Source organism: Enterobacter cloacae complex sp. I2 (assembly GCF_014896205.1).
GTDB classification, from domain to species: Bacteria; Pseudomonadota; Gammaproteobacteria; order Enterobacterales; family Enterobacteriaceae; genus Enterobacter; species Enterobacter quasihormaechei.
This window is the reverse complement of sequence record NZ_JADBRA010000005.1, coordinates 56,413-112,594: the sequence shown is the minus strand read 5'-3', so window position 1 is coordinate 112,594 and position 56,182 is coordinate 56,413. Positions and strand designations below refer to the sequence as shown.

Sequence of the window (56,182 nt, the reverse complement as noted above, 5' to 3'; positions counted from 1 at the left end):
CCGCGGCGGTGCGCCCCCGGAGCGAGATTTCCATATCCTTCCCAACTTAAAGACTAAGACTGTCATGAAAAAGACGAAAATTGTTTGTACTATCGGCCCGAAAACCGAATCCGAAGAGATGCTGAGCAAAATGCTGGATGCTGGCATGAACGTGATGCGTCTGAACTTCTCCCACGGTGACTATGCTGAACACGGTCAGCGTATCCAGAACTTGCGCAACGTGATGAGCAAAACCGGTAAAAAAGCCGCGATCCTGCTCGACACCAAAGGTCCTGAAATCCGTACCATCAAGCTGGAAGGCGGTAACGACGTTTCTCTGAAAGCGGGCCAGACCTTCACCTTCACCACCGACAAATCCGTTGTGGGTAACAACGAAATCGTTGCCGTGACCTACGAAGGTTTCACCAGCGATCTGTCCGTTGGCAACACCGTGCTGGTGGATGACGGCCTGATCGGCATGGAAGTAACCGCGATCGAAGGTAACAAAGTTATCTGTAAGGTGCTGAACAACGGCGACCTGGGCGAAAACAAAGGCGTTAACCTGCCGGGTGTGTCCATTGCTCTGCCAGCGCTGGCTGAAAAAGACAAACAAGACCTGATCTTCGGTTGCGAACAAGGCGTTGACTTCGTTGCTGCGTCCTTTATCCGTAAACGTTCTGACGTGGTTGAGATCCGTGAGCACCTGAAAGCGCACGGCGGCGAGAACATTCAGATCATCTCCAAAATCGAAAACCAGGAAGGCCTGAACAACTTCGACGAAATCCTCGAAGCGTCTGACGGCATCATGGTTGCGCGTGGCGACCTGGGCGTTGAAATCCCGGTTGAAGAAGTGATCTTCGCGCAGAAGATGATGATCGAGAAATGCGTTCGCGCGCGTAAAGTGGTTATCACCGCAACGCAGATGCTGGACTCCATGATCAAAAACCCACGCCCTACCCGCGCGGAAGCGGGCGACGTGGCGAACGCCATCCTCGACGGTACCGATGCCGTTATGCTGTCTGGCGAATCTGCGAAAGGGAAATACCCTCTGGAAGCGGTCAGCATCATGGCGACCATCTGCGAACGTACCGACCGCGTGATGAAAAGCCGTCTGGATTACAACAACGACAGCCGTAAACTGCGCATCACCGAAGCCGTGTGCCGTGGCGCGGTAGAAACCGCTGAAAAACTGGAAGCCCCGCTGATTGTTGTGGCAACCCAGGGCGGTAAATCTGCGCGTGCCGTGCGTAAATACTTCCCGGATGCAACCATCCTGGCGCTGACCACGAACGAAACCACCGCGCGTCAGCTGGTGCTGAGCAAAGGCGTGATCCCACACCTGGTGAAAGAGATTGCGTCTACCGATGATTTCTATCGTCTCGGTAAAGAAGTGGCGCTGGAACTGGTTGATTGTGGTCTGGCACAGAAAGGCGACGTTGTGGTTATGGTTTCTGGCGCGCTGGTACCAAGCGGCACAACCAACACCGCATCTGTTCACGTGCTGTAATAATTCCCGAACAAATTATATTTTTGTTAAAAAGCGTCCTTCGGGGCGCTTTTTTTATTCCCGCCTTTAACCAGAACTATTCAAAAAGCAAATCGGGTTTTTCTATTTAATCGCGATTTATCTAAGATGAATCCGATGAAAAATGCCTTTTTTAACATAGCTTTTTCGTCAAAATTGCCGATTTCGTTGCTTCTTTGAGCGAACGATCAAAAATAGGCGTAATCCCATCAAAAAAATATTCTCAACCCAAAAAACTTTGTGTAATACTTGTAACGCTACATGGAGATTAACTCAATCTAGAGGGTATTAATAATGAATCGTACTAAACTGGTACTGGGCGCGGTAATCCTGGGTTCTACTCTGCTGGCAGGTTGCTCCAGCAACGCTAAAATCGATCAGCTGTCTTCTGACGTTCAGACTCTGAACGCTAAAGTTGACCAGCTGAGCAACGACGTGAACGCAATGCGTTCCGACGTTCAGGCTGCTAAAGACGACGCAGCTCGCGCTAACCAGCGTCTGGACAACCAGGCTACTAAATACCGTAAGTAATAGTACCTGTTAATAAAATGGCGCACATTGTGCGCCATTTTTTTTGCCTGCGTCAAACCCCTACTGAATCACCTTCTCTCCCTCGCCTTCCGCCACCGCCGCTGAGACACGACTGTTTTGAACAGACAGGACAGAACTGCTGGCTGCCGAACCGTTACCCGCTGAAACGGCAACCGGGATCCCCGCCCTGCGCGCCAGCGCTTTATCGATGAGGGTTTTATCGCTCCCTGATTCCGCTGCAAAAGCGGTAAACGCCGCAGAGTGCGCAAATGGCACCGTCTGTGGGTTTTCGCCCTCAGCCTGCGCCAGCGGCCTGTGTACCTCGATATAGCGTTTGCCGTCCGGCTCCACAGAGAACTTCACCGGCTCATTGATAATCTGAACCCGCGTGCCGACGCGCGCTTGTTCAAACAATGCTTTGATATCCGGCGCGTTCATCCGCATACAGCCCGAGCTAACCCGTAGCCCCACGCTGTCCGGTGCGCTGGTGCCGTGGATAAGATATTCCCCATTGCCGATGCCCAGACGCAGCGCATAGCGCCCCAGCGGGTTATTAGGCCCGGCGGGTACCACAGCCGGCAGTTTTATGCCCTGGGCCAGTGAGCGCGCTCTGATGCCCGCTGGCGGGGTCCAGGTGGGATTGGGGATCTTCTGGCTCACACGGGTGGTGCTGACCGGCGTTTCCAGCCCAAGCTGACCGATACCCAGCGGATAGACCTGAACGATATTTTCACCTGGCGGATAGAAGTAAAGACGCAGCTCCGCCAGATTCACCACAATGCCTTCACGATCGGTGTCCGGCAGCAGCATCTGGGAAGGAATGGTAATGACCGTTCCTGGCGCAGGGTTCACCGGTGCAATGGTATTATTGGTTTCAAGAATAAGCTGTGCTGCGGTATTAAACCGACGAGCGATAGCCTGGAGCTTATTGTCGCCTTCCTGAATGGTGTATGTCTGGTTTTGCCCAATCAGGCGGCTGCCTGCGGGCGGTAAAGGGTAATCAACCGCCCTGGCTGAATTAACAGCACTGAGCGAACCAAGGAGTAATAGAGTTATTAGAGACGCGCGCTTCATGCTGAGATTCCTTATTCACTGACTGAACGTCAGAAAGCTGAAAAACCAGCGAGGTGGAAACCACCCCGCGAAACAGAATGAATGCTGTTCAGTTAGTTTAGCTAAGGATTGCGGCTTTGGCGCGAATGGCGCGGATCATCGCTTCCAGCCCCTGGGATCGGGACGGGGTGAGGTGTTGGGTTAAGGCCATTTTTTCAAACCACGGACGGACGTCAAAGGCGACAATATCCTGCGCCGACATCCGGTGATAGAGAATAAATACGACGGCAATAAGCCCCTTCACAATGGCGGCATCGCTGTCGCCCTGCAATTCGATTACGCCATCATCCGTCTGCTGCATCAGGATCCAGACCTGGCTCTGGCAGCCCTGAATGATGTTGTTCGGGTTATGCGCCTCTTCGCTGAGCGGCGGCAGGCGCTGCCCCAGCTCGATAATATAAAGGTATTTCTCTTCCCAGTTTGCGCAACGTCCAAAGTTGCGCAGCAGTTTATCTCTGTCCGGCAAATCTGCCATCTCTCGCCTCTCCGTTAGCCAAGCAGCTGGTGAATACGTTTTAGTCCCGCCACCAGTCTGTCGACCTCTTCCGTTGTGTTGTACATCACCAGCGATGCGCGGCACATGGCCGGTACCTGATAATACGCCATCAGCGGCATCGCGCAGTGATGCCCGGTACGTACGGCGACGCCGTAATTATCCAGGAAACTGCCCACATCATAGGCGTGATGCTTGCCGAGGTTAAAGGCTATCACACCCAGACGGTCAGCAGGGCCGTATAAGGACAGTTCCGGGACGCTGGCAAGCTCCTGCAAGGCGTACTGCATCAGCAGCTGTTCGTACTGCTGAATTGCCGCCAGCCCCGTTTCAGAGACGTAGCTAATGGCGGCGCCCAGCCCGATGATCCCGCCGGTGTTTGGCGTACCCGCCTCGAAGCGCCACGGGGCGCGGGCGTACGTGGTTCCTTCCGTCAGGCTGACGGTGGCGATCATCGAGCCGCCCCCTTCCCACGGCGGCATGGCCTGAAGAATATCCTCCTTCACATACAGCACGCCGATGCCCGTCGGGCCATAAAGCTTGTGCCCGGAGAAAACGTAGAAATCGCAGTCCAGGGCCTGAACGTCAACCGCATGGTGCATGACCGCCTGGGCGCCATCAATCAGCACTTTTGCACCGGCCTGATGGGCTTTGTCGATAATCAGCGCCACCGGATTTTCCGTCCCCAGCACGTTTGAAACGTGGGTAACGGCCACCAGCCGCGTCCTGTCGTCCAGCAGGGCGTCCAGCTGTTCAAGCTGGAGCGTGCCGTCTTCATTCAGGGGAACCACCCGCAGCTGGGCCCCTGCGCGCTCACAGAGCATCTGCCAGGGCACGATGTTGGCATGGTGCTCCATCTGGGTGATGATGATGTTATCCCCCGCGTGCACCTGTGCATTGCCCCAGCTGTTGGCCACCAGGTTGATCCCTTCGGTGGTTCCACGCACGAACACCAGCTCTTCCGGCAAACGCGCGTTGAGGAAGCCCGCGACCTGGGTACGCACGTTTTCCATGCGCTGGGTCGCCTCGGCGCTCAGGGTGTGGATCCCGCGATGTACCGCCGCATAGCCGTGGCGGTAAAACTCAGCTTCCGCGTCCACTACCTGATTCGGTTTTTGCGCGCTGGCCGCGCTGTCGAGATAGGCCAGCGGCAGACCGTTCACTTCACGGGTCAGTACCGGAAAATCGGCCCGGACTTTCTCTACGGGAAATGTCATGCTTCGCCTCCAGGCAGCCGCTGACCGATACGGGCCAGCACCTGCTGTTTAAGTCCGCCGTCGGGCAGCGCTTCCGTCAGCTCAGCCGCAAAGGCGTAAATAATCATCTTTTGCGCGGCCTGCTGGTCTATCCCGCGCGAGCGCAGGTAGAACATCTGCTCGTCGTCAATACGCCCGACCGTCGCGCCGTGGCTGCACTTTACGTCGTCCGCGTAAATTTCCAGCTGCGGCTTGGTGTCCACCTCAGCCAGACGTCCCAGCAGAAGGTTGTTGTTGGTCATCTGCCCGTCAGTTTTGATGGCGTGCTGCGCCACGTTGATCAGGCCGTTAAACACCGCACGACCTTTGTCGCTGACGATAGTTTTATGCAGCTGACGGCTGTTGCAGTAGCCTTTGTTGTGCTCAAGCCAGGTGCGCGTGTCGCACACTTCTGCCTTCACCGGCATCGCCAGGCTGTTCATGCGCAGCGTGGTGTTCTCACCGTTCAGCTGGGTACTGGTGTTGTGGCGTAACACCGCGCCGCCAAGCAGGAAGCTGTGGCTGTACGCCGCGGCATCCTGGCCCAGCAGAATATCGTTGTGGGCGAAGTGGTGACTGAGCGGATTCTCAAACGCCAGCTTGATATGGTGCAGCTGGGCGTTGGCCGCCACGTTCATCGTCAGACGCGAGCCGGTAAAATGACGGGTGTCGTTCAGACTAACGTAATGCTCAATCACCGTCGCTTCCGCCCCTTCTGCCAGCTCGAGATGGTGGCGATAGTGGGCGGTGTTGATCTCGTCGCCCTCAACGCCCTGCGTGATATGCATCAGCAGCAGCGGTTTCGCCGGGCGCTGGTTACGCTTAACGCGAATATGGGTGACAGACTGCGACAGGCTCTCCGTGAGGTGCAGAAAGACTTCAGGCTGGACCGGAGCGCTCAACGACTGGCGCTCGTCGTTAATGGCGATATCGAACCCGCTCTCCTCCACGCTGTCGCTGAGTTCCTCCCGGAACTGCCCGTCAACAAACACCAGACGCACGGTATCCGCGCTCAGCGCCAGCGCATCGCGCTGGCCGGGGCTAACCTGGGCCAGGCGCGTGACAAACTCGCCGTTCAGCAGACCGTCCAGCGGGGTATATTTCCAGTTCTCATGCTTACGCGTCGGTAAACCGAGACGCAGCAGCTGCTGGAGATGGTGCTGAGCCTGTTCTGAACGCGAATCACCCTGCGCTTCAAACAGCCGGTGCCACTGCTGGAGTGCATTACTGCTGTTCGGTAAGCCAGCCATAACCCTGCTCCTCCAGTTGTTTAACCAGGGTAAAATCACCGGATTTCACAATGCGTCCCTGGTAAAGCACGTGGACATAGTCCGGTTTGATGTAGTCCAGAATTCGCTGGTAGTGCGTCACGATAATAAATGAGCGGTTCCCGTCACGCAGAGAGTTCACCCCGTCAGCGACGATCTTCAGGGCATCAATATCCAGCCCTGAATCGGTTTCATCGAGAATGCACAGCTCAGGCTCAAGCACCGCCATTTGCAGAATATCGTTACGTTTTTTCTCACCGCCGGAGAAACCCACGTTTACCGAACGGGTGAGCAGATCTTCCGGCATTTTCAGCAGTTTGATTTTCTCTTCCATCAGATCCTGGAAGTCAAAGCGATCCAGCGCCTCAAGTCCGCGATACTTGCGCACCGCGTTCAGCGCGGTTTGCAGGAAGAACTGGTTGCTGACGCCCGGAATTTCCACTGGATACTGGAAGGCCATAAAGATGCCCTCACCGGCACGCTCTTCCGGCGACATTTCCAGCAGATCTTTACCGTTAAACTCAACGGAGCCGCTTATGACTTCATAGTCCTCGCGTCCTGCCAGCGTCGCTGAAAGCGTACTTTTCCCGGAGCCGTTTGGCCCCATGATGGCGTGAACTTCACCCGGCTTGACGTCAAAATTGAGGCCACGCAGGATCGCTTTCTCTTCCACGCTGACCTGTAAATCTTTAATGCTTAACATGTGCTTTCCTTAACCGACGCTGTGTTCGAGACTAATGGCGAGGAGTTTCTGTGCTTCAACGGCAAATTCCAGCGGCAGTTCGGAGAACACGTCCTTACAGAAGCCGTTAACAATCATTGAAATCGCATCTTCTTCACTGATCCCGCGTTGCAGGCAGTAGAAAAGCTGATCTTCACCGATGCGTGACGTGGTCGCCTCGTGCTCCAGCTGGGCGCTGTTATTGCGGCACTCGACATACGGGAAGGTATGTGCCCCGCAGTCGGCGCCAATCAGCATGGAATCGCACTGGGTGAAGTTACGCGCGTTGGTGGCCGTCGGCATGATTTTCACCAGCCCGCGATAGCTGTTCTGGCTGTGTCCGGCGGAGATCCCTTTCGAGATGATGGTCGATTTGGTGTTTTTACCAATGTGGATCATCTTGGTGCCGGTATCGGCCTGCTGATGACCGCTGGTCAGCGCCACGGAGTAAAATTCCCCGATGGAGTTATCCCCGCGCAGGATGCAGCTCGGGTATTTCCAGGTAATGGCGGAGCCGGTTTCTGACTGCGTCCAGGACATTTTGCTGTTTTCGCCTTCGCACAGCGCGCGCTTGGTGACGAAGTTCAGAATACCACCGGTATTGCCGTCGCCCGGGAACCAGTTCTGCACCGTGGAGTATTTCACTTCCGCGTCTTTGTGGATGATCACCTCAACCACCGCCGCGTGCAGCTGGTAGCTGTCGCGCACCGGCGCGGAACAGCCTTCGATATAGCTGACGTAGCTGCCCTCATCCGCCACCAGAATGGTGCGTTCAAACTGCCCGGTTTTTTCTGCGTTGATGCGGAAATAGGTCGAGAGCTCCATCGGACAGCGTACGCCTTTCGGCACGTAGATAAAGGTGCCGTCTGACGCCACCGCCGCATTCAGTGCTGCAAAGAAGTTATCGTTACTGGGCACCACGGTGCCGATGTATTTTTTCACCAGCTCAGGGTGATCGTGAATGGCTTCACCAAAGGAGCAGAAAATAATCCCCTGCTCCGCCAGCTTTTCACGGTAGGTGGTCGCCACCGAGACGGAGTCAAAAATGGCGTCTACCGCCACCTCTTTACCCTCGCGCACGGGCACGCCGAGCTGATTGAACGCCTCTTCCACCTCTTTGCTCAGGAAGCTGTTCTCTGCACCGGTTTGCTGTACCGCGCCGGGCTGCGAGGCACAGGTGTCATCACAGCTGCCGCAGGACGGCGCGGAGTAGTAGCTGTAATCCTGATAGTTCAGCTTATCGTAGTGCGCTTTCAGCCAGTGGGGCTCTTCCATCTCCTGCCACGCACGAAACGCGCTCAGGCGAAACGCCAGCATCCATTCAGGCTCGTTACGTTTGGCCGAAATGGCGCGCACGACATCTTCACTGATGCCTTTCGCCAGCTCATCGGTTTGCAGCTGCGTGAAGAACCCCTCTTTGTAGTTGAGGTTTCCGCCGCTCCAGGTGTTTACATCACTCGTTGCTTCAGTATTACGAGACATAGTACCGCCTATACCCCAAAGCTTTCGCCGCAGCCACATTCGTTCTGGGCTTTCGGGTTATGAAATTTGAATAACTGGTTTAAACCTTCACGAACGTAGTCGACTTCAGTTCCATCGATAAACGGCATAGCCTGTAGCGCGACGTAGAGCTTAGCGCCGTCAGTTTCAAAGACCAGGTCATCCTTTTCAGGTTCGGTGACGGTGTCCAGCACGTAGCCAAAGCCCGCGCAGCCCGTCTGCTTAACGCCTAAACGTACGCCGAGGATGTCGGGGTTTTTAGCCACCAGCTCATGAATGTGCGCCGCCGCCGCGGGCGTAAGCGTTAAGCCACGCCAGGCAAAATCGGCCGGATTGAAGGTTTCTGAATGCAATTCCATAGGTCCACCTCATCTGATAAGCCACCAGGGCATAACACCATGTTAGTGATAACGATTATCACTTCAACCCCCTGACAGCAGGGGCTTTGGGCTAAACCGCCCTTTTTGACTACTTTCTTTAAGCATAGACCCTGTGACGGGATGCGGATGGGATGGTGATATTTGTTTAATGCATTGATAAATAATGCATTTCAGAGAAAAGGCGGTAAAGCATGGGGCAATGATAAAAATTGCATTGAAAATACCTATTTTTGAGATAGATTTTTTATTTTCATGAATGCAATCGATTATTAAAAAATCAGCCGCTTAATTCATCATAGCGAAAGACAATAGCGGGAATAAAAAATGTTCGTACGTACCGGGCATAAAGATGTTTAATGGATAAATTAATCATTATTTATCAAACTGATAGTGGTTAAACTCCGATCACGATTAATTACATAAACTCGTCACTTTTCGGCGTAATGTTTCCCTTGTTAACCAGTCAATCAGTAAGGGATTACATTATGTGGAGCGCCCATAAAGCCGCAGTATATGCTCGTCAGCATGCTGGCGAGCATAGCCAGAAAAGATGCGCAGAATTCGTTTCAAAAGCCATTCGCGCTGGCGGTGCTAATCTACAGAACACGCATTATGCTAAGGATATGAAAAGCAATTTAATTCTGGCTGGCTTCCACCAGGTTTACGGTGAGCCTGTTGAGGGTGATGTGGCGGTGATCCAGCCCACAGCCCACCATCCCTATGGCCACGCATGTATCTATGGCGGGAACGGCGTCTGGTACTCTGATTTTGTTCAGAGAACAATGTATCCGGGAAAAGAATACCGGGAAGTAAAGCCAGCGTATGCAATTTACAGACATGACTGATATGAAAAAAATAATTCTGGCGGGCCTGCTTCTGCCCACTCTCGTATCAGGTGCACAGACGTTACCTCCTGAAGCATCCGCTGCCCTTCAGTTTAATAAGTGGTACATCTCGCAAATTATTAGCGGGAAAGAGCCCCAGAAAAACTATGACGCGCTGAGACCCTACGTCACCCGTGAAACCATCACCAAACTCAAAGCGATGGATAAGCTGGATCCAGATGAATATGACGTGCCTGACGTCGATATGTTCATTAAGGCTCAGGGATATGAAGATGACTGGGGCGTAGTCAGTGCGCGGGCGCTGGATTACGATGCCGCCTGCATGCAGGTCTACATTTCATTCGGCAAAAAGCGGGATCACACCGTGATTGACTGCATGGTCAAGGAAGATGGCGAGTGGAAAGTTGAATCCGTGGCCAGCATGGATATTCCAGACAACCTGACGATGGAGTAAACCGACGATATGACAGAGGTACTGATGCCATGCATCTTCGCGGATACCCCTGTCGTATCGCCAGAAAGCAAAAAATCCGCGCTGGTGGTTTACCGTCGGACCCCTTAACTTCAGTGATGGAACGCGACGGCAAAGCCCTGTTCACGCCAGTGGTCGAGTTGTTGCTGCTGGCGAGGCGTTGGCTCTTTACCGGTCCAGACGAAAATTTTTTGCCCCGGGAAGAGTTCCGGACGCGGAGAATCAATCGGCTCGGCCAGCACGTCAATATGCCAGCCCTTGCAGGCCAGACGGGCCGCTTCCAGCCACAAATGCGTACGGTCGTCGCACTCCCAGCCTATCAGCAGCGCGTCTTTCCCGGCTTTTTTGCGCGATTCCACCAGGCTTGTTACGGCAAACTCAATCAGGACGCCATCAAGCAGGCTCGCCATATGGCGCACCGTATTCTGGTCCTGGTTCATTCGCTGTCGTACAGGGGTGATGATGTTATCAATCAGAACATCCATCGCATGATCGCGACGGAACTCACCGATTTTGGCGCGCAGCTTTGCCGGATTGGCGTAACGCAGAACGGTTAACATCTCTTCCTGAAACGATGCCCAGTTCCCCTGAGTCATCACTTCTGTATTTTCAAGAAGCGCTTTTACTTTGCCGACCGAAACACCTGTTTTCATCAGGCGTTTGATCTCTTCGATACGCAGGATATCTTCATCGTCAAACTGACGATGACCCCCTTCGCTGCGCTGCGGCTTCAACAATCCATAACGGCGCTGCCAGGCACGCAGCGTAACGGGGTTGATACCGCATCGTTCGGCCACTTCGCCGATACTGTAATAGGCCATTAACTCCCTCACGCACAATACTTCCATACCTAACCAAACCAACCTTATCAGATTGTACAATATATTTGTATAACTAACTCCGGCTTTGGAGGCAAGTGAATGGCCCAGAGAACCACTCACTCGTTAATGTATTGTTGTATAAATTTAGCCAAACGTACAGGTAACTCTTAAGAGTGACGTACAGGATTTCTATAAATCGTACTTTTTCTCTGGCCAGGCAATCGCCGGAATGCCCCCCAGTTGCGGGCTGGCGAACAGATGTCCCTGGAACTGAGAAATGCCGGCAGATTCCAGCCACATCCACTCTTCGGCCAGCTCTACGCCGACTGCGCAGAACATAATTTCCAGGGACGCGCAGCATTTGATGATCGCCTGAACGATAGCCTGACGCGGGCCGCTCTTGTGCACGTTGGCAATCAAATCACGATTAATCTTAATTCTGTCCGGCTGGAACTGGGCCAGCAGTTGCAGGCCGGCGAATCCCGCACCAAAGTGATCGATAGCCACGCTAATGCCGGCGCTTTTGAGCTGTCTGACCGCGCTGGTGAACTCCTCAAAGCGCGAGATCGCCTCGCTCTCGGTAAACTCGACCACAATTTGCTCCGGCACAAAACCGTTCGCCTCTATTGCCGTAAGTAAAAAATCGACGGCACCGGGAACATTGACCAGCGTCATCGGCAGCAGATTAATGGACAACGTTTGATTCCCCAGGCCCAGCGCGCTGGCCATCGACAGAGCCACCTGCTTGCTCTTTAAATCCGATTCGTACAGCGCCTCACGCGGCTGGTTAGCAAAATACTCTTCCGGCGACTCCCCGGACGGCGTGCGGAGCAGGGCTTCCCAGGAAACAACCTGCTGCATAAACGGATCGACGATAGGTTGAAATGCGAAACTACAGTCAGCCCCCTTTGCCACAACCGTCGGCTGCGAAGATAACGGCGTGTTTTCGGTGACAAATTCCCAGGAATCCGCCGAAGGCAGCTCAAAATAGTTCGCTTTTTCAGTGGCTTCAACGAATGTGCGGAAAAATTGCAGGGCGCGATCGTTATACGTCAGCTGATAGCGGGTGGTGCCTTTATCGAGAACCTGTTGCAGCACTTCGTCCGTGTCGTACTGACGAAGGTCAAAAAGCTCCATCCCGGCGTTGCCAAAGCGCCGGGAAGGACCGTGATCGCTCAATAATTCAACCACGTTGTGATGCCGTGGGTCGCGGCAGATGAGCTGATAGATCTCATTTACGTTCTCAGCGGGCCCTTCAAGTAATTGAAAAAAGTGTGTGCCGTTAAACAGCAAAATCCCCGTTACATCTAACTGGCGATTTCTACAATTTGCAGCATCGACCATGTCTTCCAGCGCTTTAACTGGAACGTCCTCGCAGATATGACTGCGGTAAATAATGGTTGTGAGCATGCTAATCCTGGAGATTGAAGGGGTGACCACGAAAACGCGTGGGGAGAACTCTGTTATAGCACATTTATTGCCCAACAAATAATTTACATCTCAACGATTTACGCGGCTTCTTTACGCTATTTGCTAGCTTGTACAACTCTGCGACGCCGCTTCGGATTGTACAATATATCCTGTAAATTCCGCATAAAATTTAACATGCGTAACAATATGATAAATAAGATTTTTATAAAATATATTATAAAATTCTTAAAAAATTGTACATTTTAAATGTACAGATTTGAAAATTATGTATACCTTAAATGTAACGTTACTGATTACAGAATTTTACAGGAGCGAAACATGCAGCAGAAAGGTTACGTCGCAGACTCAGCAACCGCCATTGCGCAGTACTTCGAAAAAGCCGCGCTTCCAACCCAGCAGGAAACCCTGGGCCAGGTTGTTGTTGAAATTCTTAGCGATGGGCGAAATCTGAATCGCAAATCGCTCTGCACAAAACTGTTAAGTCGCCTCGAAAAGGCTAAAGGCCCTGAAGAGGAACGCCATTATCACCTGCTTCTTGGTCTGCTCTTCGAACGTTAATGTTATGAACGGCAGTGATGCAGACAGCCTGATCGACCAGCTTATTGGAGAAGCCGCGCTTTCACTCTTGAAGGCGCGCGGTCCCGTGACGACCGAGGGGTTGGTTCAGCATCTGCGTAACATGCAAGCACGTGAAACGGATCCCCAGCGGCGGGAGACACTGGCGACGGTGATAGCTGAAATCAGCTCTGGCACGGTCGCTTTTACAGGTCGCAGAACCGCACAAGGACGAACACAGAGAGAGGGATCTCTTAAGAATAATCGAGACAATGTAGTGCCGTTATTTGGTCATGGAAAACCTTCCAGTCCCAAGAAGATACATTGACTACAACTTCACAGCTACGGTGAGAACAAATGAGACAAAATATTCAGCTTCAACCCGAATACCACTCTGCCTTTTTAGATAGCGCGCTGTCGGAGTATTTCCGTCATGCGGGCGATCGTTTTGCTGAAGAGTCTGCCATTTTTTCGACTGCGGTTCGTTGTGTTCTCGCTTCCGAAGGTCATCTGACCAACAAAGCGATCATTCTCTGGCTGATCCAGACGCTGGAAACCACCGACGACGTCGTCAAGGCGGATGTGATCCGCAAGACGCTGGAGATTGTCGTCGGTTATACCATGGACGATCTTTAAGGCCTCCCCCTTCCCCCATAAACGGATAGCGTGCCAGGCCCGCTATCCGCTGCCCTTTCAGGTTACTGGTTGTGCATAACTGTTTTCCAGGTAGTCCCGAAGCAGGTTGGGTCGGCTCTTTTTCTCCATTAATTTTCTCAGCAATACGATCAGCTCGTAATCGCTACGCAGATTAAATTTTTGCATCATCATATATTTATGGGTAAAAACCGTTTTTTCGCTCATCTCCAGCGCATGAGCGGTCTGCCCAACCGACATCCCCCGGTAAAAATTGACCATAATACGCACCTGCTGTCGGGATAACCCTTTATGCTGGCAGTCGAAACAGCTCTTTTTATTCCACGTGTAACCCGGTAATTGCGTCCTGAACCACGCGATAAACAGTACGCCGCTAATATGATCGAGCGATGCACGGCGAGGCACAAAAATGATGTCCTGAAAGCAGGAGGGTAACGCCGAAAAACGCAGATCATCGTCGACGAGGCCTATCACAATCCCTTTTTGCCGGGCCAGTAACTCGGGAAAACAGGTCAGCGTTTCACCCTGACATAATGAAAGCACAATGATATCGGCCTGACTGACGTTTTCATGGGTGAGGTCAAGATTAAACGTGATGGAGCGATGAAAGTTATACTTAAAAAAATTCTCGAAAAAGTACTGAAGCCCAGCCTGAAAAAACAGATCCGTTTCCTGAATCAGAATATTCAACATCGTTCATTCCCACCTCGTTAATAGATGCTTATCACCGGCATTCAGTTGTACTGCATCGTCATCACCACAACTGCACTGATGCTGCCCGGCGTGGCGCCACCCGTTACGGATTTGACCGAAGCCTGCATAGCCATCGTCGCGGTTCTGTCGGCGGCAATGGTTTGGGTCATGCTGGAACCTGTTCCTTTGAGCCTACCGGTTTGGGCATCACGCATGGCTATCGCCACGTGGGAGGCCGACCCGCTGTTTAGAAAATAGTCCGCCCCCGCCACGGGATCGGGACTGCCGGTAAAAGAGACGGTCACACGCTGCGTTCCCGTTGGGCACTGGGTAAACAGCAGGCTGAAGGATACCGGATCTGAAGTCGAGCCCGGCGTCGCCATGTTGGTTGCCTGAATATTGCCCAGGTTGACATCAAGGCTGTTATTCCCGCCATTGAATACGCACGGCGACGCAACGATATTCCCCGTCACGCCGACGTTGACGCTATCAGCAGAGAAAACTTTCCCGCTGAGTAAAACCAGCAACAGCAAAGTGCTGTACCTTATTTTCATCTTGTTACCTGCTACTGATAGGTCAAATTAAGGGTGGCGGAGGCATTCGCTGAGCCTGACTCCACGCGGGTCAGCGTTTGGTAATATCGCGCTGTTAACGGTAATGTCTCCTGTCCGCCGGCAGACTGGCGCAGGAAAAGTCGGCTATTCATCACCAGCGGTGTCCCGTTATAGATAAGCTGCACCCCAACCCCTTTTGCGGTGCCGGCATTTCCCTGCCCGGTTAAGGCCATCACGCTGGTGTTCGCGCTGTCCGGATTCTGTATGCCACTGAGCGAGACATTAATGTTGGTTCCGGCGGCGCAGGTCAGTCCCAGGTTTTGCGTGTTCTGTGCCCCCGTCGGCGTGGTGCCAACCACGGAGCCGAACGCCGAAGCGGGAATATCCCCTATCGGGAACGTCAGCTGTGACGTATTGACCGTGCACGCCAGGGCATTAATGGTTCCGGAGGTGAGTTGCACGGTCAGACCGTCACGGTAGATACCGTCGCTCCCCTGAAGCGTTACAACGCCGACAACCCCTGGCGTTAACGCCCCCGACGACACCGGGCCCGTCACCACCAGCTCGATCTTCCCGCCGTACCAGTCCACGTAGGAGGTCTGCGCGTTGTAGGAAAACGTATTGCTCGGGTTTTCAAAATAGGCGTTTGAAGAAAAGCGTATCCCTATCCCGCTGACGTTAGTGTTGTAAACATGGTTGCCGTAGCTGCTCGGCGTGGCGCTGTTGTAGCGCATGCTGAATCCCAGCATCAATGGATTGGTACAGCCGGTAAGATAGGATCCGGTGTTCGAGGCCGCGCCGGAAAAGACCACCGTGCCGACGGGCGCATCGCGCTGCACGTTGATGGTTCCCACGGACAGGGTTGAAAGCTGCGGCGTGATGGTGGTGCAGGTACCGGCACGGGCGAGGTTTCCCGCCGCGAGCAAACCAAGAAGCCAAATCGCGTTAAAACATTTCATGTTAGCGTTCCTGACGGCAGGTGGCGCGCATATCAGCCATCCCGCCGTACGTTGAGTGTTTCGGCAGGCTGAAATCAGCGCGGCATTGCTGGCTGGACTGACTGCCCCACGTCGCGACTAGCGTTCCCTGGTCGCGCATACCGGTTAAATAAACCTGGCCGCGATCGCCCACAATAAAGCTGCCGCTGTCATCACCGACGAGCGTAACCACCGCGCCAAACGGCACGGCGCGATCGTTGTCGGTTAAGGTCATCAGCACCCGACGACCCGATTTTGCAAGGTAATCGGCTTTCACCACCGCTCCCCGCGTCGGCGTTACCGTGCGGGTGTTAATCTCCAGTTCGACATCGTCCGGCATATTTTCCGGATCGAGGGTGAGATCGTTTTTCCGGTAGACCGAAAGGTTGCTCACAACCGTATAACCGCGGAAATCTGTCCGTACACCGGGCTGATTGCGGATGTCCACGCCGTGCGCGCCAGGGGCTTTGATTAAGGCGTTAGTCTCCCCCAGCGGCTGAGAAAGCGTGATGCCATCGGCGTGGGCGAGAATGCCGCCTTGCAGCCCGTAATTCAGGCGTTCACTGTTTTTGTCATAGCCATAACCCGCCGTCACTTCGCCATAAGTGCCCCGGTAGTCCGCGTTCACGCTGCCGGTATAGCCCACGCCCTCTGTGCCATATCCCTGCTGAACGTTCCAGTTCAGGGCTCGGTTTTCGAGCGCAACCCCGTTCAGGCCGATGCTGTGCGTCGTCCCGTTATTCCTGCTGGCGTTCGTGCCGTAGTTAGCCCATGTCTGTGGTAGAAATTTATCCAGCGGAATGCTAACGTTGAACGCCAGCAGCTGGTCGTGGTCAGCCTGTTTTTGACCGTCGCGGCTCTCCGACGCTGAACGGACATTTCTGCTGTAGGTCCATGTCAGGCCATAGCTGATGCTGTGCCAGTAGTTGCTATAGCCGACGCTCCACGACGCCATCGACTTACCGTCATTCCAGTAATCTTCTCGCGCCGCAGTGAGCGTGATCGCCCCCAGGTTATCCCCCAGCGTCTGGCTCATCGTCAGCTCTGCACGGTTACGCCGCCTGTCCTGAAGCGCGCTGCCGTCGCCGTACGAATCGAGTACGTCCTGCATCCTGTAATAGCCGCGAGTAGAATAGCGATACCCGGCAATCGCAAAGTTTGTCCCGGTATTGATAAAATTCTTGCTGTACCGGGCTCGCCACGACTGACCGCTTGTTTTCGCGGTATGCTCCGGCGTCGACCAGCCCTGAGTGACGTCAGCGGATATCGCCCCGAGACCGCCCATGTTCTTGCCCACGCCCAGAGCCGCCGACTGGTACTTATCTGCCCCCTGAACGCCGCCATAGAGCGTGATGCCGTGGCGGAGGCCGTAAATCCCGGTCAGTTGCCCGAAAAGCGTTTTCTCCACGCTGCGGTTGTACGAGCGATACTGCCCGGCGGTAAGGGCATATTTGAGGCGGCCCTCCCGTTGCAGGACCGGCAGCGAAGCGTACGGCAGGGTAAAATGTTGCTCACTGCCGTCGGCTTCGACGATCGTCACATCCAAATCCCCCGCGCCGCCCGTGGGGTACATGTCCGCGATCTCAAACGCGCCCGGCGCCACGTAGCTTTGGTAGATTTGATAGCCATTCTGACGCACCACGACCTGCGCATTGGTTCGCGCAATACCGCGCACTACCGGCGCGTAGCCCTTTAGGGAATCCGGCAGCATATCGTCGTCGGACGCCAGCTGGACGCCGCGAAACGGCATGCTGTCAAACACATCGGCAGGCGCGGAACTGTCGCCAAGCGTGAGCTGGGCTTTCAGGGGAATGATGGCGCGCTGCATCCAGGTGTAGACGTTGTCCAACCTGTCCTGGCCGGACGCATCACGGGACCAGGTGGTGTAGTTGCGTAACCGCCAGGGGCCGACATTGATACCCGGCCGCAGGTTGGCATACTGGCTGTCGCTGCGGGTACCCGCCCCGCTTCTCGCCCGACTATTCGCACCGCTCAGGCTGTAGTTGAGCATGGCGGCGGTAATGCCTTCATCCCACCTATCTGGGGGAACATAACCTCTGGCCGGGAGATCGATAGCCGCCTGCGGGATGCTGATCGCCAGACGCTGGACGCCGAACTGGAAGTCTGCGCTGGCCTGTGGGATCGCCTTGAGATCTGCGCACTCACGCTGAGCGGCGAGCTGTGGAAAAAGTGCCGTTTTCACGCCCCACGCTTTTAACTGCCCGACGCTCAGGCACGGCTGCAACGTTTCGCTGCCGTTGGCATCCTTCACCGCAATGAAGCGGATATCCCGCGTTTCCAGAAGCTGGTCGTCAAGAATAATATCAACGTGGTACGTCCCGGGTGCCTGCGAGCCGGATTCAAAGGCTGATAAATCCGCTTTTCCCATTCCGGGATTATCCAGCTCTATCAGTTCCGTATTAAACGTATCGCTGGCATACAGCGCGGGAGAGATACCCGCGAGCGCGAGGGCAATAAATATTGCCAGACGTGCAGGCTGCACTGTATTAAATGCCGTTGTCATGACGAACACCTGATTAATGCAAAGGGATCACAAACTGGCCCGGTGTACTTCGCCAGGACTGCCATAATCGTTAATGACTTTAAACGTCAGCGCATTGCCCTGGGCCCCCTTCGGTAACTGAAACCGGGCTGAACCTGAAGGCATTACGTACGTGACATCGTCGAGTTTTTTATCCCCTACCGTAATTTCATTGAAGTTGATAACGTACGGCGTAGGGTTATTCACCTGGAGGGTATTCCCCGCACGATGCCAGGTTAATTTGTTGGCCTGGTCTTCGGGCGTAGACGCGCGAAGACGCTCTGGCCGATAAATCAATTTGATGCGCGTTTTAACGGCGATTTGCAGCGCGTTCATCTGCTTTGAGGCCGATGGAATAGCTTTAATATTTAACCAGAATAAACTTTCCTGTCCCTGGGGCAGCGAGCCCGTCATGACAATACGCTCAAGGTTTTTTTGCCCACCGTCCAGCCGATACAGCGGAGGGGTAATAATAAAAGGCGCTTTACCGGACTGACCATCCTGAACATCGATCCACGACTGGATTAAATAAGGAACGTTATCAGGATTAGTAATACTTATTGACGCCTCTTTTTTAGCCCCATCGAAAATAATACGGGTGCCGCCAATAACGACGCCGGCGCGGGCGAATGTCAACGTAAGCGTTAACAGCGCCATAGCCAGGCCAGTAGTGGTGATAAAACGCATTTTAATACCTCATAAAGCAAGGGGCCGGGCGGCCCCCCGCTGATTACTGCCAATGACCTAGTTGTAAACCACGGAGAAGTTTGCGACTGAGTTAGCCGGACCCGCGGTAACGGACGACGCGGTAGAAACATACTGAGCGTAGAAGTTCAGCGTATTATCGGCCGTGCTGCTCAGCACGTAGGTATACCCATTGCTGCCGTGCAGCGGCAGATCGGCTTTATCTGCCGTCATCAGGTTAATCGCCACCCCTGTGGCTGCCCCTGCCACGGACGTATCCACCGCCAGCAGGCTGGCATTGGTTAAATCCGGCGTGCCGTCAAAACGGACTTTTGCATTAGTGACCGTCACCGGACAGTTTTTCAAAATAATATTGAACTGTGTCGCAGCCGTTCTGGCACCCGTCGTCGGAAATTCCGTTTTATAATAATCGCCTAATACCACCACCTGATTCTGAGATGCCACATCAACGTCGCAGGCAGAATCCAGAATATTCCCGTTAAAATTAACGGTACCGGCCGCCGCAAATACATTCGTCACGGTGAGTGCAGAACCTGCCGCTAACATTGCTATCATCAATTTCTTATTCATAAATCTTTATCCTGTATTACCTTATTTATTACTGACATTCAGTTGCAGAAATAAAAGCCCTGCCGACAAGTCAAAATTTATACAACTCTTATTCCGCGCACAATGATTTTCAGGGTCTAGCTGTAGACCCTGCTTTAACAAAAACAAAACATATTTGCCAAGAAACGCCTTAAGAATAATGGTCACAGTCTACTTTTAGACCTGAGTTAAAAATATTTTAAATTCAATTAATTAACTCCTGAAAAAAGATAAGTCTATAATTAGACTTACCGAAACATTCCCTGACCCACTGTTTTTTAAGATAATTCTTCATGCCGATCAAAAAATGATCGCATGAGTGAGTGAGGTCTCAAATGAATACCCGATTCGCCCCCGAGTCAGAAATTGATAAGTCAACAGCGCTTGGTGCTAAGCCTTTTAAGCACATTGAGAAAATAATTGATAATGTTCTGCCGCATGCGGAGAGATGCATTATGGCTAAAGGGGAAGTTATCCATTATTACTCAGGTGATACCCGTCTGTGTTTTTTACTGTTACACGGCAGCGTGGCCTTGCACCGCCGTGGTGACGGCATTGTTTTAAATTCTGAATCCGCGCCGTTTATACTCGGCGTGAGCAGCCAGTTTTCTTCTGAACATCTGTACGTCAGAGCACTGGAAACCTCAGAAGTGGCTCGCGTTTCGCTGGCGTGTTTCAATCATGTTATTGCCCAGCAGAATTTATGGGAGCATTTCTCAAACCTGCTGATCTATACCGCATCGCGCGTCTACGAGCATTGTGCCCAGATATCGCAAATGTCGGCTTATGACATCATCCGCTTTCAGCTGGTAGAACTGATGCAGGAGCCGGAAGCCATAAGACAAAACATAACCGCCGCGGCCTACATCAAAAGCCGCACCTACCTTTCACGCAGCGGTATTATGCGGATCCTGGCGGAGTTGCGGACGGGGAAATACATCACCATGGAGCGCGGCGTGCTTATCGAGATCCATCACTTACCCCGTAAGTACTGAGGCCGTATTTATCTCTGGAGAAGGTGGAAAAGAAGAGCGACACTATAGTAAGTACAGTCTCTTTCCAGGTTAACGCTATGTTTTCTGACAAACCATCGCATCGCGGCTCTCCCTACGCCCAGGAGCTCATTTCTCATTTACAGCCGCACTGCACAATGCGCAAATCCGAGTCTGGCGAGCAGCTCGATCTCCAGGTTAACGGGCAGAGCATGTGTTATTTAATTCTTGAGGGCACGATCGCCATCTACAGAAGAAGCGACGACATGATGCTTACGACGGCGCGCAGTCCCGCCCTGTTTGGCCTCGCTAACCTGTCGGACATTTATTTTAACGATTATCTCAGAACGGTGACACCTTGTTTAATCGGTGTGCTCACGACCGATCGCGTGGCTGAAATTATTAAAGAGAAGGCGCTGTGGGGGCTGCTTTCTAAACATCTTATGTTTGTCTATAACCGCCTCTATCACAACGTCATGCCGAAAGGCGCGCCAACGGCGTACGAGATGATTCGTCAGCAGCTCATGCTGCTGATGCAGGAAGATGACAGCTACCGACGCAGCGTGACGGCGGAAAAGTATATCAGGGATAAAACCCAGCTTTCCCGTAGCGGCGTAATGCGGATACTTGCTGACCTGAAAACGGGCGGGTTTATCGAAATGGAAGAAGGCCGGCTCATTAAAATTAACAAACTACCGGCTAAATACTGAGTTTCGGGCACAAAAAAGGCCGCGCTTGCGGCCTTTTTTTCACTGCTTAATGGACGTGAACGCCCAATCGCCAGGCAAAGTAGATCTCTTCTTTCAGCTCGTTTGAAGAGAGCGCCAGCAAATCTGTAAATTCCAGCTCAAGCTGTTTCAGCTTCTTCAGGTACTGCGCTGGAGACAGATTGCTTTTATCGCGACGTAAATATTCAATTGCCAGTCGTGTTGGGGTTATTTCAGTATCCATGATGTCCTCGCTTATGTTCAAAACGTGACCAGTATATCACAACCGGGCGGCTATTTTTTGACCAAAAACAAGACATCTGGAAACTTTACACAACGGCCGTCGTCAGCCTGGACGAACAGCACAGGCGATCCTGCTCGTCCAGAATATCGATCTGCCACACCTGATGACGGCCTCCGGCGTGCAGCGCGCGGCAAACGCCGCGCACGCGCCCGCTGCGAACGGCGCGGATGTGGTTGGCATTGACCTCCAGCCCGACCACCTTCTGCTCCCCTTCCGTGCACAGGTAGCCTGCGACTGAGCCGAGCGTTTCAGCCAGCACGACGGACGCGCCGCCGTGCAACAGGCCAAACGGCTGATGCGTACGGCTGTCTACCGGCATCGTCGCCTCCAGTTCGTTGTCGCCAATGCGCGTGAACTGGATATCCAGTAAGCCGACCATGTTTCCTGCACCCATGGCATTTAATGCCTCCAGCGTGACCGCACGTTTCCAGATCATCCCATAATCTCCAGTAAAGCCTGCAATGGATGGCGCACACCGTTACCTTCCACCCGCTTCACCTGGCTGCGACAGGAGTATCCCGTTGCCAGACAGCGGTTGCGCGGCAGGCGCTGCATTGCCTGATGCCACGACAGCTCATAAATGCCGAGGGAATTGGCGTGGTTTTTGACTTCATGACCGTAGGTGCCAGCCATACCGCAGCAGCCCACGTTGACGCTTTCCAGCTTCGCACCAAAGCGGGCGAAGATAGACGCCCACTGGGCGGGCGCCGTCGGCAGCGCGGTCACTTCAGTGCAGTGCCCAAACAGATACCAGGATTCTCCGCTGGCCTCCTGAGCGTCCGTTTGCTTCAGCACCGCAGGCAGCCACTCGTGGACCAGCAAGACCTGAAAATCACCGCGCGCATCGCCGAGCGTCTGCTTATATTCGTCGCGATAGCAGAGCACCAGCGCCGGATCGACGCCAACCATCGGCATGCCGAGCTGTGCCACGCGGTTCAGGAAGTCAGAGGTTTTCTGCGCGGTTTTCGCAAAACGGGTCAGGAAGCCTTTAATATGCTGCGCTTTACCGTTCGGTGAGAACGGCAGCACCACCGGCTGGTAGCCCATTTTCTCCGCCAGACGCACAAAATCCGCCACCACCTGCGCATCGTAGTAGCTGGTAAACGGATCCTGCACCACCAGCACCGTCTTCGCTTTCTGCTCCGGCGAGAGTGCCTCCAGCTGTTCCAGGGTCATATTCGCCGAGCGGTGCCCCACCAGCCGACGCTGCAACGAGGGAACAGAGAGCAGCGGCAGATCGACCATCCCGATATGTTTTTCGGAAAGCTTGCGCACCAGCGGCTGGTTGATAAAGAAGTTAAAGGTTTTTGGCGCACGGGCCATCAGCGGCGCGTAGCTCTCGACCGTCGCCACCAGATGATCGCGCATTGGGCGCAGATAACGCGTGTGGTACAGCTGGAGGAAGCGTGAACGGAACTCCGGCACGTCGATTTTAATCGGGCACTGGGTTGAACACGCCTTGCACGCCAGGCAGCCGGACATCGCCTCCTTCACCTCGTGGGAGAAATCGTATTCGCCTTTATTCGCATGCCAGCTGTTGCGGGTGCGTTCGATAAGCCCGCGCAGGCTGGCGCGTTTTTCCGGCAGCTCCTGCTCCAGCTTGAGCGGGTCAACGCCGCGATCGGCCAGCAGGCGCAGCCATTCTCGCACCAGCGTCGCGCGTCCCTTCGGGGAGTGGATGCGGTTGCTGGTAATTTTCATCGACGGACACATCGGGCTTTTCACATCGAAGTTGAAGCACAGCCCGTTGCCGTTACACTCCATCGCGCCGCGCCAGGAAGCGCGCACCGCAATCGGAATTTGGCGATCATAGGTGCCGCGCTTAACGGCATCCACCTGCAACATCGGCGCATCAACGCCCTCCGGCGGGCAGATTTTTCCCGGGTTGAGGCGGTTATCAGGATCGAACGCGGCCTTCACCTTACGCAGCTCGGCGTAGAGCTGTTCGCCAAAAAAGGCCGGGCTGTACTCGGCGCGGAACCCCTTGCCGTGCTCGCCCCACAGCAAACCGCCGTATTTGGCCGTCAGGGCCACAACCTCGTCGGAGATCTCCTTCATCAGGATCTCCTGCTGCGGATCGCACATGTCCAGCGCCGGGCGCACGTGCAGCACGCCCGCGTCAACGTGCCCGAACATGCCATAGCTCAGGCCATGACCGTCGAGCAGCGCGCGAAACTCAACGATGTAGTCAGCCAGATGCTCCGGCGGCACGCAGGTATCTTCCGCAAAGGGAATCGGCTTCGCCGCCCCTTTCGCGTTGCCGAGCAGCCCCACCGCCTTTTTACGCATCGCGTAGATGCGCTCGATGCCGGCGAGATCGTTACACAGCTGCCAGCCAATGACGCCGCCCTCGCCCTGGGCAATCAGCTCGTCCAGCCGCTGGCAGAGCGTGCTCACCTGGCTCTCAATGAGCTCTGCGTCGTCCCCGGCAAACTCAACGATGTTCAGGCCGAGCATCTCTTTATCCGGTACGTCGGTAATCAACTCGCTCACCGAGTGCCAGACGATATCTTCCCGGGCCAGATTCAGCACCTTAGAGTCAACGGTTTCCACCGACAGCGCCCGCGCTTCCACCATAAACGGGGCATTACGCAGCGCGGAGTCAAAGGAGTTGTATTTGACGTTCACCAGACGGCGCACCTTCGGCAGCGGGGTGATATCCAGACGCGCTTCGGTGATAAAGGCCAGCGTACCTTCTGACCCGGTCAGTACGCGGGTAAGATCGAACTGGCTCATGTCGTCGTTGAAGACATGCCGCAGATCGTAGCCCGTCAGGAAGCGGTTTAGCTTCGGGAATTTGTCGAGGATCAGTTCGCGATTTTCGCGACAGCGCTCCAGCACGGTGCGATAAATCCGTCCGCTGGTGGTGCTCTCCTTTGCCAGCGTTTCGGCCAGTTCGATCGGCATCGGCTGGGTGTCGAGAATATCACCCCCCAGCAGCACCGCCCGCACCCCCATCACGTGATCGGAGGTTTTACCGTAGACCAGCGAGCCCTGCCCGGAGGCATCGGTGTTGATCATCCCGCCAAGGGTCGCGCGGTTGCTGGTGGACAGTTCCGGCGCAAAAAAATAGCCGTACGGTTTTAAAAACTGATTGAGCTGGTCCTTGATCACACCCGCTTCCACGCGCACCCACCCCTCTTCAGGGTTGATCTCAATGATGCGGTTCATATAGCGGGACATATCAATGATGATGCCCTGGTTCAGCGCCTGCCCGTTGGTGCCCGTACCGCCGCCGCGCGGGGTAAAGACCAGAGAGGTGAAACGCTCCTGCGATGCCAGGCGGGCGATAAGCGCCACGTCCGCGGTAGAGCGCGGGAAAACGACGGCATCGGGAAGAAGCTGGTAGATACTGTTATCGGTTGCCATCGTCAGCCTGTCGGCATAATCGGTGGCGGTATCGCCTGTAAAACCCTGTTGCTCCAGTGCCTGCAAAAAATTAAGCACCAGCTGAACGACGCCAGGTGCCTGAGAAATCTGTGGGATCATGACTATCGTCCCTAATGAGAGTGGTGGGAATCGTTTGCGTTGTATCACAACTTTTTATCACATTTTTTTCTTATACGCTCAGCAGAATTACAGGCAGAATTCGCCTGTCAAAAATCGCTGAGATCATTAATGATTAAAGAGATGCGGTTTACGTTCTCGCCAGTCAGACTGGCGTTCTTTTAAGGAAAGTTTTATTTATGGTCAACCTTCGCCAGCCCAGGGATGTTGCGCAAATTTTACTGTCGGTGCTGTTCCTGGCCCTCATGATTATTGCGTGTCTGTGGATTGTTCGGCCTTTCGTGCTCGGCTTTGCCTGGGCCGCTACCGTTGTTGTCGCCACCTGGCCTTTACTCTTACGCTTGCAGAAACTGCTGTTTGGTCGTCGCGGCCTCGCCGTAATGGTGATGACGCTGCTGCTGTTCCTGCTGTTTATTATTCCCATTGCACTGCTGGTGAATAGCCTGGTGGACAGCAGCGGCCCGGTTATTCGCGCGGTCACCAGCGGTGACATGACGCTGCCGGATCTCGCGTGGCTGAACAGCATTCCGGTCGTGGGCGCTAAACTGTACAGCGGCTGGCACAGCCTGCTGGAGATGGGCGGCAGCGCGCTGATGGCGAAAGTGCGTCCGTACATCGGCACCACCACCACCTGGTTTGTGGGTCAGGCCGCCCACGTTGGCCGCTTTATGATGCACTGTGCGCTGATGCTGCTCTTCAGCGCCCTGCTCTACTGGCGCGGCGAACAGGTTGCGCTGGGCGTACGTCATTTCGCCACCCGGCTGGCAGGGAAACGCGGCGACGCGGCCGTACTGCTGGCAGCCCAGGCCGTTCGCGCGGTGGCGCTTGGCGTGGTGGTGACGGCGCTGGTGCAGGCGGTGCTTGGCGGTATCGGGCTGGCGATCTCCGGCGTCCCTTATGCCACTATTTTCACCGTCGTCATGCTGATGACCTGTCTGGCGCAGCTTGGTCCGTTGCTGGTGCTGGTCCCCTGCATTATCTGGCTTTACTGGACGGGTGATACGACCTGGGGCACGGTGCTGCTGGTCTGGAGCTGCGTGGTGGGCACCATGGATAACGTGATTCGCCCGCTGCTCATTCGCATGGGCGCTGACCTGCCGCTGATCCTGATCCTGTCCGGGGTGATCGGGGGGTTGATTGCCTTCGGCATGATTGGTCTGTTCATCGGTCCGGTGCTGCTTGCGGTAACCTGGCGTCTCTTCTCCGCCTGGGTGCATGAAGTGCCGCCGCCGGGAACCGATCCGGACGTCATGTTAAGGGAACTAGAAGAGCTCGAAGACAAGAACGCGCAGTAAATTTTATGCCGGGTAGCCCCAGCGCTTACCCGGCCTACACTCTTCACAGCAATACTTAAACGTTGCTAAACTATTTATTCTCTGCACACTGGTCAGACCCGCCTTTTCCAGCCTAAAACCGTCATTCTCTTCAAGAAATCTTTACCTACCTTTAACTATTGAGACGAATCCGATCGACTCAAAATCCTGGCATGCCTACTATTAAGACACGGTTATAAATCAACACCTTGATTTATAAGCATGGAAATCCCCTGAGTGAAACAACGAATTGCTGTGTGTAGTCTTTGCCCATCTCCCACGATGGGCTTTTTTTTATCCTTTTTACGTTCGCGTAATGTCACAGCGGCTGAGCATCTGCCAGTCACCCGCCAGCACCCGCGTCTCCCCGGTCACCTGCACCGTCACAACCTCGCGAATATCCGCCGAGGAAGCGCCAACCTGTAGCTCAAACTCCCCTGGCTCGACAATTCGCTTCCCGTCCCGACGCGTGAAATTGAACATCTCCACCGGCAGGGTAAAGGTCAGCGTGGCGGTTTCTCCCGGTGCAAGCGTAACGCGCTGGAACGCTTTCAGCTCCTGAAGCGGACGCACCTGCGTGGCGACCTTATCGCGCACGTAGACCTGCACCACTTCACTGCCGCTGCGCTCGCCGGCGTTGGTGATATCGATACGTAATGTCACCTCTCCAGCGATCGGGACGCGGCTTTCAGCCAGCCGTGCCGCTCCCCAGCTAAATTGCGTCCAGCCGAGCCCGTAACCAAACGGGTAACGCGCGCCGAAATGGAAGGCAAACGGCGTGCCCCCGCTTTTCAGCTTGTGATTGTAGTAGTACGGCATCGCTCCGGCGCTTTTCGGCACACTCACCACCAGCCTGCCCTGCGGTTCGGCGCGGCCGGTTAACACATCGGCAATTGCCCAACCGCCTTCCTGCCCGGGCGCCCAGGCCATTATCAGCGCGGCCACCTTCTCTTCCAGCCCCTGAAGGTTATAAGGACGCCCGCCCGTCATGACGACAATTACCGGCTTGCCGGTTGCCACCAGCGCGTCCAGCAGCTGCTGCTGCACGCCCGGCAGATCCAGCGAATCGGTGTCCGAGCCTTCCCCCACGGTGCCGCTCTGGAATAGCCCGGCAAGGTCGCCAACGCAGGCCACCACTACGTCACTCGCTTGTGCAGCGCTCACGGCGTCGGGGATCAGATCCGTGCGTTGTGACACTGGGGACTGCTGCATCGGCTTACCGCCGCTGTCGCCCGGGAAAACCGGCGCGCCCGCCATCCGTTTTTCAATAATGTGACACCCTTTCGCGTAACGTATCTGCGATGCGCCAAGGTACTGTTCCAGCGCCGCGCGCGGGGTGGTCACCTGCGAGGTCTCTTCAACCATATCGCTGATGATCAGGTGAACCGGGAAGCTGTAGCCGCTCAGTAGCGCCAGCGGATCGTCTGCCGTCGGCCCGACCACCGCTACACGCGGTTTGCCGCCGAGAGGCAAAATGCCGTTATTTTCCAGCAGCGTTATCGATGTGGTTGCTACCTCGCGCGCCGCCTGTCGGGTCGCCTCGCTTTGCAAATCGATACCGTCTTCATCGACGTACGGGTTTTCAAACAGCCCGAGGCGGAATTTTTCACCCAGCACGCGCGCCACAATCTCATCCACCTTCGCCATGGAGATGAGCCCACGCTCTACCGCTTCCGCCAGGTGGCGCGCGCAGTCATCCTTCGGCAATTCCACGTCCAGCCCGGCGTTAAACGCCAGCGCAGCCGATTCCGCTGGATCGTGAGAAATTCCGTGGTGCTGGTGCAGCAGGCTGACGCCGCCGTAGTCCGCCACGATAATGCCGTCGAAGCCCCACTGATCGCGCAAAACGGTGGTGAGCAGGAAATGGTCGCTGTGGCCCGGCTGATTATCGATGTCGTGATAGGCCGGCATCACCGAACCGGCGTTGGCCAGCTTGACCGCCATCTCAAACGGCAGCAGGAACGTATCGTTTAGCTCGCTGAAGCCGAGATGGACCGGGGCATGGTTGCGCGCCCCTTCGCTGAACGAGTGGCCCACGTAATGCTTCAGGGTCGCCAGCAGATCGCGCTTATCACCCTGCAACCCCTTCACGTACGCCGTGGCCATCACCCCCACCAGCCACGGATCTTCGCCAAAGGTCTCTTCCGTACGCCCCCAGCGTACGTCTCGCGAGACGTCCAGCACCGGGGCCAGCCCCTGCTGGCACCCGACTGAACGGGCCTCTTTGCCAATCTGCTCCGCCGCGCGCTGCACCAGCGCCGGGTTCCAGGTGGAACCATAGTTCAGCGACGACGGGAAGAGCGTGGCGTCTTTACACAGCAAGCCGACCAGACACTCCTCATGGAACAGCGCCGGAATGCCGAGCCGGGTCTCCTCCATCATCAGGCGTTGCAGGCGGTTGGCGGCACGCACGCCGGTCTTCGCATCGACAATGTGTGTGCCGAGCGGACGGGTGATCTGCCCGACGCCCAGCTTCAGCCTTTCGCTGAGGGACGCCTGTTCGCTTACACCGGCAAACTCATCGCTCAGATCGCTGCGCTCGCGATGGTTGCCGTTTTCATCGAGGATCAGCCAGTATGCGTGCATCTGGGCAAATTTCTCTTCCGGGGTCATACGCGCCAGTAGATCGGCGACACGCTCGTGTACGGGACGTCCCGCGTCCCTGTAGATCGCAGTCATGGTTTACTCCTGTAGTGCGGATTGCGCTGCCGGGCTAAGCTGCCCCGCATCGTTTCGAATATCGCGTTTGCTGGCCAGCTCCCGGGCGATGGCGTCCACCAGCCGGCTGTTGAGTTTGTAGATGGCAAGGAGCGCCACCATGCACAGGAACAGCGCGCAGGGTATCAGGGTGAACAGCGCGTTGATCGTTGCGAGTACGTGAGGGGCCTGGTTTGCCTGTCCGGGAGCGTAATCCACCATGCCAAGCACCCAGCCGACCACTGCCCCACCCAGCGCCAGCCCAAACTTGATGGCAAACAGGGCGGTAGAGAAGACCAGCCCGTCCAGGCGGCGGCCGCTGCGGTGCTCTTCGTAGTCCACCACGTCTGAGAACATGGTCCATTGCAGCGGCGTGGTCAGGTTCTGAATAAAACTAAACACAATATTCAGACCGAATATCAGCCACACCTGAGAAGGGGGAATGAAGAAAATCAGTGCGCCAAAAATAACGAAGGAAATAATGGTCCACTGATAGGCACGCACGCGGTCGAATTTCCCCAGCAGGCGTTCTGATAATAATGCGCCGCTCAGAGATGCCACCATGCCGGAAACAATAAAGGCAAAGACCAGATCGGGACGTAACAGAACATAGTTAACGTAATACATGGTCGCCGAGCCGCGCGTCACGACGGCGGTTAACAGTAAAATATTAAACAGAAAAACAATTCGCCACTGACTGTTGCCGGCCAGCAGTTTTAAATCCGTCAGCATCGAGCCGGAGGTGTCATTGCGCGGAGAGTAGCGCTCCCGGGTCATAAAGAAGCAGCAGAAGAATAAAACAATCCCCAGCAGCCCCATCAGGCTCATGGCATAGAAATAGCCTTTCTGCACATTACCCTGGCCTAATAATGAGACCAGCGGCAGCGCAATAACCGTCACAATCAACCCGCCGATAAACGACAGGCCAAAGCGCCAGGATTGCAGCGAGTGGCGCTCGCGCGGGTCGAGCGTCAGCGCGCCGGGCATGGCGCAGTAAGGCACGTTAATGGCGGAGTAGATCAGGCTCAGGATGGCATACGTCACGCAGGCATAGACAATTTTCGCCGTCGCCCCGGCATCCGGCACGTAGAAGGTAATGAGGCAGCTCACGCCAAACGGAATGGCAAACCAGAGCAGCCAGGGGCGAAAACGACCGTGGCGCGTCTGAGTGCGATCCACCAGCGCGCCAATGCACGGGTCGACAAACGCATCGACCACGCGCACCACTAAAAACATGGTGCCCATAATGGCCGCTGGCAAACCGAATACGTCCGTATAGAAATAAGCGAGAAATAACGTTGCCGTTTGCCAGACCAGCGCGCTGGCCATATCACCCAGGCCATAACCTATTTTATCTTTGGTGCGTAATACAGAGGAGATTGTCATTGTTATTTGCCTTTTTATCAGGTTAAAACGTATTTCAACCAGTCGCGCATCATCCCGAAGGATGCACGCGGTAAGGCTCAAGTATTAGCAACGCCTTGCCCGCTAACAATTGTCTAAATTAACAGGTAAATTATGATATTTGGTTTTTTGCTTTATTTGTGATGGTGAGCATATTCGCAGGAAAATAAAAAAGGCGAGGACAGATATCCTCGCCTTTTTCAGGTTATGTCGGTTTTACTTATTCAGCTCTGCCAGGCTCAGCCAGGTTTGCACCACGGTGTCCGGGTTCAGGGAGAGGCTATCAATCCCCTCGTCCATCAGCCAGGCCGCAAAGTCTTCGTGGTCAGACGGACCCTGACCGCAAATGCCAACGTATTTACCCTGTTTCTTCGCCGCGCGAATGGCCATGGAGAGCAGCGCTTTCACCGCCTCGTTACGCTCGTCGAACAGCTCAGAGACGACGCCAGAGTCGCGGTCGAGACCCAGCGCCAGCTGCGTCATGTCGTTCGAGCCGATGGAGAAGCCGTCGAAGTGCTCCAGGAACTGCTCTGCCAGCAGGGCGTTGGACGGAATTTCACACATCATGATGATCTTCAGCCCGTTCTCGCCGCGCTTCAGCCCCTGACGCGCCAGCTCGTCCACCACCGCTTTCGCCTGATCCACGGTACGGACGAACGGGATCATGATCTCCACGTTGGTCAGCCCCATGTCGTTGCGCACGCGTTTCACCGCCTCGCACTCCAGCGCGAAGCAGTCGCGGAAGCTTTCTGACACGTAGCGGCCTGCGCCGCGGAAGCCCAGCATCGGGTTCTCTTCTTCCGGCTCGTAGCGCTCGCCGCCCACCAGGTTGGCGTATTCGTTGGACTTAAAGTCCGACAGGCGCACGATCACGCGTTTCGGGTAGAAGGCCGCGCCGAGCGTGGCGATCCCTTCCGTCAGGCGGCCAACATAGAACTCTCTCGGCGAGTCGTAACCCTTCATCATCTCGCGGATTTCGTTTTGCAGCTTCGCGTCCTGGTCGTCGAACTCCAGCAGCGCGCGCGGGTGAACGCCGATCATGCGGTTGATGATGAATTCCAGACGCGCCAGGCCCACGCCTTCGTTCGGCAGGCAGGCGAAGTCAAACGCGCGGTCCGGGTTACCGACGTTCATCATGATCTTCAGCGGCAGGTCCGGCATGGTATCCACGCTGGAGCTTTTCACGCTGAAGTCGAGGATATCGGCATACACGTACCCGGTATCGCCTTCAGCGCAGGAGACCGTCACCTTCTGGTCGTCCTTCATGCGTTCAGTCGCGTCACCGCAGCCGACGACCGCCGGGATCCCCAGCTCACGGGCGATGATTGCCGCGTGACAGGTGCGTCCACCGCGGTTGGTGACGATGGCGGCCGCTTTCTTCATGATCGGTTCCCAGTCCGGGTCGGTCATGTCGGTCACCAGCACGTCGCCGGGCTGAATGCGGTTCATTTCGCTGATGTCGTGGATCACCTTCACCGGACCGGCACCGATGCGGTGACCAATCGCGCGGCCTTCCGCAACAATTTTGCCCTGAGCGTGCAGGGTGTAGCGCTCCATGACCTGACCGCGAGAACGGACGGTTTCCGGACGCGCCTGCACGATAAACAGCTTGCCGGTGTGGCCGTCTTTCGCCCACTCGATGTCCATCGGGCGGCCATAGTGTTTTTCAATCTGTACCGCCTGCTTCGCCAGCTCTTCTACCTCGGCATCGGTCAGGGAGAAGCGGTCGCGCTGCTCCTGCGGCACATCTTCAATCGTGACCTGCTTGCCGTGCTCTTGCGTCGGGGCATAGATCATGCGGATTTTTTTCGAGCCCATGGTACGGCGCACCACCGCCGGGCGGTTTGCCGCAAGCGTTGGCTTGTGAACGTAAAATTCGTCAGGGTTCACTGCCCCCTGCACCACCATCTCACCCAGGCCCCACGCGGAGGTGATAAACACCACCTGGTCGAAGCCGGATTCGGTATCAATCGAGAACATCACGCCGGACGATCCCACGTCGGAGCGCACCATGCGCTGCACGCCAGCAGAGAGCGCGACGCCGCGATGGTCGTAGCCCTGATGCACGCGATAGGATATGGCGCGGTCGTTGAACAGGGAGGCGAAGACGTGCTTCACCGCCACCAGCACCGCGTCATAGCCCTGAACGTTCAGGAACGTTTCCTGCTGACCGGCGAAAGAGGCGTCCGGCATGTCTTCTGCGGTGGCGGAGGAGCGCACGGCAAAGGAGGCCTGCGCGTCGTCAGCGGAGAGCTGGTTGTACGCGTCGTGAATGGCTTTTTCCAGTTCCGGCTGGAAAGGTGTGTCGATAATCCACTGGCGGATTTGCGCGCCGGCTTTGGCAAGCTCGGTCACGTCATCAATATCCGTTTTATCCAGCAGGTCGTAAATGCGCTGGTTTACACCGCTCTGGTCTAAAAACAGGTTAAACGCATCGGCGGTTGTGGCAAACCCGTTTGGTACGGAGACACCCATACCGGACAGATTTGTAATCATTTCACCCAGGGAGGCATTTTTGCCCCCAACTCTGTCTACATCATTCATGCCGAGTTGGTTATACCAAAGCACCAGCGGTGACGAGCCATTGTTGGACATCGAAACAATCCTTTTGTGATATTTGATCGGAGTAAGAAACACCTGACTACGTATTTATACTGGCATATTTATTTCCGCTAAAAAAACGGTGAATCGTGTAAGCAATTTTAATTTTCAACTTTTCGGACACTTTCCATACGCTTGCTAACCCGATGATTCCTATAGATTCCGCCAGAAACCATAAAAATAAAGCCGCTATTCGGAAAATGAAATCCGGTTTTCAGGAAAATCAAAAACACCATTTCATTTTAAATTCAGATAAGTTCTTAGCTGTGAAATTAACTTTTTTAATTTATGCTTTCAGGCAATTACGTACGCTATTCAGGGTGAATAAAATGGATAATGCTGTCGATCGCCACGTTTTTTATATTTCTGATGGGACGGCGATCACCGCCGAGGTGCTGGGCCACGCGGTGATGTCGCAGTTTCCCGTGTCGATAAACAGCATCACGCTGCCGTTCGTGGAAAACGAGAGCCGGGCCAAAGCGGTCAAGGACCAGATCGACGCCATTTATCAGCAGACCGGCGTTCGTCCGCTGGTGTTCTATTCCATCGTGATCCCCGAAATCCGCAACATCATTCTGCAAAGCGAAGGGTTCTGCCAGGACATCGTGCAGGCGCTGGTTGCACCGCTGCAAAGCGAGCTGAAGCTCGACCCGACGCCCATCGCCCACCGTACCCACGGGCTAAACCCCGGCAACCTGACCAAATACGATGCGCGTATTGCCGCCATTGACTATACCCTGGCCCATGACGACGGGATCTCGCTGCGCAATCTGGACCAGGCGCAGGTCATTTTGCTCGGCGTGTCGCGCTGCGGTAAAACCCCCACCAGCCTTTACCTGGCGATGCAGTTTGGCATTCGCGCCGCCAACTACCCCTTTATTGCCGATGATATGGATAACCTGGTGCTGCCCGCCGCGCTCAAGCCGCTCCAGCATAAGCTGTTTGGGCTGACCATCAACCCGGAACGTCTGGCGGCGATCCGAGAAGAACGACGCGAGAACAGCCGCTACGCCTCGATGCGCCAGTGTCGAATGGAAGTCGCCGAAGTCGAAGCGCTGTACCGAAAAAACCAGATCCCCTGGCTGAACAGCACCAACTATTCGGTAGAAGAAATTGCCACCAAAATCCTCGACATCATGGGGCTGAATCGCCGTATGTACTAATACGCTAGTACATTAATCCAGTTTCAGTTATTATTACGCTCATCCTCGGGGCGACGCGCCCCGAACTTGAAATCAGCAGGGATTGGTTTAAGGTGATGCCCATCACTTCCCGGTAGTCTGCCGATGAAGCAAAAAATTTCTGAGACATTCCATGAACAAAACCGACGAACTTCGCACTGCGCGCATTGATAGCCTGGTCACACCGGCTGAACTGGCACAGTTGCACCCCGTTTCCCCCGAGGTGGCGGACCATGTGACGGCCTCCCGTCGTCGCATCGAAAAAATTCTCAATGGTGAAGACAAACGTCTTCTGGTGGTGATTGGCCCCTGCTCCATTCACGACCTGGACGCGGCGATGGATTATGCGAAACGCCTTCAGACGCTGCGCAAAACGTATCAGGATCGGCTGGAGATCGTGATGCGTACCTATTTTGAAAAGCCGCGCACCGTGGTGGGCTGGAAAGGGCTGATTTCCGATCCCGATCTGAACGGCAGCTACCGGGTGAATCACGGTATTGCCCTGGCGCGCAAGCTGCTGCTACAGGTTAACGAACTGGGCGTGCCGACCGCCACCGAATTCCTGGATATGGTGACCGGACAGTTTATTGCCGACCTCATCAGCTGGGGCGCGATTGGTGCGCGCACCACCGAAAGCCAGATCCACCGTGAAATGGCGTCGGCGCTCTCCTGCCCGGTGGGCTTTAAAAACGGAACTGACGGCAATACCCGAATTGCCGTCGATGCCATCCGCGCGTCGCGCGCCAGCCATATGTTCCTCTCTCCGGATAAAAACGGCCAGATGACCATCTACCAGACCAGCGGCAACCCTTACGGCCACATCATTATGCGCGGCGGTAAAAAGCCGAACTACCACGCGGAAGATATTGCCGCCGCCTGCGAAACACTGGCGGAGTTTGACCTGCCGGAGCATCTGGTGGTGGATTTCAGCCACGGCAACTGCCAGAAACAGCACCGCCGCCAGTTGGACGTCTGCGATGAAGTCTGCCAGCAGATCCGCAGCGGCTCGACCGCCATTGCGGGGATTATGGCGGAGAGCTTTATCAAAGAAGGCACCCAGAAGATCGTAGCCGGACAGCACATGGTGTACGGCCAGTCAATTACCGATCCTTGCCTAAGCTGGGAAGACAGCGAACGGCTGCTGGAGAAGCTGGCTGCGGCGGTTGATTCTCGATTTTAAACCCTTGCCGGGTGGCGGCTACGCCTTACCCGGCCTACGGTTCGTGCCGTTGTAGGCCCGGTAAGGCGTAGCCGCCACCGGGCGTTTCATTGCACAAATTTGATCCCGTCACACAATTTTCACAAAAACGCTTGCTGTGAAAATGCAGTTTATTGATAATGATTATCATTGTTACATTGATTGTTATTTATAAACATTATGTCACCGACCGATAACAGCGCAGCAACGCCAGTAAAAACACACACAGCGCCATCCCCTGCTTCCACCGATCGCCGCATCGACAGCAAAAGCCTGTTGGGTGAGGAAGGCCGGGTGATTATCGAGCATGACGGCCAGCACTATCTGCTGCGCCAGACCAATGCCGGAAAACTGATCCTGACAAAATAAACCAGACAAAACCTTCGCCAGCCACCCAGGTGATCCCCAGGCAGCCAGCGCTTTTCAATTCTTATGGAGAGTTGCTATGCCACACCTGCAATCCGCGTCTTTACGCCCGTCCCTTCTGGCGCTGGCGATTGTCAGCACCCTGCCGGGCGTTGCGTTTGCCGCCGCAGACGATATCACCGTTACCGCCACCGGCAATGCCCGCAGCGCCTTTGAAGCCCCCATGATGGTGAGCGTGATTGACGCCACCGCCCCGGAAAACCAGACCGCCAGCTCCGCCGCCGACCTGCTGCGCAAGGTGCCTGGCCTGATGCTGGACGGCACCGGTCGCACCAACGGCCAGGACGTTAACCTGCGCGGTTACGACCGCCGTGGCGTGCTGGTGCTGGTGGATGGCGTACGCCAGGGTACCGATACCGGACACCTGAACAGCACGTTCCTCGACCCGGCGCTGATCAAACGTATTGAAGTGGTGCGCGGCCCTTCCGCCCTGCTGTACGGCAGCGGCGCGCTGGGTGGCGTGATTTCGTATGATACCGTCGACGCCAGCGATCTGCTGGACGCAGGTAAAAACAGCGGCTATCGCGTGTTTGCTACCGGCGCGACGGGCGATCGCAGCATCGGTATGGGCGCCAGCGCCTATGGCCGCACCGATACCCTTGATGGCCTGGTCTCCTGGTCCAGCCGCGATCGCGGCGACATTCGCCAGAGCGACGGCGCGAGGGCACCAAACGACGAGTCCATCAACAATATGCTGGCGAAAGGCAGCTGGAAAATCGACCCGGCTCAGACCCTGAGCGGCTCCCTGCGCTACTACAACAACGACGCGCAGGAGCCAAAAAATCCGCAGACCACGGATGCCAACAGCAGTAACCCGATGACCGACCGTTCCACCATTCAGCGCGATGCCCAGCTTGGCTACCGCATAGCGCCCGCCGGAAACGACTGGCTAAACGCCGACGCGAAAATTTACTGGTCCGAAGCGCGGATCAACGCCCAGAACATTGACGCCAGCGGCGAGTTCCGTAAGCAGACCACCAAAGGCGGCAAAGTGGAAAACCGCACCCGCCTGTTCAGCGACTCTTTTGCCTCGCACCTGCTGACCTACGGCGGGGAATACTATCGTCAGGAGCAACACCCTGGCGGCGCGACCACCGGCTTCCCGGACGCGAAGATCGACTTTAGCTCCGGCTGGTTGCAGGATGAGATCACCCTGCGCGACCTGCCGGTAACGCTTCTCGGCGGGACGCGTTACGACAACTACCGCGGCAGCAGCAGCGGTTACGACGACGTGGATGCGGATAAGTGGTCATCACGCGCCGGGTTAACCGTGAGTCCAGCCGACTGGCTGATGCTGTTCGGCTCTTACGCTCAGGCCTTCCGCGCGCCAACGATGGGCGAGATGTATAACGACTCGAAGCACTTCTCCATCGGCAGTTTCTACACCAACTACTGGGTGCCGAACCCGAACCTGCGTCCGGAAACTAACGAAACCCAGGAGTTCGGTTTTGGGCTGCGTTTTGACGATCTCATGCTCGCCAACGACGCGCTGGAGTTCAAAGCCAGCTACTTCGACACCAAAGCGAAAGATTACATCTCCACCACCGTCGATTTTGCGGCGGCCACCACCATGTCCTACAACGTGCCAAACGCCAAAATCTGGGGCTGGGACATGATGGCGACCTACTCGACCAGTCTGTTCAACCTCGACGTGGCCTACAACCGCACGCGCGGGAAAGATACCGACACGGGCGAATATATCTCCAGCATTAATCCGGACACCGTCACCAGCAAGCTGGATATCCCGGTGGCGCAAAGCGGCTTCTCCGTGGGCTGGATCGGCACCTTCGTCGAACGTTCAACGCACATCAGCAGCAGCTACAGCGAGCAGCCGGGCTATGCGGTTAACGACTTCTACGTCAGCTACAAAGGCCAGCAGCAGTTCAAAGGCATCACCACCACCCTCGTACTGGGGAACGCCTTTGATAAAGCCTACTGGTCACCGCAGGGCATTCCGCAGGACGGTCGCAACGGTAAAATTTTCGTCAGTTATCAGTGGTAATCCCCGTCGGGGCAACGATTCAGAAGGATAAGATTATGCGTCACTACACACGCTGGCTTGAGCTTAAAGAAGAAAATCCGGGTAAGTACGCGCGTGATATCGCCGGCTTAATGAACATCAGTGAGGCGGAGCTGGCTTATGCACGCGTCGGCCACGACGCCTGGCGGCTGCGCGGCGAGATCCGCGACATTCTGGCGGCGCTGGAGTCCGTGGGCGAAACCAAATGCATCTGCCGTAACGAGTACGCCGTTCATGAACAGGTCGGGGCGTTTACTAACCAGCACCTCGGCGGCCACGCCGGGCTGGTGCTGAACCCGCGCGCGCTGGATCTGCGTCTGTTCCTCAACCAGTGGGCGAGCGCGTTTCACATCAGCGAGGCGACCCCGCGCGGCGAACGCCAGAGCATTCAGTTCTTCGATCGTCAGGGCGAGGCGCTGCTGAAGGTCTACGCCACGGATAGCACCGACGTCGCCGCCTGGGGCGACGTGCTGACCCGTTTTATCATTGCTGATAACCCCGCTCTGGTACTGGAAGCGGCCGATGCCCCCGCGCATGCCGAGCGCGCAGACGCCAGTACGGTAGAGAACGAGTGGCGCGCCATGACCGACGTGCACCAGTTCTTTAGCCTGCTCAAGCGCCACAACCTCAGCCGCCAGCAGGCGTTTCGTCTGGTCAGTGACGATCTGGCCTGTAAGGTTGAAAACAGCGCGCTGGCGCAACTGCTGGAGACGGCGCGACGGGACGGAAACGAAATTATGATCTTTGTCGGCAACCGCGGCTGCGTGCAGATCTTCACCGGTGCGGTGGAAAAGCTGACGCCAATGAAGGGCTGGCTGAACATCTTCAATCCAACCTTTACCCTGCACCTGCTGGAGGAGGCCGTCGCGGAGACGTGGGTAACACGCAAGCCGACGGCGGACGGTCACGTCACCAGCCTGGAGCTGTTTGCGGCGGATGGCACCCAAATCGCCCAGCTCTACGGTCAGCGTACTGAAGGCGAGCCGGAGCAGAGCCTGTGGCGTCGCCAGATTGACGCCCTGACGCCGGAAGGACTGGCCGCATGAAAAACTGGTTTGCCCTGCTCTGCGCCCTGCCGCTGGCCGCCGCCGCCGCGCCGGAGAGAATTGTCGCCCTCGGCGGCGACGTAACGGAGATCGTCTACGCCCTCGGCGCAGAGTCCTCTCTGGTTGCGCGCGACAGTACCAGCCAGTGGCCGCAGGCAACGACAGCGCTGCCTGACGTGGGATACCTCCGCCAGCTCAACGCGGAGGGAATTTTGTCCGTGCGCCCGACGCTGGTGCTGGCAAGCGACCAGGCGCAGCCATCACTGGCGCTGAAGCAGGTTGAACAGAGCCACGTCAGGGTGGTGACCGTTCCCGGCACCCCGGACCTGGGCGCGATTGACGAAAAAGTGCGGGTGATAGCCCAGGCGACGCATCATGAGGCGCAAGGGGAAATCCTGCGCAGCTCGCTGCGTCAGGCGCTGGCGGCACTCCCCTCGTCACCGCTCAACAAGCGGGTGCTGTTTATCCTCAGCCACGGCGGGATGACCGCAATGGCGGCCGGGCAACAGACCGGCGCGGATGCGGCAATCCGCGCTGCCGGGTTGCAGAACGCCATGCAGGGCTTTACCCGCTATCAGCCGCTCTCGCAGGAGGGAGTGATGGCCAGCCAGCCGGATCTGGTGGTGATTTCGCAGGACGGCCTCACCGCGCTGGGCGGTGAAGAAAATCTGTGGAAACTGCCTGGCCTGGCGCAAACGCCAGCGGGACGAAACAGGCAGGTGCTGGCCATTGACGACATGGCCCTGCTGGGCTTCAGCGTCCGTACGCCGAAAGCCATTCAGCAGCTGCGAGCCAGAGCGGAGCAACTGCCCTGATGTCCCGGCGCATCACGCTCTCGCTGTGGCTTCTGGCGGGGGCGCTCACCGTCATAACGTTCATGGCCACCGGTTTTGGAGCGTTACGCCTGCCGGTGAACGTGCTGTGGAGCAGCAGCGATGAGACGCTGCGCCAGATCTGGCTGACCATCCGTCTGCCCCGCGTGCTGCTGGCGCTGGTGATTGGCGGATCGCTGGCGCTTGCCGGCTGCGTCATGCAGGGACTGTTCCGCAATCCGCTGGCCGACCCGGGCCTGCTCGGGATCAGCAGCGGCGCGGCGCTGGCCGTCGCACTCTGGGTGGTGCTTCCGCTCTCTTTGCCCGCGCTGATGATGCTCTACGCCCCGATGCTGGCGGCATTCATTGGGGCGCTGGCGGCCACAGCCGCGATCTTTCTGCTCAGCCGACAGCGTAACGGCTCGCTGTCACGCCTGTTGCTGGTGGGGATCGCCATCAATGCCCTGTGCGGTGCGGCGGTAGGCGTACTTTCGTGGGTCAGCAATGACGCGCAGCTTCGCCAGCTTTCGCTCTGGGGAATGGGAAGTCTCGGTCAGGCGCAGTGGTCAACGCTGTTGGCCGTGACCTCGCTGATGGTGCCTGCCGTTCTGGCGATCTGGCGTTGTGCCAGCGCGTTAAATTTGCTGCAACTGGGTGAAGAGGAAGCGCATTACCTTGGCGTGGACGTTGCCCTGGTACAGCGAATCTTACTGTTGTGCAGCGCCCTGCTGGTCGCGGCGGCTGTCGCCGTCAGCGGCGTGATTGGCTTTGTCGGGCTCGTGGTGCCGCACCTGATGCGCATGTGGCTGGGTGCCGATCACCGCGCAACGCTCCCCGGCGCGATACTTGCGGGCGCGCTTCTGCTGCTGGTGGCGGATACGGTGGCGCGCACCCTGGTCGCCCCGGCAGAAATGCCGGTCGGCCTGCTCACCAGCATCCTTGGTGCCCCCTGGTTCTTATGGCTTATCTTTCGGCGTGGAGAACAGCATGGCTGAACGCTATACGGCTGAAAATCTTACCCTTACCCGGTCTGGCCGCACGCTGACGGATAATATTTCGCTGTCACTGTCGCAGGGAGAGCTGGTCACGCTTATCGGCCCCAACGGTGCAGGGAAATCGACGCTGCTGCGGCTGCTGACAGGCTACCTGAAGCCCGACAGCGGCAGCTGTTCGCTGGCGGGGAAAACCCTGGGCGAATGGCCGCCGGAAACGCTGTCCCGCTATCGGGCGGTGATGCGTCAGCATACTCAGCCAGGATTTGACTGGCAGGTGGAGGAGATCGTTGGGATGGGGCGTGCGCCCTGGACGCGTCACCCGGAACCGTCGATTGTGCGTGAGGTGTTGCAGCTGACCGGTTGCCTCCCGCTGGCCGGCAGGCGCTATCATGCCCTCTCGGGCGGCGAGCAGCAGCGCGTTCAGCTCGCCCGTGCGCTGGCGCAGCTGTGGCGTGACGGAACGCCGCGCGGCTGGCTGTTTCTCGACGAACCCACTTCCGCGCTGGATCTCTATCACCAGCAGCATCTGCTGCGTCTGCTGAAATCCCTGACCCGTCAGGGCCATCTTCACGTGTGCGTGGTGCTGCACGATCTCAATCTTGCCGCGTTATGGTCAGACAGGATCCTGCTGCTCCACAACGGGAGGATTGTTTCTGAGGGCATGCCGGAGACAGTTTTGCAGGCCGACGCGCTGGCCCGCTGGTACGGTGCGCAGGTGCACGTCGGCACGCATCCGGCGCATGCCGCGCCGCAGGTTTTTCTCGCCCCTTAGCTTGAGCAGCTCACTTCCAGCCGCTTGCCCCAGTCCGGCGGGCGGCTGACATAGTCATCGTCCCGGTCGGCAAACGGCGTGCGCAGGGCGATATGCAGCCGGTGCAGCTCGGTATAATCCCCCTGCTCTGCCTGTTCAATGGCCCGCTGCGCCAGCCAGTTGCGCAACACCATCGCCGGGTTAACCGCCTTCATCTGCGCCTGACGGGTATCATCGTCAATCTGCTCCTGCTGCAAACGCGCGCGGTAAGCGGAAAACCAGTCATCAAACGCCTGTCGATCAATGAACTCGTCGCGCAGCGGTGACGCGGCGCTCTGCTGCATGGTCTGGCTCAGCATACGGAAGGTTCGGGTATAGTCGCTGCCTTCCCGCGCCATGATCGCAAACAGCCCGTTCAGCAGCGCGTTATCGCCTTTTTCCTGCGTCATGAGGCCCAGCTTGTTGCGCATTAACGCGCCGTATTCCCGCAGCAACACCTCCTGATAGCTGTCGAGCGCATCGTTCAGGGCATCGACGTCGATAAACGGCGACAGGCTTTGTGCAAGACGCTGGAGGTTCCACAGCCCCACCGCAGGCTGGTTGTCGAACCGGTAACGCCCCTGATAGTCCGAATGGTTACAGATGTAACCCGGCTGATAGTCATCAAGGAAGCCGTACGGACCGTAGTCAAACGTCAGCCCCAACAGGGACATGTTGTCGGTATTCATCACGCCGTGAGCAAAGCCGACGGCCTGCCAGCGGGCAATCATGGAGGCGGTGCGCGCGACAACATCGCGGAACCAGAGAACATAGCGGTCCGCTTCGTTTTGCAGATGCGGCCAGTGACGACGAAGGGCGTAATCGGCAAGCTGGCGGACCTTATCCGGCTCGCGGCGATAATAGAAGTGTTCAAAATGGCCGAAACGCAGATGGCTTTCGGCCACGCGGATCAGCATCGCTCCCTGCTCCATCGTCTCGCGGGCAACCGGCGTGTCGCTGGTGACAATCGACAACGCGCGTGAGGTGGGGATCCCCAGCGCATGCATGGCTTCCGACGCCAGACCTTCACGGATGGTTGAGCGCAGCACCGCGCGGCCATCCCCCATGCGAGAGTATGGGGTCAGCCCTGCCCCTTTCAGGTGCCAGTCGCGCGTTTCGCCATTCGGCAACACCTGTTCACCCAGCAGGATGCCGCGACCATCGCCGAGCTGTCCCGCCCAGACGCCAAACTGATGTCCGCTGTAAACCTGAGCCAGCGGCTTCATGCCCGGAAGCAGCGTTTCGCCACCCCAGACGCCGGCGCCTTTTTCTGGCTGAAAAAGAGACGAAGGGATGCCAAGCGAATCCGCTAACGCATCGTTATGCCAGATCAGACGCGCATTTTGTAAAGGCGTTGGCTTAAGCGCGGTGTAAAAGCCGGGTAGTTCATCATGCCAGTGGGCAGTAAAAGACAGGGTCATAAGTCCTCCTGCTTTAAGTGTAGAGGGTTTCCCTGAACGTAAACACGGGCGAAGAAAGGGGTTATTGCTGAACGAGGGTCGTGACGCGTTCAGCCGGGACGGCAGGCCACAGGGTGCCCTGCATTGCACCAAAATTGAAGGGCAGCACGCGTTGCAGGATGCCGTGATCGTCAATTCCTGAGACCATGACCGACTGACAGTGCGGCGTGATTTGCCAGAGGATAGCGCGCATAAAAGGCTCAAAGGAGAGCGCCGAAACGCGCTGCTGGATGAAGTTTTTATCCAGAATGACCCGTTTGAACAAACCATCATAAACCGGCTTAAGGGACGCTGCCCCTGCACCAAAGTTAGCCAGCACTAATGGGAAATGGATCGCCATTCTTGCCAGCGTCAGATCGTCTTTTCCGTTATTTAAACCTGGATAGTTCTCATTAACAGTAAACTCAAGAAACGGATAACGCTCAAGGATTGAAACAGCGTTCTCATTAGTTAATAAAAACTCAACAATTGCGGGTGTAATATTGATCCATGCAATTAACTGATGCTGAATAAAAAATAGCTTACAGGTATCGAGTAATTGCAGTTTCTCCTGAAACAGCGCTAATTCATCTTCCCGGGAAAGATGCGGGATAACCAGTTCCGTCGGGATTCGTACGTCCGTACCCACGCCAGTAAAGTTAACCAAAATCTCTAAACCTTTAAGCAAACCTGCACTATCACGCGCCGGAAGCAGTAAAAGTTCAGACTGGTAAGCATTATCTAGCGTAATAATCATCGCGCTTGTCCTGCATTAAAGATGAGAGAGAACATCCTGGAGCAATTGCAGGCACAATTCCACTGTCTTGATTTTAATAAGTTTAATTTCATTCTTTCCGTATTAATTTTCAGATTTTTCCCTGAATCTTTAATAATTTTATCCTGGTTATTGAATAATAGCCAGTTTTAGATAAAACAGGCACATGCCGACATAAATAATTGGGCAAAAATTTAACTTTAATCAACCCGTAAGAAAAGCCTGACGGCTATATTCACCGCCAGGCTCCCCGCACTGCATCTTTATGCATCGGTTAAATACGTCTGGCCTGCCAGAAGTTTTTACGCCAGTAAACATTATCGAGAGAGGAGCGCATCACGCCACGGCTGGTCGAGGCATGAATGAACTGATTATCGGTGTCATAAATACCGACATGAAGGCCGCTTTCACCGGAGCCTGTTTTGAAAAAGACCAAGTCGCCGGGCAGGAGCTCGTCTTTATCAATCTCAGTGCCGATCTCCGCCTGCATACGTGTTTCACGCGGAAGCTGTAGGTCAAATTTATCGCGGAAGGTCATCAGCACGAATCCCGAGCAATCCACCCCGCCCCGGCTCATGCCACCGTAGCGATAGGGGGTGCCGCGCCAGTTGCTGAGCTGATCGTTCAGGCTGGCAATGACCGTAATGGAATCGGAAAGCCGTGGGTTGGGCGGAGGTGCACGATGGCTACTGCATCCTGCAAGAAAGAGCGCCGCAACAAGGAGAAACCAGAATCGCATTTCAGACGAATCCTCTGCTTTTTTTGTTCTTTCGGTAATTTAGCGTGCATCTATGCGGCTGTGCAAGAAAGGTTATTCCTGCGCCGTGGAGATGAGCATCTTGTGGCCTTCAATATCCAGCCTCCGGAACGACATGTGGTAAGCACTCGCAAGATTGGAGGCCGTCAGCACGCTGTCGCGCGGTCCGCTGGCAATCAGCTTGCCACGGGCCAGCAACCACACCCGATGGGCGTGGCGCAACGTATGGTTTAAATCATGACTGCTCATCACAATGGTAATGCCCTTGCGGCAGAGCGCGCTGAGCAGGGCATCCAGCGCGGCCTGCTGGGCAACGTCCAGCCCGCTCATTGGCTCGTCCAGCAGCAGCAACCGCCCGTGAGGATTTCCGGACGGATGGATCTGAAGAATGACGGCGGCCAGACGCACGCGCTGCCACTCGCCGCCGGAAAGCTGGCTGGCCTGTCGGGTAAGCTTATCGTCTAACCCGAGCGCCGCGGCAACGTCGTGGAGCAATGCCACCTGATTTTTATCAGGCAGGTGCAGCGTCAGGTAGTGCCAGACCGGCATCGCAAAGGGCGGCACCTGCTGCTGAACCAGATAGCTTCGACGGGAGGCGAGCGTAGCGGGTAGCCATTCGTCAAGAGATTGCCCTAGAAAGGTAATCTCCCCTTCCCCGGCGGTCAGCCCCGCCATGCGCGCCAGCAGCGTGCTCTTCCCGGCACCGTTTGGCCCAACCAGGTGAAGTATTTCCCCTGCATTGACGGTGGCGGTTACAGGCTCAAGACGTCCCTTCCCGGCAACGTCTGTGAGCTGCATCAGCAGCGACATTATTTCGCCAGCGCCAGCTTGATAGATTCCATCACGATAGGATCTTCAGGCGTCATGTCCGGGGAAAAACGCTGTACGACCTGACCGTCACGGCCAATCAGGAATTTTTCGAAGTTCCACAGAATATCGTCCGGATAGAGCGGCGCCCGGCCTTTGCTTGCCATGCGCTCGTAGAAACCACTCTCTTCAGGCGCAACCGCTGTCGGCGCCGCGGCCACCAGTTTGGCATACAGCGGATGACGATTTTCCCCGTTTACATCAATTTTGCTGAACATCGGGAACGTCACGCCATAGGTCGTGCTGCAAAAGGTCTTAATCTCCTCTTCGCTGCCCGGCTCCTGCCCCAGGAACTGGTTGCACGGGAAGCCGAGCACGGTAAAGCCGTCTTTTTCCCAGGCTTTATGAATATTTTCCAGCTGTTCATACTGCGGCGTCAGGCCGCATTTCGACGCCACGTTCACGATGAGCAGCACCTTGCCCTTGTAGCCTTCCAGCGTGGTTTTCTCGCCGTCAATGGTGGTCACTTCGGTATTCAGAATATCAGACTGCATAGCATTCCCTCAGGTTGACTTACGGGTAGTGTGTTAACGTCCAGCTTTCAATAATAGCCAGATAAAGACCGGCGCGCCCAGCGTCGCGGTCACCACGCCAATGGGCAGCTCTGCGGCGGTCAGAGCGAGCCGGGCGATGATATCGGCAATCAGCAGCGTTGCCGCCCCGGCAATCGCCGTGGCCGGGAGCAGGGTTCGATGGTCCGTAATGCCGCACAGACGCAGCATATGCGGGATCACCAGCCCAATAAAGCCAATCGCGCCCGCCAGCGCCACGCTTACGCCCACCATCCAGCCGATGGCGATAACCAGCACGTTGCGCCAGAACCCAATCGGCATTCCAAGCTGACGAGCAGACGTTTCACCCAGCGCGAGCATATTCAGCGGCTGCGCCTGGAATGCCGTCCACAGAATGACCGGGAGCAGGAGCAGCATCAGCCACCCCTGACGCCAGTCAACGCCCCCAAATCCCCCCATCATCCAGTACATCAGCTGGCGCAGATCAAAAGAGGTGGAGAAGTAGACGGCCCAGGTCATCAACGCACTACAGATGATCCCTAACGCCACCCCGGCAAGCAGCAGCCGGCTGGTGGATAAGTGGCGTCGGGCAAAGCGCAGCAGGATGAGGGTTATCAACAGCGCGCCAAGAATGGCGCTGAGGCTAATCCCCCAGGCGGAGAGCTCGCCTCCTCCCAGCATCACGGCGGCGATTAGCCCAACGCCTGCGCCATTCGACACTCCCAGAAGCCCGGGTTCCGCCAGCGGGTTTTCAAACAGTGCCTGCATGATCGTGCCGCACAGCGCCAGGGCAGCGCCGACTAAAAGGACCGCCAGCGTCCGCGGCAGGCGGATCTGCCAGACAAAGATCTGTCCCTCAGGCGTAAACCAGCTTGCCGGCCCCAGCCACCGATCGCCCGCACACAGGCTGACCGTGGTGGCGACAAGCAACAGCACCCCGAGCAGACACAGGCGGCGGAGATCGGAGCGGTGCTGGCGACGGGCAAGATCAAGCATAGACGATAGGTTATCCGGTTGAGATATCATTGATTTTACGGCGGGTTTGGCAAATAGCGCAAAGAAAAAAGGCCGCGTGGGCGGCCTTTTTGGTTAGTTCATATTACTCTGCTTTAGGCGTTGCGTTTTCGACGCGGCTCTTTAACTTCTGGCCGGGTCTGAAGGTCACCACGCGGCGGGCTGTAATGGGAATATCTTCCCCCGTCTTCGGGTTACGGCCCGGACGTTGGTTTTTGTCTCGCAAATCAAAATTGCCAAAACCGGAGAGTTTTACCTGCTCACCATTTTCCAGAGCACGACGGATCTCTTCGAAAAACAGCTCTACCAGCTCTTTGGCATCCCGTTTGCTAAGCCCAAGCTTATCAAACAGATATTCTGACATTTCAGCTTTTGTAAGCGCCATAGGTTCAATCCCTCAATGATGCCTGGAATCGCTCTTTTAATGCCTCTACACATTTGGCGACGGTAGCGGCAATCTCCTCTTCTTCGAGTGTACGGCTGGTATCCTGAAGGATAAGGCTGATAGCGAGGCTCTTGAAACCTTCTGCTACGCCCTTGCCGCGGTACACGTCAAATAAGTTTACGCCAACTACCTGATTTACGCCAACTTTCTTACATTCGGCCAAAATATCTGCTGCGGGCACGTTTTCAGCGACCACAACCGCGATATCACGGCGGTTCGCCGGGAAGCGGGAGACGTCCTGCGCCTGAGGAATGACGCGGTCTGCAACCGGGCTCCACTCCAGCTCGAACACGATGGTACGGCCGTTCAGGTCCAGCTTACGCTCCAGCTCCGGGTGGACAACGCCAATGAAACCAACGCGTTTGCCGTCTAAATAAATCGCCGCGCTCTGGCCCGGATGGAGCGCAGGAATCGCTTCCGCGCGGAATTCAATTTCAGATAATTTACCGGTCAGATCCAGAATCGCTTCCAGATCGCCCTTCATATCGTAGAAATCAACCGTGCCTTTTGCCAGGTCCCAGTGCTCTTCGTAGCGGTTACCGCTGATGGCACCAGCCAGCATGAGATCCTGACGGATGCCTAAATTTGCCTGATTATCCGGCACAAAGCGCAAACCGCTTTCGAAAATGCGCACGCGGTTTTGCTGGCGGTTCTGGTTGTAAACGATAGTCCCCAGCAGGCCCGTCCACAGGGACAGACGCATCGCGGACATTTCGCTGGAGATTGGGCTTGGCAGGATCAGCGCTTCCTGACCCGGGTGGATCAGCTGCTGCAGCTTAGGATCAACGAAGCTGTAGGTGATCACTTCCTGATAGCCTTTGTCGTTCAGCATGGTTTTCACACGCTTCAGGGACAGGTCGGCTTCACGGTGGGTACCCATCACCAGACCCGCCTGCACAGGCTCGTCAGGGATGTTGTTGTAGCCGTAAACACGGGCCACTTCTTCCACCAGATCTTCTTCAATTTCCATGTCGAAACGCCAGGATGGCGCAACGGCCTTCCACTCGTCCTGACCTTCGGTCACTTCGCAGCCCAGGCGCGTCAGGATGTCGGTCACCTGCGCGTCGGCAACGTGGTGACCAATCAGGCGATCCAGCTTGCTGCGGCGCAGGGTAATGGTCGCACGCTTCGGCAGGGTCGCTTCGTTGGTGACGTCGATAACCGGGCCCGCTTCGCCGCCGCAGATGTCGATCAGCAGGCGGGTTGCACGCTCCATCGCTTTGTACTGCAGCGCCGGATCAACGCCGCGCTCGTAGCGGTGAGAGGCGTCGGTGTGCAGGCCATGACGACGCGCGCGGCCAGTAATGGAGAGTGGGCTGAAGAACGCGCATTCCAGCAAGACGTTTTGCGTCTCGTCATTGACGCCAGAGTGCTCGCCGCCGAAGATACCGCCCATTGCCAGCGCTTTGCTGTGGTCAGCAATCACCAGGGTGTCGGCGTTCAGCTTCGCTTCGCTGCCGTCCAGCAGCACCAGGGTTTCGCCCTCTTTCGCCATGCGCACCACAATACCGCCTTCGATACGATCTTTATCGAACGCGTGCATTGGCTGGCCCAGCTCCAGCAGAACGTAGTTAGTAACGTCAACCACCGCGTCGATAGAACGGATACCGCAGCGACGCAGTTTCTCTTTCATCCACAGTGGGGTTGGCGCTTTAACGTTAATGCCTTTCACCACGCGGCCCAGGTAGCGCGGACAGGCATCAGCAGCGTCAACCTGAATTGGCAGCACGTCACTGATGGTCGCTTCAACTGGCACAATCTCCGGCGCGTTGAGTTCGGTCTGGTTCAGTACGGCCACGTCGCGGGCCACGCCGATGATGCCCAGGCAGTCGGCACGGTTAGGCGTCACGCTGATTTCGATGGTGTTATCATCAAGCTTCAGGTATTCGCGGATGTCAGTGCCAATCGGCGCATCCAGCGGCAGCTCGATGATACCGTTGTGATCGTCGGAAATCCCCAGCTCGGAGAAGGAGCACAGCATGCCTTCAGACGGCTCACCGCGCAGTTTAGCGGCTTTGATTTTGAAATCGCCCGGCAGTACCGCGCCCACGGTCGCCACGGCCACCTTCAGCCCCTGACGGCAGTTTGGTGCGCCGCAGACGATATCCAGCAGACGGTCACCGCCCACGTTCACTTTTGTTACGCGCAGTTTGTCGGCGTTAGGATGCTGGCCGCACTCCACCACTTCACCTACTACTACGCCGGTGAAAGCGCCAGATACGGGCTCCACGCCATCAACTTCCAGGCCCGCCATGGTGATCTGGTTGGAAAGCGCTTCGCTGTCCAGCGTGGTGTTAACCCATTCGCGTAACCACAGTTCACTGAATTTCATTGTTCTGTCCTGCCCTTATTTAAACTGTTTGAGGAAACGCAGATCGTTTTCGAAGAACGCACGTAAATCGGTTACGCCGTAGCGCAGCATGGTCAGACGCTCCATGCCCATACCGAACGCAAAGCCGGAATACACTTCCGGATCGATACCCACGTTGCGCAGCACGTTTGGATGCACCATGCCGCAGCCCAGCACTTCCAGCCATTTGCCGTTTTTACCCATCACGTCCACTTCCGCAGACGGTTCGGTGAACGGGAAGTAGGACGGACGGAAGCGAACCTGCAAATCTTCCTCAAAGAAGTTGTTCAGGAAATCGTGCAGCGTGCCTTTCAGGTTGGTAAAGCTGATGTTTTTATCAACAATCAGGCCTTCCATCTGGTGGAACATTGGGGTGTGCGTCTGATCGTAGTCGTTACGGTATACGCGGCCCGGCGCGATGATGCGGATAGGCGGTTCCTGTTCCTTCATGGTGCGGATCTGAACGCCGGAGGTCTGGGTACGCAGCAGACGGGTGGCGTCGAACCAGAAAGTGTCGTGGTCAGCACGTGCCGGATGATGGCCAGGAATATTCAGGGCATCGAAGTTGTGGTAATCATCTTCGATTTCCGGGCCAGTCGCCACGGTAAAGCCGAGCTCACCGAAGAAACTTTCAATACGATCGATGGTGCGGGTCACCGGATGCAGGCCGCCGTTTTCAATACGACGCCCCGGCAGAGAAACGTCGATGGTTTCTGCTGCCAGACGCGCATTCAGTACGGCGCTTTCCAGCTCGGCTTTACGGGCGTTCAGCGCCTGCTGTACCTGCTCTTTGGCTTCGTTAATCACTGCACCTGCTGCCGGGCGTTCCTCTGCTGGCAGTTCACGCAGGGTAGTCATCTGAAGGGTCAAATGCCCTTTCTTGCCCAGATATTCGACGCGGACATTGTCTAACGCGGCAACATCTGAGGCCTGGTTAATGGCGGCCGTTGCACTGGCAACCAGCTCTGCGAGATGTGACATGGTTTTCCTCATTATGTCGGTGCAGACACCGAATTGTTGGACGTATTCTCTCAAATTCAGGCACAAAAAAAGCCTCCATCGGGAGGCTTATCTGGCGCTGTTTTTCGTTTCATCTTTCACGCGCTAGCCTCCTGATGTCAGGTGCTAAAGTAAAAGAAGAAGCGGAAAATAGCAGCATTCATGCTTGCGTTACCTTGTAGGGTAAAAACCGTTAAGACCTTATTGAAAAGCCTGCACGGATAAATGTCAATCTTCTGATGGTGTTGAATGAAAAGAGGAGGCAAAGCCTCCTCTTTCAACTGGCTTATGCCAGTGCTGCTTTCGCTTTTTCGACCAGAGCGGTGAACGCTACTTTGTCGAATACTGCGATGTCAGCCAGAATCTTACGGTCGATTTCAACAGAGGCTTTTTTCAGGCCGTTGATGAATTTGCTGTAAGAAATACCGTTCTGACGTGCTGCTGCGTTGATACGCGCAATCCACAGTTGACGGAACTGACGCTTACGCTGACGACGGTCACGGTAAGCGTACTGACCTGCTTTGATAACAGCCTGGAAGGCAACGCGGTATACGCGTGAACGCGCACCGTAGTAGCCTTTAGCTTGTTTCAAAATTTTCTTGTGACGTGCACGTGCAATTACACCACGTTTTACGCGAGCCATGTGTGCTCTCCTGTATCTATTCTAAGTTAAAAAAGTTAAACGTTAACGACTTATGCGTACGGCAGGCACGCGATGACCAGGCCCAGATCGCCTTTAGAAACCATGGCTTTTGGACGCAGGTGACGTTTACGCTTGGTAGCTTTCTTAGTCAGAATGTGACGCAGGTTAGCGTGCTTGTGCTTAAAACCACCTTTACCGGTTTTTTTGAAGCGCTTAGCAGCACCGCGTACGGTCTTAATTTTTGGCATTTTAATAACTTCCACTTCGCATTGTTAAATAAACGAAACATAGGCGAACAAAACCTATGGGGCCCGAAGGCTCCACAGATTCTGCTGCTTGAAGGCCTTACTGTTTCTTCTTAGGAGCGAGCACCATGATCATCTGGCGGCCTTCGATCTTCGTAGGGAAGGATTCGACTACTGCCAGTTCACTCAGATCTTCACGGACGCGGTTAAGCACTTCCATACCAATCTGTTGGTGGGCCATCTCACGACCGCGGAAACGCAGCGTGATCTTGGCCTTATCGCCATCTTCCAGAAAGCGAATCAGGCTGCGGAGTTTTACCTGATAATCGCCATCGTCGGTACCAGGACGGAATTTAATTTCCTTAACCTGGATAACTTTTTGCTTCTTCTTCTGTTCCTTAGAAGACTTACTCTTTTCATAAAGGAACTTGCCGTAGTCCATGATACGACAAACTGGCGGTTCGGCGTTAGGGCTGATTTCAACTAAATCTACTCCAGCTTCTTCAGCCTTTTCGATCGCTTCTCTCAGACTCACAATCCCCAGCTGCTCGCCTTCCAGACCTGTTAAGCGAACTTCCTGGGCGCGAATCTCGCCATTGATACGATTCGGACGTGCCGTTTGAACTCGTTTTCCGCCTTTAATACCTTATTCCTCCAGTTGTTGAAGACTGCGGCTGCGAATCTCTTGTTGCAGCTTCTCAATCACTTCACTTACGTCCAGGCTCCCCAGGTCTTTACCACGGCGGGTGCGAACGGCAACTTTGCCTGCTTCCACCTCTTTATCACCACAGACCAACATATACGGGACACGACGTAAAGTGTGCTCGCGGATTTTAAAGCCAATCTTCTCATTTCTCAAGTCTGCTTTTACGCGAATGCCCGCATTTTGTAGTTTCTGCGTCAATTCTTTAACGTAATCCGCCTGAGAATCGGTAATGTTCATCACTACCACCTGCACTGGCGCAAGCCAGGTTGGGAAGAAGCCCGCGAACTCTTCGGTCAGGATGCCGATGAAGCGCTCCAGTGAACCGAGAATAGCACGGTGAATCATGACCGGCACCTGACGCTCGTTGTCTTCGCCAACATAAGAGGCGCTTAAACGCTGCGGCAGGGAGAAGTCCAGCTGTACCGTTCCGCACTGCCATGCGCGATCGAGGCAGTCATACAGGGTAAATTCAATTTTCGGACCGTAGAATGCGCCCTCGCCCAGCTGGTATTCGAATGGAATTCCATTCTCTTCCAGCGCCACGGCGAGATCCGCTTCTGCGCGATCCCATGTCTCATCGCTGCCGATACGTTTTTCCGGACGCGTTGAGAGTTTGACCACGATCTTCTCGAAGCCAAAGGTGCTGTACATATCGTAGACCATACGAATACAGGCGTTAACTTCATCACGTACCTGATCTTCAGTACAGAAGATATGCGCATCATCCTGAGTAAAGCCACGAACGCGCATCAGACCGTGCAGCGCACCTGATGGTTCGTTACGGTGGCAGCTACCGAACTCGGCCATACGCAGCGGCAGATCGCGGTAGGATTTCAGACCCTGGTTAAAGATCTGAACGTGGCCCGGGCAGTTCATTGGCTTGATGCAGTATTCACGGTTCTCAGACGAGGTGGTGAACATCGCATCTTTATAGTTGTCCCAGTGGCCGGTTTTTTCCCACAGCACACGGTCCATCATGAACGGGCCTTTCACTTCCTGATACTGGTACTCTTTCAGCTTGGAGCGTACGAACGTTTCCAGTTCACGGAAGATAGTCCAGCCGTCGTTATGCCAGAACACCATCCCCGGCGCTTCTTCCTGCATATGATACAGGTCAAGCTGCTTACCGATTTTACGGTGGTCACGTTTAGCCGCCTCTTCCAGGCGTTGCAGGTACGCGTTCAGGGCTTTTTTATCGGCCCACGCGGTACCATAGATGCGCTGCAACATCTTGTTGTTGCTGTCGCCACGCCAGTAGGCGCCTGCGATTTTCATCAGCTTAAAGTGATGACAGAAGCGCATATTCGGCACGTGCGGTCCACGGCACATGTCGACGTATTCTTCGTGATGGTACAAGCCAGGCTTGTCATCATGCGAAATGTTTTCGTCAAGAATCGAGACTTTATAGCTCTCGCCGCGCTTCACGAAGGTTTCACGCGCTTCGTGCCAGCTGACTTTCTTCTTGATGACGTCATAGTTAGTTTCGGCGAGCTCGTGCATACGTTTTTCGAGCGCGTCGATATCTTCCTGGGTCAGGGTGTGGTCAAGATCAACGTCGTAGTAGAAACCGTTGTCGATAACCGGGCCGATCGCCATTTTGGTGTTTGGCCACAGCTGCTTGATAGCATGACCTAACAGGTGCGCGCAGGAGTGACGAATGATCTCCAGACCTTCTTCGTCTTTCGCGGTGATGATTGAGAGCGTCGCATCGTTTTCAATAACATCAGACGCATCTACCAGCTCACCGTTTACGCGGCCTGCAATGGTTGCTTTTGCGAGTCCAGGACCGATGTCCAGGGCTACATCCATTGGGCTTACAGCGTGGTCGAAATGGCGTTGGCTGCCATCAGGAAGAGTAATTACAGGCATTTTATATCCTTATTTGCAGTGATGCCCCACACATAAGAGCATATACAAAGAAAATAATCGTGATTAAACAGTAGATTAGGAACCATCTGACCAACAATCGTCAAATTGGTTCGTCATCCTCTGCCAGCCGAAATCAGACAAAGGCGAATATACGGCAAGCAGCCTAATGGTAACACTATTGAAAGGGCGAATGCATCCTCTGCGACCGTTTTGAACCGCTCATCCTTTTGTATGCGTTCATGAACTTTTGCTGACGGAGGCTCGCAATCCAAAAGTGCTGAGCTATTCTTGATCTGGTCCTTAAACATCGAAGGGGTATCACGTGAACGTATCCAGCAGAACCGTTGTGATATTGAATCTACTTTCCGCGGCTGGCCTGGTTTTGATTCTGGCCAACAGATTCCAGTGGTTTTGAGCCGAACCGGTGTTCTGGCATAACCTGTTGTCCCGGGTAAAGCGCTTTCTGGCGCAGACTTTGGTACACTAAGGGTATCAACTGACAAGGATTAGGTTATGCCAACAAAAAGATTTGCCGTTAAGCACTGGAAAATGGTCGTAGTATTAATTGCTATTTGCGGCGCGATGTTGCTGCTGCGCTGGGCTGCAATGATTTGGGGTTAATGTATTGTCAGAAAGGGAAGTCATTTGTGCTGAGGTCAGCGTAAACGTGCCGTTAATTTATTGAATAATCTTTAACTCTCTTTACGCCACCGGATTGTGAAAAACCGGTACATCATTATCCGGTTTTCGATAGGTTGTCATAGCGTTTATATTGCATCACAACGTGGAAGTTAATTTATCAGGACCACTCACCCGCTACCAGCTTATGAACATCAAACGCATCGTTCATTGACTGGCCGGTAGACTGGGAGCCAGGGGCAATGTTAGAGCCCGCTTCAACATCAGAGGCGTTGGTGATTCCGATTTGGCTGTTAGCGTCACTGGCAGGTTGCGTTATATTATCAGCAGCAAAGACGCCAAATGAAAGTGCGGAAAGCACCATCGCTGCTGTAGCAGTTTTGATTGTTTTCATAATTTTATTCTCATACTAAATTAATGCAGAAAAAGCCTGAGGCGATCTTTTGCCTGTGGCGTAAGTGTAGATCTGGATCACACTTTTTCCTAGTCAAAATATTTATCAATTCGTGTCAAATAAACTGAATAAGCCGTGCACGCCTAATTATGGAGAAATTATGAAGAGGACGCATTCTGTTATTTTTAAAACGCCATTTAATATAATTAAGCACAGTTTCAAAAAATAAAAAACGGGCCGAGAAGAATCTCAGCCCGACGGAATTACATTTTATAACCTAAAGAAATCGTGGTTCTGCGATCGGTATGTTCCGGCGCAGAATCAGGGGGGGATGAGTTCCAGGTTACGTTGTACGCCACCTTGAGTCCAAAGTGTTCGTTGATGGCCACGTTCAACGCGCTTTCAGAGTTCAGGGTAGTATCTTCTGCACCAAACACCGACACGCCCTGGGTGAATTTAGCGTTGTCGGTCATCTGCCATGCGTAGGTGCCCGATGCATAACCCAGCGGCTGGGTTTCATCTTCGCCGTTGGTGTACTCGTCGTAACGCACACCCGGACCGAATTCAAAACGGAGGCTGTGTACCGGCCCATTCAGGAACTGACGACCATAACCCGCCGTCACGACATCGCGCTGGCGATAGCCGTTGAAGCGGTCTGTCAGCCAGCTCGCCTGCCCGAACAGGTAGTCATAATCGGTCATGTTGTAACGGCTACGTCCGCCTACCGCATATTTCTCCGAGGAGCGTTCATCGTTAGCAGACGTGTTGCTGGCATTTCCCCACAGCGACCAGGCCGTGGTATTGCCGTACCAGGTCAGGGTGCTGTCTGCGGTCAGGGAGGAGCTTTTCGTGTTACCGGATTGCGCCAGATACCCGGCATTCAGGTTACCTTCAAAGGGTTTTTTGGCAGTGGAGGGGTCGTCCATGACAGTAAAAACGGTATCATCGGCGGT

At 55.4% G+C, this 56,182-nt stretch carries 57 protein-coding genes, 1 other RNA gene and 1 other annotated feature (1 of these 59 cut by a window edge); of the genes, 21 read left to right on the top strand and 37 right to left on the bottom strand.

The features are described 5' to 3' along the window. Window positions 1-64 precede the first annotated feature (64 nt). Together pykF and lpp are read left to right on the top strand one after the other, a co-directional pair. The gene (gene pykF, locus IM300_RS05920) at window positions 65-1,486 is read left to right on the top strand and encodes a pyruvate kinase PykF (protein WP_003857687.1); all 1,422 of its coding nucleotides are present in this window, start codon (window positions 65-67) and stop codon (window positions 1,484-1,486) included. 312 nt (window positions 1,487-1,798) lie between these two features. Further along, a complete protein-coding gene (gene lpp, locus IM300_RS05915; RefSeq protein ID WP_001082307.1) occupies window positions 1,799-2,035 on the top strand; it encodes a murein lipoprotein Lpp in 237 nt (78 codons plus the stop codon). Window positions 2,036-2,095: 60 nt separating this feature from the next. Here the strand turns inward: lpp and IM300_RS05910 are convergent, their stop codons facing one another. The 7 genes from IM300_RS05910 to sufA form a co-directional block, all read right to left on the bottom strand. After that, window positions 2,096-3,109 carry a L,D-transpeptidase family protein gene (locus IM300_RS05910; RefSeq protein WP_063867038.1) on the bottom strand — a complete coding sequence of 338 codons (1,014 nt, stop codon included), beginning with the start codon at window positions 3,107-3,109 and terminating at the stop codon, window positions 2,096-2,098. Window positions 3,110-3,206: 97 nt separating this feature from the next. Next, window positions 3,207-3,623 (bottom strand): cysteine desulfuration protein SufE, encoded by a 417-nt coding sequence (gene sufE / locus IM300_RS05905; protein WP_063448947.1) that lies wholly within the window; start codon window positions 3,621-3,623, stop codon window positions 3,207-3,209. Between the two features lie 14 nt (window positions 3,624-3,637). Continuing rightward, on the bottom strand, window positions 3,638-4,858 hold the full coding sequence (sufS, locus tag IM300_RS05900; RefSeq protein ID WP_193035696.1) for a cysteine desulfurase SufS: 1,221 nt from the start codon (window positions 4,856-4,858) through the stop codon (window positions 3,638-3,640). Beyond that, a complete protein-coding gene (gene sufD, locus IM300_RS05895; RefSeq protein WP_193035694.1) occupies window positions 4,855-6,126 on the bottom strand; it encodes a Fe-S cluster assembly protein SufD in 1,272 nt (423 codons plus the stop codon). The genes sufS and sufD overlap by 4 nt, the downstream gene beginning before the upstream one ends. Further along, window positions 6,101-6,847, bottom strand: coding sequence for a Fe-S cluster assembly ATPase SufC (gene sufC, locus IM300_RS05890; protein ID WP_063448950.1), 747 nt, complete (start codon window positions 6,845-6,847; stop codon window positions 6,101-6,103). The genes sufD and sufC overlap by 26 nt, the downstream gene beginning before the upstream one ends. A gap of 9 nt (window positions 6,848-6,856) precedes the next feature. Beyond that, the gene (gene sufB / locus IM300_RS05885) at window positions 6,857-8,347 is read right to left on the bottom strand and encodes a Fe-S cluster assembly protein SufB (RefSeq protein WP_063448951.1); all 1,491 of its coding nucleotides are present in this window, start codon (window positions 8,345-8,347) and stop codon (window positions 6,857-6,859) included. An 8-nt stretch (window positions 8,348-8,355) separates the two neighbouring features. Beyond that, window positions 8,356-8,724 carry a Fe-S cluster assembly scaffold SufA gene (gene sufA, locus IM300_RS05880; protein WP_003857741.1) on the bottom strand — a complete coding sequence of 123 codons (369 nt, stop codon included), beginning with the start codon at window positions 8,722-8,724 and terminating at the stop codon, window positions 8,356-8,358. 506 nt (window positions 8,725-9,230) lie between these two features. On the opposite strand from sufA, the gene IM300_RS05875 reads away from it, so the two are divergent. Together IM300_RS05875 and IM300_RS05870 are read left to right on the top strand one after the other, a co-directional pair. Next, complete coding sequence (locus IM300_RS05875) at window positions 9,231-9,590, top strand: CHAP domain-containing protein (RefSeq protein WP_193035692.1); 360 nt, start codon at window positions 9,231-9,233, stop codon at window positions 9,588-9,590. Window position 9,591: 1 nt separating this feature from the next. Next, window positions 9,592-10,044: a DUF3828 domain-containing protein gene (locus IM300_RS05870; RefSeq protein WP_193035690.1), complete on the top strand. Its 453-nt coding sequence runs from the start codon at window positions 9,592-9,594 to the stop codon at window positions 10,042-10,044. Between the two features lie 110 nt (window positions 10,045-10,154). Here IM300_RS05870 and IM300_RS05865 read toward each other — a convergent pair whose 3' ends face one another. Together IM300_RS05865 and IM300_RS05860 are read right to left on the bottom strand one after the other, a co-directional pair. Then, window positions 10,155-10,883 (bottom strand): MerR family transcriptional regulator, encoded by a 729-nt coding sequence (locus IM300_RS05865; RefSeq protein ID WP_193035688.1) that lies wholly within the window; start codon window positions 10,881-10,883, stop codon window positions 10,155-10,157. A gap of 189 nt (window positions 10,884-11,072) precedes the next feature. Further along, entirely contained in the window at window positions 11,073-12,293 is a 1,221-nt protein-coding gene (locus IM300_RS05860) for a diguanylate phosphodiesterase (RefSeq protein ID WP_193035686.1), read from the bottom strand. 339 nt (window positions 12,294-12,632) lie between these two features. Between IM300_RS05860 and ycgZ the strand changes: the two genes are divergently transcribed. Genes ycgZ through IM300_RS05845 form a run of 3 tightly spaced genes read left to right on the top strand, consistent with a single transcriptional unit; the run spans window position 12,633 to window position 13,505 of the window. Then, window positions 12,633-12,872 (top strand): regulatory protein YcgZ, encoded by a 240-nt coding sequence (gene ycgZ / locus IM300_RS05855; RefSeq protein ID WP_063448954.1) that lies wholly within the window; start codon window positions 12,633-12,635, stop codon window positions 12,870-12,872. A 4-nt stretch (window positions 12,873-12,876) separates the two neighbouring features. Then, window positions 12,877-13,197, top strand: a complete 321-nt coding sequence (locus IM300_RS05850) for a hypothetical protein (protein ID WP_193035684.1) — start codon at window positions 12,877-12,879, stop codon at window positions 13,195-13,197. Window positions 13,198-13,226: 29 nt separating this feature from the next. Beyond that, entirely contained in the window at window positions 13,227-13,505 is a 279-nt protein-coding gene (locus IM300_RS05845) for a biofilm/acid-resistance regulator YmgB/AriR (RefSeq protein WP_022647868.1), read from the top strand. 57 nt (window positions 13,506-13,562) lie between these two features. Here the strand turns inward: IM300_RS05845 and IM300_RS05840 are convergent, their stop codons facing one another. Genes IM300_RS05840 through IM300_RS05815 form a run of 6 tightly spaced genes read right to left on the bottom strand, consistent with a single transcriptional unit; the run spans window position 13,563 to window position 19,564 of the window. Then, window positions 13,563-14,216, bottom strand: a complete 654-nt coding sequence (locus tag IM300_RS05840) for a LuxR C-terminal-related transcriptional regulator (RefSeq protein ID WP_193035683.1) — start codon at window positions 14,214-14,216, stop codon at window positions 13,563-13,565. Window positions 14,217-14,257: 41 nt separating this feature from the next. Next, window positions 14,258-14,770, bottom strand: a complete 513-nt coding sequence (locus tag IM300_RS05835) for a fimbrial protein (protein WP_193035681.1) — start codon at window positions 14,768-14,770, stop codon at window positions 14,258-14,260. An 11-nt stretch (window positions 14,771-14,781) separates the two neighbouring features. After that, window positions 14,782-15,729: a fimbrial protein gene (locus IM300_RS05830; protein ID WP_193035679.1), complete on the bottom strand. Its 948-nt coding sequence runs from the start codon at window positions 15,727-15,729 to the stop codon at window positions 14,782-14,784. A 1-nt stretch (window position 15,730) separates the two neighbouring features. Next, a complete protein-coding gene (locus IM300_RS05825; protein WP_193035677.1) occupies window positions 15,731-18,271 on the bottom strand; it encodes a fimbria/pilus outer membrane usher protein in 2,541 nt (846 codons plus the stop codon). A gap of 27 nt (window positions 18,272-18,298) precedes the next feature. Next, window positions 18,299-18,976 carry a molecular chaperone gene (locus IM300_RS05820; protein ID WP_193035675.1) on the bottom strand — a complete coding sequence of 226 codons (678 nt, stop codon included), beginning with the start codon at window positions 18,974-18,976 and terminating at the stop codon, window positions 18,299-18,301. Window positions 18,977-19,033: 57 nt separating this feature from the next. Further along, window positions 19,034-19,564, bottom strand: a complete 531-nt coding sequence (locus tag IM300_RS05815) for a fimbrial protein (protein ID WP_063866495.1) — start codon at window positions 19,562-19,564, stop codon at window positions 19,034-19,036. A 353-nt stretch (window positions 19,565-19,917) separates the two neighbouring features. On the opposite strand from IM300_RS05815, the gene IM300_RS05810 reads away from it, so the two are divergent. Both IM300_RS05810 and IM300_RS05805 read left to right on the top strand, forming a co-directional pair. Then, window positions 19,918-20,577: a winged helix-turn-helix transcriptional regulator gene (locus tag IM300_RS05810; protein WP_193035673.1), complete on the top strand. Its 660-nt coding sequence runs from the start codon at window positions 19,918-19,920 to the stop codon at window positions 20,575-20,577. A gap of 77 nt (window positions 20,578-20,654) precedes the next feature. After that, complete coding sequence (locus IM300_RS05805) at window positions 20,655-21,284, top strand: helix-turn-helix domain-containing protein (RefSeq protein ID WP_193035671.1); 630 nt, start codon at window positions 20,655-20,657, stop codon at window positions 21,282-21,284. A gap of 46 nt (window positions 21,285-21,330) precedes the next feature. Here IM300_RS05805 and IM300_RS05800 read toward each other — a convergent pair whose 3' ends face one another. From IM300_RS05800 to IM300_RS05790, 3 genes are all read right to left on the bottom strand, one after another. Further along, complete coding sequence (locus IM300_RS05800; RefSeq protein WP_063448958.1) at window positions 21,331-21,525, bottom strand: YdiH family protein; 195 nt, start codon at window positions 21,523-21,525, stop codon at window positions 21,331-21,333. Between the two features lie 85 nt (window positions 21,526-21,610). Continuing rightward, window positions 21,611-22,021: a 1,4-dihydroxy-2-naphthoyl-CoA hydrolase gene (menI, locus tag IM300_RS05795; RefSeq protein ID WP_131636812.1), complete on the bottom strand. Its 411-nt coding sequence runs from the start codon at window positions 22,019-22,021 to the stop codon at window positions 21,611-21,613. After that, window positions 22,018-25,074: an FAD-binding and (Fe-S)-binding domain-containing protein gene (locus IM300_RS05790; protein ID WP_193035669.1), complete on the bottom strand. Its 3,057-nt coding sequence runs from the start codon at window positions 25,072-25,074 to the stop codon at window positions 22,018-22,020. Before IM300_RS05790 ends, menI begins: the two co-directional genes overlap by 4 nt. Before the next feature lie 197 nt (window positions 25,075-25,271). Here IM300_RS05790 and ydiK point away from each other — a divergent pair, with 197 nt between their 5' ends. Beyond that, window positions 25,272-26,387 (top strand): AI-2E family transporter YdiK, encoded by a 1,116-nt coding sequence (gene ydiK / locus IM300_RS05785; RefSeq protein ID WP_063866486.1) that lies wholly within the window; start codon window positions 25,272-25,274, stop codon window positions 26,385-26,387. 208 nt (window positions 26,388-26,595) lie between these two features. Next, window positions 26,596-26,703: antisense sRNA RprA (gene rprA, locus IM300_RS05780), an RNA gene on the top strand. A gap of 5 nt (window positions 26,704-26,708) precedes the next feature. Here the strand turns inward: rprA and IM300_RS05775 are convergent. From IM300_RS05775 to ppsA, 3 genes are all read right to left on the bottom strand, one after another. Further along, the gene (locus IM300_RS05775) at window positions 26,709-29,084 is read right to left on the bottom strand and encodes a glycoside hydrolase family 3 N-terminal domain-containing protein (protein ID WP_193035667.1); all 2,376 of its coding nucleotides are present in this window, start codon (window positions 29,082-29,084) and stop codon (window positions 26,709-26,711) included. Between the two features lie 3 nt (window positions 29,085-29,087). Continuing rightward, complete coding sequence (locus tag IM300_RS05770; RefSeq protein WP_112792895.1) at window positions 29,088-30,488, bottom strand: MFS transporter; 1,401 nt, start codon at window positions 30,486-30,488, stop codon at window positions 29,088-29,090. A gap of 234 nt (window positions 30,489-30,722) precedes the next feature. Next, window positions 30,723-33,101, bottom strand: a complete 2,379-nt coding sequence (gene ppsA / locus IM300_RS05765) for a phosphoenolpyruvate synthase (protein ID WP_017384643.1) — start codon at window positions 33,099-33,101, stop codon at window positions 30,723-30,725. A gap of 335 nt (window positions 33,102-33,436) precedes the next feature. Between ppsA and ppsR the strand changes: the two genes are divergently transcribed. The 8 genes from ppsR to IM300_RS05725 all read left to right on the top strand — a co-directional run bounded on the left by ppsR (window position 33,437) and on the right by IM300_RS05725 (window position 41,557). Further along, window positions 33,437-34,270 carry a posphoenolpyruvate synthetase regulatory kinase/phosphorylase PpsR gene (ppsR, locus tag IM300_RS05760; protein ID WP_063448964.1) on the top strand — a complete coding sequence of 278 codons (834 nt, stop codon included), beginning with the start codon at window positions 33,437-33,439 and terminating at the stop codon, window positions 34,268-34,270. Between the two features lie 151 nt (window positions 34,271-34,421). Beyond that, window positions 34,422-35,468: a 3-deoxy-7-phosphoheptulonate synthase AroH gene (gene aroH, locus IM300_RS05755; RefSeq protein ID WP_193035665.1), complete on the top strand. Its 1,047-nt coding sequence runs from the start codon at window positions 34,422-34,424 to the stop codon at window positions 35,466-35,468. A 198-nt stretch (window positions 35,469-35,666) separates the two neighbouring features. Beyond that, the gene (gene hemP / locus IM300_RS05750) at window positions 35,667-35,855 is read left to right on the top strand and encodes a hemin uptake protein HemP (RefSeq protein ID WP_063163262.1); all 189 of its coding nucleotides are present in this window, start codon (window positions 35,667-35,669) and stop codon (window positions 35,853-35,855) included. A gap of 76 nt (window positions 35,856-35,931) precedes the next feature. After that, window positions 35,932-37,914 carry a TonB-dependent hemoglobin/transferrin/lactoferrin family receptor gene (locus IM300_RS05745; RefSeq protein WP_107535181.1) on the top strand — a complete coding sequence of 661 codons (1,983 nt, stop codon included), beginning with the start codon at window positions 35,932-35,934 and terminating at the stop codon, window positions 37,912-37,914. 35 nt (window positions 37,915-37,949) lie between these two features. Continuing rightward, on the top strand, window positions 37,950-38,978 hold the full coding sequence (chuS, locus tag IM300_RS05740; protein ID WP_193035663.1) for a hematinate-forming heme oxygenase ChuS: 1,029 nt from the start codon (window positions 37,950-37,952) through the stop codon (window positions 38,976-38,978). Then, entirely contained in the window at window positions 38,975-39,793 is an 819-nt protein-coding gene (locus IM300_RS05735; RefSeq protein ID WP_193035661.1) for a hemin ABC transporter substrate-binding protein, read from the top strand. The genes chuS and IM300_RS05735 overlap by 4 nt, the downstream gene beginning before the upstream one ends. Then, a complete protein-coding gene (locus IM300_RS05730; RefSeq protein ID WP_193035658.1) occupies window positions 39,793-40,785 on the top strand; it encodes an iron ABC transporter permease in 993 nt (330 codons plus the stop codon). Before IM300_RS05735 ends, IM300_RS05730 begins: the two co-directional genes overlap by 1 nt. Then, on the top strand, window positions 40,778-41,557 hold the full coding sequence (locus IM300_RS05725; protein ID WP_193035656.1) for a heme ABC transporter ATP-binding protein: 780 nt from the start codon (window positions 40,778-40,780) through the stop codon (window positions 41,555-41,557). The genes IM300_RS05730 and IM300_RS05725 overlap by 8 nt, the downstream gene beginning before the upstream one ends. Here IM300_RS05725 and selO read toward each other — a convergent pair. The 14 genes from selO to thrS all read right to left on the bottom strand — a co-directional run bounded on the left by selO (window position 41,554) and on the right by thrS (window position 54,196). Further along, a complete protein-coding gene (selO, locus tag IM300_RS05720) occupies window positions 41,554-42,996 on the bottom strand; it encodes a protein adenylyltransferase SelO (protein WP_193035654.1) in 1,443 nt (480 codons plus the stop codon). The genes IM300_RS05725 and selO overlap by 4 nt on opposite strands. A 61-nt stretch (window positions 42,997-43,057) precedes the next feature. Further along, the gene (locus IM300_RS05715; protein ID WP_063448973.1) at window positions 43,058-43,771 is read right to left on the bottom strand and encodes an EAL domain-containing protein; all 714 of its coding nucleotides are present in this window, start codon (window positions 43,769-43,771) and stop codon (window positions 43,058-43,060) included. Window positions 43,772-44,063: 292 nt separating this feature from the next. Beyond that, the gene (locus IM300_RS05710; protein WP_063448974.1) at window positions 44,064-44,528 is read right to left on the bottom strand and encodes an NlpC/P60 family protein; all 465 of its coding nucleotides are present in this window, start codon (window positions 44,526-44,528) and stop codon (window positions 44,064-44,066) included. A 72-nt stretch (window positions 44,529-44,600) separates the two neighbouring features. Beyond that, on the bottom strand, window positions 44,601-45,356 hold the full coding sequence (btuD, locus tag IM300_RS05705) for a vitamin B12 ABC transporter ATP-binding protein BtuD (RefSeq protein WP_107535176.1): 756 nt from the start codon (window positions 45,354-45,356) through the stop codon (window positions 44,601-44,603). Beyond that, on the bottom strand, window positions 45,356-45,907 hold the full coding sequence (locus IM300_RS05700; RefSeq protein WP_022650905.1) for a glutathione peroxidase: 552 nt from the start codon (window positions 45,905-45,907) through the stop codon (window positions 45,356-45,358). Before IM300_RS05700 ends, btuD begins: the two co-directional genes overlap by 1 nt. A gap of 33 nt (window positions 45,908-45,940) precedes the next feature. Continuing rightward, window positions 45,941-46,921 (bottom strand): vitamin B12 ABC transporter permease BtuC, encoded by a 981-nt coding sequence (btuC, locus tag IM300_RS05695; protein WP_193035652.1) that lies wholly within the window; start codon window positions 46,919-46,921, stop codon window positions 45,941-45,943. 103 nt (window positions 46,922-47,024) lie between these two features. After that, window positions 47,025-47,324, bottom strand: coding sequence for an integration host factor subunit alpha (ihfA, locus tag IM300_RS05690; protein ID WP_003857805.1), 300 nt, complete (start codon window positions 47,322-47,324; stop codon window positions 47,025-47,027). Between the two features lie 4 nt (window positions 47,325-47,328). Beyond that, window positions 47,329-49,716, bottom strand: a complete 2,388-nt coding sequence (gene pheT, locus IM300_RS05685) for a phenylalanine--tRNA ligase subunit beta (protein WP_193035651.1) — start codon at window positions 49,714-49,716, stop codon at window positions 47,329-47,331. Window positions 49,717-49,731: 15 nt separating this feature from the next. After that, entirely contained in the window at window positions 49,732-50,715 is a 984-nt protein-coding gene (gene pheS / locus IM300_RS05680) for a phenylalanine--tRNA ligase subunit alpha (protein WP_003857809.1), read from the bottom strand. 62 nt (window positions 50,716-50,777) lie between these two features. Then, window positions 50,778-50,902 (bottom strand) — a sequence feature (Phe leader region). After that, complete coding sequence (pheM, locus tag IM300_RS05675; protein WP_001386830.1) at window positions 50,853-50,897, bottom strand: pheST operon leader peptide PheM; 45 nt, start codon at window positions 50,895-50,897, stop codon at window positions 50,853-50,855. It overlaps the preceding feature by 45 nt. A 117-nt stretch (window positions 50,903-51,019) precedes the next feature. Next, entirely contained in the window at window positions 51,020-51,376 is a 357-nt protein-coding gene (rplT, locus tag IM300_RS05670; protein ID WP_000124850.1) for a 50S ribosomal protein L20, read from the bottom strand. A gap of 50 nt (window positions 51,377-51,426) precedes the next feature. Then, window positions 51,427-51,624 carry a 50S ribosomal protein L35 gene (rpmI, locus tag IM300_RS05665; protein ID WP_001124225.1) on the bottom strand — a complete coding sequence of 66 codons (198 nt, stop codon included), beginning with the start codon at window positions 51,622-51,624 and terminating at the stop codon, window positions 51,427-51,429. A gap of 97 nt (window positions 51,625-51,721) precedes the next feature. Next, window positions 51,722-52,264 carry a translation initiation factor IF-3 gene (infC, locus tag IM300_RS05660; protein WP_059287945.1) on the bottom strand — a complete coding sequence of 181 codons (543 nt, stop codon included), beginning with the start codon at window positions 52,262-52,264 and terminating at the stop codon, window positions 51,722-51,724. Between the two features lie 3 nt (window positions 52,265-52,267). Further along, complete coding sequence (gene thrS, locus IM300_RS05655; protein ID WP_063448978.1) at window positions 52,268-54,196, bottom strand: threonine--tRNA ligase; 1,929 nt, start codon at window positions 54,194-54,196, stop codon at window positions 52,268-52,270. A 322-nt stretch (window positions 54,197-54,518) separates the two neighbouring features. Here thrS and yncL point away from each other — a divergent pair, with 322 nt between their 5' ends. Then, entirely contained in the window at window positions 54,519-54,611 is a 93-nt protein-coding gene (gene yncL / locus IM300_RS05650; RefSeq protein WP_074160885.1) for a stress response membrane protein YncL, read from the top strand. A gap of 98 nt (window positions 54,612-54,709) precedes the next feature. Continuing rightward, the gene (gene yniD, locus IM300_RS05645) at window positions 54,710-54,817 is read left to right on the top strand and encodes a small membrane protein YniD (protein ID WP_003857815.1); all 108 of its coding nucleotides are present in this window, start codon (window positions 54,710-54,712) and stop codon (window positions 54,815-54,817) included. Window positions 54,818-54,995: 178 nt separating this feature from the next. On the opposite strand, the gene IM300_RS05640 is transcribed toward yniD, so the two are convergent. Then, a complete protein-coding gene (locus IM300_RS05640) occupies window positions 54,996-55,229 on the bottom strand; it encodes a hypothetical protein (RefSeq protein WP_193035649.1) in 234 nt (77 codons plus the stop codon). A 263-nt stretch (window positions 55,230-55,492) separates the two neighbouring features. Further along, on the bottom strand, window positions 55,493-56,182 hold the 3' portion of the coding sequence (locus IM300_RS05635; protein WP_063448980.1) for a YdiY family protein. Its footprint extends 69 nt past the window's final position; the window shows 690 of its 759 coding nt (coding positions 70-759); its start codon lies off the right edge, out of view; its stop codon occupies window positions 55,493-55,495.

Bases quoted from the DNA above. Each gene is read 5' to 3' on its own strand.
- IM300_RS05735 (WP_193035661.1), top strand. From the start codon at position 38,975: ATGAAAAACTGGTTTGCCCTGCTCTGCGCCCTGCCGCTGGCCGCCGCC.
- sufD (WP_193035694.1), bottom strand. From the start codon at position 6,126: ATGGCTGGCTTACCGAACAGCAGTAATGCACTCCAGCAGTGGCACCGG.
- pheS (WP_003857809.1), bottom strand. From the start codon at position 50,715: ATGTCACATCTCGCAGAGCTGGTTGCCAGTGCAACGGCCGCCATTAAC.
- pheT (WP_193035651.1), bottom strand. From the start codon at position 49,716: ATGAAATTCAGTGAACTGTGGTTACGCGAATGGGTTAACACCACGCTG.
- btuC (WP_193035652.1), bottom strand. From the start codon at position 46,921: ATGCTTGATCTTGCCCGTCGCCAGCACCGCTCCGATCTCCGCCGCCTG.
- ycgZ (WP_063448954.1), top strand. From the start codon at position 12,633: ATGCAGCAGAAAGGTTACGTCGCAGACTCAGCAACCGCCATTGCGCAG.
- IM300_RS05840 (WP_193035683.1), bottom strand. From the start codon at position 14,216: ATGTTGAATATTCTGATTCAGGAAACGGATCTGTTTTTTCAGGCTGGG.
- IM300_RS05745 (WP_107535181.1), top strand. From the start codon at position 35,932: ATGCCACACCTGCAATCCGCGTCTTTACGCCCGTCCCTTCTGGCGCTG.
- IM300_RS05825 (WP_193035677.1), bottom strand. From the start codon at position 18,271: ATGACAACGGCATTTAATACAGTGCAGCCTGCACGTCTGGCAATATTT.
- ppsR (WP_063448964.1), top strand. From the start codon at position 33,437: ATGGATAATGCTGTCGATCGCCACGTTTTTTATATTTCTGATGGGACG.
- chuS (WP_193035663.1), top strand. From the start codon at position 37,950: ATGCGTCACTACACACGCTGGCTTGAGCTTAAAGAAGAAAATCCGGGT.
- IM300_RS05715 (WP_063448973.1), bottom strand. From the start codon at position 43,771: ATGATTATTACGCTAGATAATGCTTACCAGTCTGAACTTTTACTGCTT.
- thrS (WP_063448978.1), bottom strand. From the start codon at position 54,196: ATGCCTGTAATTACTCTTCCTGATGGCAGCCAACGCCATTTCGACCAC.
- IM300_RS05820 (WP_193035675.1), bottom strand. From the start codon at position 18,976: ATGCGTTTTATCACCACTACTGGCCTGGCTATGGCGCTGTTAACGCTT.
- IM300_RS05800 (WP_063448958.1), bottom strand. From the start codon at position 21,525: ATGGATACTGAAATAACCCCAACACGACTGGCAATTGAATATTTACGT.
- IM300_RS05730 (WP_193035658.1), top strand. From the start codon at position 39,793: ATGTCCCGGCGCATCACGCTCTCGCTGTGGCTTCTGGCGGGGGCGCTC.
- IM300_RS05850 (WP_193035684.1), top strand. From the start codon at position 12,877: ATGAACGGCAGTGATGCAGACAGCCTGATCGACCAGCTTATTGGAGAA.
- IM300_RS05875 (WP_193035692.1), top strand. From the start codon at position 9,231: ATGTGGAGCGCCCATAAAGCCGCAGTATATGCTCGTCAGCATGCTGGC.
- btuD (WP_107535176.1), bottom strand. From the start codon at position 45,356: ATGTCGCTGCTGATGCAGCTCACAGACGTTGCCGGGAAGGGACGTCTT.
- IM300_RS05860 (WP_193035686.1), bottom strand. From the start codon at position 12,293: ATGCTCACAACCATTATTTACCGCAGTCATATCTGCGAGGACGTTCCA.
- IM300_RS05870 (WP_193035690.1), top strand. From the start codon at position 9,592: ATGAAAAAAATAATTCTGGCGGGCCTGCTTCTGCCCACTCTCGTATCA.
- IM300_RS05710 (WP_063448974.1), bottom strand. From the start codon at position 44,528: ATGCGATTCTGGTTTCTCCTTGTTGCGGCGCTCTTTCTTGCAGGATGC.
- IM300_RS05910 (WP_063867038.1), bottom strand. From the start codon at position 3,109: ATGAAGCGCGCGTCTCTAATAACTCTATTACTCCTTGGTTCGCTCAGT.
- IM300_RS05790 (WP_193035669.1), bottom strand. From the start codon at position 25,074: ATGATCCCACAGATTTCTCAGGCACCTGGCGTCGTTCAGCTGGTGCTT.
- IM300_RS05815 (WP_063866495.1), bottom strand. From the start codon at position 19,564: ATGAATAAGAAATTGATGATAGCAATGTTAGCGGCAGGTTCTGCACTC.
- pykF (WP_003857687.1), top strand. From the start codon at position 65: ATGAAAAAGACGAAAATTGTTTGTACTATCGGCCCGAAAACCGAATCC.
- IM300_RS05775 (WP_193035667.1), bottom strand. From the start codon at position 29,084: ATGACTGCGATCTACAGGGACGCGGGACGTCCCGTACACGAGCGTGTC.
- selO (WP_193035654.1), bottom strand. From the start codon at position 42,996: ATGACCCTGTCTTTTACTGCCCACTGGCATGATGAACTACCCGGCTTT.
- IM300_RS05810 (WP_193035673.1), top strand. From the start codon at position 19,918: ATGAATACCCGATTCGCCCCCGAGTCAGAAATTGATAAGTCAACAGCG.
- IM300_RS05865 (WP_193035688.1), bottom strand. From the start codon at position 10,883: ATGGCCTATTACAGTATCGGCGAAGTGGCCGAACGATGCGGTATCAAC.
- sufC (WP_063448950.1), bottom strand. From the start codon at position 6,847: ATGTTAAGCATTAAAGATTTACAGGTCAGCGTGGAAGAGAAAGCGATC.
- ydiK (WP_063866486.1), top strand. From the start codon at position 25,272: ATGGTCAACCTTCGCCAGCCCAGGGATGTTGCGCAAATTTTACTGTCG.
- IM300_RS05805 (WP_193035671.1), top strand. From the start codon at position 20,655: ATGTTTTCTGACAAACCATCGCATCGCGGCTCTCCCTACGCCCAGGAG.
- lpp (WP_001082307.1), top strand. From the start codon at position 1,799: ATGAATCGTACTAAACTGGTACTGGGCGCGGTAATCCTGGGTTCTACT.
- sufB (WP_063448951.1), bottom strand. From the start codon at position 8,347: ATGTCTCGTAATACTGAAGCAACGAGTGATGTAAACACCTGGAGCGGC.
- ppsA (WP_017384643.1), bottom strand. From the start codon at position 33,101: ATGTCCAACAATGGCTCGTCACCGCTGGTGCTTTGGTATAACCAACTC.
- menI (WP_131636812.1), bottom strand. From the start codon at position 22,021: ATGATCTGGAAACGTGCGGTCACGCTGGAGGCATTAAATGCCATGGGT.
- rpmI (WP_001124225.1), bottom strand. From the start codon at position 51,624: ATGCCAAAAATTAAGACCGTACGCGGTGCTGCTAAGCGCTTCAAAAAA.
- IM300_RS05835 (WP_193035681.1), bottom strand. From the start codon at position 14,770: ATGAAAATAAGGTACAGCACTTTGCTGTTGCTGGTTTTACTCAGCGGG.
- sufE (WP_063448947.1), bottom strand. From the start codon at position 3,623: ATGGCAGATTTGCCGGACAGAGATAAACTGCTGCGCAACTTTGGACGT.
- sufS (WP_193035696.1), bottom strand. From the start codon at position 4,858: ATGACATTTCCCGTAGAGAAAGTCCGGGCCGATTTTCCGGTACTGACC.
- IM300_RS05770 (WP_112792895.1), bottom strand. From the start codon at position 30,488: ATGACAATCTCCTCTGTATTACGCACCAAAGATAAAATAGGTTATGGC.
- ihfA (WP_003857805.1), bottom strand. From the start codon at position 47,324: ATGGCGCTTACAAAAGCTGAAATGTCAGAATATCTGTTTGATAAGCTT.
- rplT (WP_000124850.1), bottom strand. From the start codon at position 51,376: ATGGCTCGCGTAAAACGTGGTGTAATTGCACGTGCACGTCACAAGAAA.
- IM300_RS05845 (WP_022647868.1), top strand. From the start codon at position 13,227: ATGAGACAAAATATTCAGCTTCAACCCGAATACCACTCTGCCTTTTTA.
- IM300_RS05640 (WP_193035649.1), bottom strand. From the start codon at position 55,229: ATGAAAACAATCAAAACTGCTACAGCAGCGATGGTGCTTTCCGCACTT.
- hemP (WP_063163262.1), top strand. From the start codon at position 35,667: ATGTCACCGACCGATAACAGCGCAGCAACGCCAGTAAAAACACACACA.
- IM300_RS05700 (WP_022650905.1), bottom strand. From the start codon at position 45,907: ATGCAGTCTGATATTCTGAATACCGAAGTGACCACCATTGACGGCGAG.
- yniD (WP_003857815.1), top strand. From the start codon at position 54,710: ATGCCAACAAAAAGATTTGCCGTTAAGCACTGGAAAATGGTCGTAGTA.
- sufA (WP_003857741.1), bottom strand. From the start codon at position 8,724: ATGGAATTGCATTCAGAAACCTTCAATCCGGCCGATTTTGCCTGGCGT.
- aroH (WP_193035665.1), top strand. From the start codon at position 34,422: ATGAACAAAACCGACGAACTTCGCACTGCGCGCATTGATAGCCTGGTC.
- IM300_RS05725 (WP_193035656.1), top strand. From the start codon at position 40,778: ATGGCTGAACGCTATACGGCTGAAAATCTTACCCTTACCCGGTCTGGC.
- IM300_RS05830 (WP_193035679.1), bottom strand. From the start codon at position 15,729: ATGAAATGTTTTAACGCGATTTGGCTTCTTGGTTTGCTCGCGGCGGGA.